General features: G+C 31.1%; 53 protein-coding genes and 2 riboswitches (1 of these 55 only partly in view). Of the genes, 46 read left to right on the plus strand and 7 right to left on the minus strand.

Translation table 11 applies throughout. The features are described 5' to 3' along the window. From bsdtw1_RS07785 to bsdtw1_RS07810, 6 genes are all read left to right on the plus strand, one after another. On the plus strand, window positions 1-379 hold the end of the coding sequence (locus tag bsdtw1_RS07785) for an AraC family transcriptional regulator (protein ID WP_183277019.1). It extends 614 nt beyond the left edge of the window; 379 of the gene's 993 nt are visible here — the last part of the coding sequence; the start codon falls outside the window, past its left edge; it ends in the stop codon at window positions 377-379. 101 nt (window positions 380-480) lie between these two features. Further along, window positions 481-879, plus strand: coding sequence for a hypothetical protein (locus tag bsdtw1_RS07790; RefSeq protein WP_183277020.1), 399 nt, complete (start codon window positions 481-483; stop codon window positions 877-879). Window positions 880-970: 91 nt separating this feature from the next. After that, window positions 971-1,252, plus strand: a complete 282-nt coding sequence (locus bsdtw1_RS07795) for a hypothetical protein (RefSeq protein ID WP_183277021.1) — start codon at window positions 971-973, stop codon at window positions 1,250-1,252. A gap of 335 nt (window positions 1,253-1,587) precedes the next feature. After that, window positions 1,588-2,322: an MBL fold metallo-hydrolase gene (locus tag bsdtw1_RS07800; protein WP_183277022.1), complete on the plus strand. Its 735-nt coding sequence runs from the start codon at window positions 1,588-1,590 to the stop codon at window positions 2,320-2,322. 109 nt (window positions 2,323-2,431) lie between these two features. Beyond that, entirely contained in the window at window positions 2,432-2,863 is a 432-nt protein-coding gene (pth2, locus tag bsdtw1_RS07805) for an aminoacyl-tRNA hydrolase (protein WP_183277023.1), read from the plus strand. 101 nt (window positions 2,864-2,964) lie between these two features. Continuing rightward, window positions 2,965-3,597 (plus strand): hypothetical protein, encoded by a 633-nt coding sequence (locus tag bsdtw1_RS07810; RefSeq protein ID WP_183277024.1) that lies wholly within the window; start codon window positions 2,965-2,967, stop codon window positions 3,595-3,597. Window positions 3,598-3,613: 16 nt separating this feature from the next. On the opposite strand, the gene thpR is transcribed toward bsdtw1_RS07810, so the two are convergent. Next, window positions 3,614-4,156: an RNA 2',3'-cyclic phosphodiesterase gene (thpR, locus tag bsdtw1_RS07815; protein ID WP_183277025.1), complete on the minus strand. Its 543-nt coding sequence runs from the start codon at window positions 4,154-4,156 to the stop codon at window positions 3,614-3,616. Window positions 4,157-4,634: 478 nt separating this feature from the next. Here thpR and bsdtw1_RS07820 point away from each other — a divergent pair, with 478 nt between their 5' ends. The 3 genes from bsdtw1_RS07820 to bsdtw1_RS07830 all read left to right on the plus strand — a co-directional run bounded on the left by bsdtw1_RS07820 (window position 4,635) and on the right by bsdtw1_RS07830 (window position 6,587). Beyond that, window positions 4,635-5,477 (plus strand): DUF2268 domain-containing putative Zn-dependent protease, encoded by an 843-nt coding sequence (locus bsdtw1_RS07820; protein WP_183277026.1) that lies wholly within the window; start codon window positions 4,635-4,637, stop codon window positions 5,475-5,477. Window positions 5,478-5,551: 74 nt separating this feature from the next. Beyond that, window positions 5,552-5,902, plus strand: a complete 351-nt coding sequence (locus tag bsdtw1_RS07825; protein WP_183277027.1) for a DUF2200 domain-containing protein — start codon at window positions 5,552-5,554, stop codon at window positions 5,900-5,902. 181 nt (window positions 5,903-6,083) lie between these two features. Continuing rightward, window positions 6,084-6,587 (plus strand): HAD domain-containing protein, encoded by a 504-nt coding sequence (locus bsdtw1_RS07830; protein ID WP_183277028.1) that lies wholly within the window; start codon window positions 6,084-6,086, stop codon window positions 6,585-6,587. Window positions 6,588-6,621: 34 nt separating this feature from the next. On the opposite strand, the gene bsdtw1_RS07835 is transcribed toward bsdtw1_RS07830, so the two are convergent. After that, window positions 6,622-7,386, minus strand: coding sequence for a DeoR/GlpR family DNA-binding transcription regulator (locus bsdtw1_RS07835; protein WP_183277029.1), 765 nt, complete (start codon window positions 7,384-7,386; stop codon window positions 6,622-6,624). A gap of 166 nt (window positions 7,387-7,552) precedes the next feature. On the opposite strand from bsdtw1_RS07835, the gene bsdtw1_RS07840 reads away from it, so the two are divergent. Next, window positions 7,553-8,341: an HAD family hydrolase gene (locus bsdtw1_RS07840; RefSeq protein WP_183277030.1), complete on the plus strand. Its 789-nt coding sequence runs from the start codon at window positions 7,553-7,555 to the stop codon at window positions 8,339-8,341. Between the two features lie 306 nt (window positions 8,342-8,647). Further along, window positions 8,648-11,131: a leucine-rich repeat protein gene (locus tag bsdtw1_RS07845; RefSeq protein WP_183277031.1), complete on the plus strand. Its 2,484-nt coding sequence runs from the start codon at window positions 8,648-8,650 to the stop codon at window positions 11,129-11,131. Between the two features lie 55 nt (window positions 11,132-11,186). Here bsdtw1_RS07845 and bsdtw1_RS07850 read toward each other — a convergent pair whose 3' ends face one another. Next, window positions 11,187-12,059, minus strand: a complete 873-nt coding sequence (locus tag bsdtw1_RS07850) for a LysR family transcriptional regulator (RefSeq protein ID WP_183277032.1) — start codon at window positions 12,057-12,059, stop codon at window positions 11,187-11,189. A 178-nt stretch (window positions 12,060-12,237) separates the two neighbouring features. On the opposite strand from bsdtw1_RS07850, the gene bsdtw1_RS07855 reads away from it, so the two are divergent. Beyond that, a complete protein-coding gene (locus tag bsdtw1_RS07855; RefSeq protein ID WP_183277033.1) occupies window positions 12,238-13,689 on the plus strand; it encodes a DHA2 family efflux MFS transporter permease subunit in 1,452 nt (483 codons plus the stop codon). Between the two features lie 303 nt (window positions 13,690-13,992). Beyond that, window positions 13,993-15,078, plus strand: coding sequence for a serine hydrolase domain-containing protein (locus bsdtw1_RS07860; protein WP_183277034.1), 1,086 nt, complete (start codon window positions 13,993-13,995; stop codon window positions 15,076-15,078). Window positions 15,079-15,309: 231 nt separating this feature from the next. Here bsdtw1_RS07860 and bsdtw1_RS07865 read toward each other — a convergent pair whose 3' ends face one another. Continuing rightward, window positions 15,310-16,068: a CPBP family intramembrane glutamic endopeptidase gene (locus bsdtw1_RS07865; protein ID WP_183277035.1), complete on the minus strand. Its 759-nt coding sequence runs from the start codon at window positions 16,066-16,068 to the stop codon at window positions 15,310-15,312. 722 nt (window positions 16,069-16,790) lie between these two features. Here bsdtw1_RS07865 and bsdtw1_RS07870 point away from each other — a divergent pair. The 4 genes from bsdtw1_RS07870 (at window position 16,791) to bsdtw1_RS07885 (ending at window position 20,542) form a co-directional block, all read left to right on the plus strand. Further along, window positions 16,791-17,954, plus strand: a complete 1,164-nt coding sequence (locus bsdtw1_RS07870) for a MerR family transcriptional regulator (protein ID WP_183277036.1) — start codon at window positions 16,791-16,793, stop codon at window positions 17,952-17,954. 181 nt (window positions 17,955-18,135) lie between these two features. After that, window positions 18,136-18,540 carry a large-conductance mechanosensitive channel protein MscL gene (gene mscL / locus bsdtw1_RS07875; protein WP_183277037.1) on the plus strand — a complete coding sequence of 135 codons (405 nt, stop codon included), beginning with the start codon at window positions 18,136-18,138 and terminating at the stop codon, window positions 18,538-18,540. Between the two features lie 39 nt (window positions 18,541-18,579). Beyond that, window positions 18,580-19,173, plus strand: a complete 594-nt coding sequence (locus bsdtw1_RS07880; RefSeq protein WP_183277038.1) for a YdeI/OmpD-associated family protein — start codon at window positions 18,580-18,582, stop codon at window positions 19,171-19,173. Between the two features lie 277 nt (window positions 19,174-19,450). Then, on the plus strand, window positions 19,451-20,542 hold the full coding sequence (locus bsdtw1_RS07885; protein WP_183277039.1) for a vWA domain-containing protein: 1,092 nt from the start codon (window positions 19,451-19,453) through the stop codon (window positions 20,540-20,542). Window positions 20,543-20,618: 76 nt separating this feature from the next. Here the strand turns inward: bsdtw1_RS07885 and bsdtw1_RS07890 are convergent, their stop codons facing one another. Beyond that, window positions 20,619-22,016 carry a DUF4317 family protein gene (locus bsdtw1_RS07890; protein ID WP_183277040.1) on the minus strand — a complete coding sequence of 466 codons (1,398 nt, stop codon included), beginning with the start codon at window positions 22,014-22,016 and terminating at the stop codon, window positions 20,619-20,621. Between the two features lie 296 nt (window positions 22,017-22,312). Here bsdtw1_RS07890 and bsdtw1_RS07895 point away from each other — a divergent pair, with 296 nt between their 5' ends. The 21 genes from bsdtw1_RS07895 to bsdtw1_RS07995 all read left to right on the plus strand — a co-directional run bounded on the left by bsdtw1_RS07895 (window position 22,313) and on the right by bsdtw1_RS07995 (window position 47,233). Next, the gene (locus tag bsdtw1_RS07895) at window positions 22,313-23,170 is read left to right on the plus strand and encodes a hypothetical protein (RefSeq protein ID WP_183277041.1); all 858 of its coding nucleotides are present in this window, start codon (window positions 22,313-22,315) and stop codon (window positions 23,168-23,170) included. Between the two features lie 466 nt (window positions 23,171-23,636). After that, window positions 23,637-25,358 (plus strand): NAD(P)/FAD-dependent oxidoreductase, encoded by a 1,722-nt coding sequence (locus bsdtw1_RS07900; RefSeq protein ID WP_183277042.1) that lies wholly within the window; start codon window positions 23,637-23,639, stop codon window positions 25,356-25,358. Window positions 25,359-25,666: 308 nt separating this feature from the next. Further along, window positions 25,667-27,586 carry an OPT family oligopeptide transporter gene (locus tag bsdtw1_RS07905; RefSeq protein WP_183277043.1) on the plus strand — a complete coding sequence of 640 codons (1,920 nt, stop codon included), beginning with the start codon at window positions 25,667-25,669 and terminating at the stop codon, window positions 27,584-27,586. Further along, a complete protein-coding gene (locus tag bsdtw1_RS07910) occupies window positions 27,576-27,926 on the plus strand; it encodes a PqqD family peptide modification chaperone (protein ID WP_183277044.1) in 351 nt (116 codons plus the stop codon). Before bsdtw1_RS07905 ends, bsdtw1_RS07910 begins: the two co-directional genes overlap by 11 nt. Before the next feature lie 379 nt (window positions 27,927-28,305). Beyond that, window positions 28,306-28,713, plus strand: a complete 408-nt coding sequence (locus bsdtw1_RS07915) for a VOC family protein (protein WP_183277045.1) — start codon at window positions 28,306-28,308, stop codon at window positions 28,711-28,713. A gap of 477 nt (window positions 28,714-29,190) precedes the next feature. After that, window positions 29,191-29,724 (plus strand): ribonuclease FAU-1 family protein, encoded by a 534-nt coding sequence (locus bsdtw1_RS07920; RefSeq protein ID WP_183277046.1) that lies wholly within the window; start codon window positions 29,191-29,193, stop codon window positions 29,722-29,724. A 371-nt stretch (window positions 29,725-30,095) separates the two neighbouring features. Next, window positions 30,096-30,533 carry a MarR family winged helix-turn-helix transcriptional regulator gene (locus bsdtw1_RS07925; protein ID WP_183277047.1) on the plus strand — a complete coding sequence of 146 codons (438 nt, stop codon included), beginning with the start codon at window positions 30,096-30,098 and terminating at the stop codon, window positions 30,531-30,533. A 24-nt stretch (window positions 30,534-30,557) separates the two neighbouring features. Continuing rightward, window positions 30,558-31,217 (plus strand): YczE/YyaS/YitT family protein, encoded by a 660-nt coding sequence (locus bsdtw1_RS07930; protein WP_183277048.1) that lies wholly within the window; start codon window positions 30,558-30,560, stop codon window positions 31,215-31,217. Between the two features lie 294 nt (window positions 31,218-31,511). After that, window positions 31,512-32,594: a helix-turn-helix transcriptional regulator gene (locus bsdtw1_RS07935; protein ID WP_183277049.1), complete on the plus strand. Its 1,083-nt coding sequence runs from the start codon at window positions 31,512-31,514 to the stop codon at window positions 32,592-32,594. 183 nt (window positions 32,595-32,777) lie between these two features. Then, a complete protein-coding gene (helD, locus tag bsdtw1_RS07940) occupies window positions 32,778-35,018 on the plus strand; it encodes an RNA polymerase recycling motor HelD (protein WP_183277050.1) in 2,241 nt (746 codons plus the stop codon). 110 nt (window positions 35,019-35,128) lie between these two features. After that, entirely contained in the window at window positions 35,129-35,590 is a 462-nt protein-coding gene (locus tag bsdtw1_RS07945) for a YdeI/OmpD-associated family protein (RefSeq protein ID WP_183277051.1), read from the plus strand. An 89-nt stretch (window positions 35,591-35,679) separates the two neighbouring features. Next, window positions 35,680-35,782: riboswitch (purine riboswitch) on the plus strand. Between the two features lie 308 nt (window positions 35,783-36,090). Continuing rightward, complete coding sequence (locus tag bsdtw1_RS07950) at window positions 36,091-37,581, plus strand: NCS2 family permease (RefSeq protein WP_183277052.1); 1,491 nt, start codon at window positions 36,091-36,093, stop codon at window positions 37,579-37,581. 403 nt (window positions 37,582-37,984) lie between these two features. Next, a complete protein-coding gene (locus bsdtw1_RS07955; protein ID WP_183277053.1) occupies window positions 37,985-38,395 on the plus strand; it encodes a peptide deformylase in 411 nt (136 codons plus the stop codon). 37 nt (window positions 38,396-38,432) lie between these two features. Next, window positions 38,433-39,293: a GNAT family N-acetyltransferase gene (locus bsdtw1_RS07960; protein ID WP_183277054.1), complete on the plus strand. Its 861-nt coding sequence runs from the start codon at window positions 38,433-38,435 to the stop codon at window positions 39,291-39,293. A gap of 207 nt (window positions 39,294-39,500) precedes the next feature. Then, the gene (locus tag bsdtw1_RS07965; protein ID WP_183277055.1) at window positions 39,501-41,873 is read left to right on the plus strand and encodes an ABC transporter permease; all 2,373 of its coding nucleotides are present in this window, start codon (window positions 39,501-39,503) and stop codon (window positions 41,871-41,873) included. 13 nt (window positions 41,874-41,886) lie between these two features. After that, the gene (locus bsdtw1_RS07970; protein ID WP_183277056.1) at window positions 41,887-42,648 is read left to right on the plus strand and encodes an ABC transporter ATP-binding protein; all 762 of its coding nucleotides are present in this window, start codon (window positions 41,887-41,889) and stop codon (window positions 42,646-42,648) included. 1 nt (window position 42,649) lies between these two features. Further along, window positions 42,650-43,330, plus strand: a complete 681-nt coding sequence (locus bsdtw1_RS07975) for a response regulator transcription factor (RefSeq protein WP_183277057.1) — start codon at window positions 42,650-42,652, stop codon at window positions 43,328-43,330. Then, the gene (locus bsdtw1_RS07980; protein WP_183277058.1) at window positions 43,317-44,588 is read left to right on the plus strand and encodes a HAMP domain-containing sensor histidine kinase; all 1,272 of its coding nucleotides are present in this window, start codon (window positions 43,317-43,319) and stop codon (window positions 44,586-44,588) included. The genes bsdtw1_RS07975 and bsdtw1_RS07980 overlap by 14 nt, the downstream gene beginning before the upstream one ends. A 732-nt stretch (window positions 44,589-45,320) precedes the next feature. Beyond that, window positions 45,321-45,584 (plus strand): CD3324 family protein, encoded by a 264-nt coding sequence (locus tag bsdtw1_RS07985; protein ID WP_183277059.1) that lies wholly within the window; start codon window positions 45,321-45,323, stop codon window positions 45,582-45,584. Between the two features lie 246 nt (window positions 45,585-45,830). Further along, window positions 45,831-46,781, plus strand: a complete 951-nt coding sequence (locus bsdtw1_RS07990) for a phosphotransferase family protein (protein ID WP_183277060.1) — start codon at window positions 45,831-45,833, stop codon at window positions 46,779-46,781. Between the two features lie 17 nt (window positions 46,782-46,798). Further along, the gene (locus bsdtw1_RS07995; protein WP_183277061.1) at window positions 46,799-47,233 is read left to right on the plus strand and encodes a ParB N-terminal domain-containing protein; all 435 of its coding nucleotides are present in this window, start codon (window positions 46,799-46,801) and stop codon (window positions 47,231-47,233) included. Between the two features lie 277 nt (window positions 47,234-47,510). Here the strand turns inward: bsdtw1_RS07995 and bsdtw1_RS08000 are convergent, their stop codons facing one another. Further along, the gene (locus bsdtw1_RS08000) at window positions 47,511-48,758 is read right to left on the minus strand and encodes a glycosyltransferase (protein WP_183277062.1); all 1,248 of its coding nucleotides are present in this window, start codon (window positions 48,756-48,758) and stop codon (window positions 47,511-47,513) included. Window positions 48,759-48,896: 138 nt separating this feature from the next. Here bsdtw1_RS08000 and bsdtw1_RS08005 point away from each other — a divergent pair, with 138 nt between their 5' ends. From bsdtw1_RS08005 to bsdtw1_RS08015, 3 genes are all read left to right on the plus strand, one after another. Next, on the plus strand, window positions 48,897-49,469 hold the full coding sequence (locus bsdtw1_RS08005; RefSeq protein ID WP_183277063.1) for a TetR/AcrR family transcriptional regulator: 573 nt from the start codon (window positions 48,897-48,899) through the stop codon (window positions 49,467-49,469). 450 nt (window positions 49,470-49,919) lie between these two features. Further along, window positions 49,920-50,375 (plus strand): LytTR family DNA-binding domain-containing protein, encoded by a 456-nt coding sequence (locus bsdtw1_RS08010; protein WP_183277064.1) that lies wholly within the window; start codon window positions 49,920-49,922, stop codon window positions 50,373-50,375. Between the two features lies 1 nt (window position 50,376). Then, window positions 50,377-51,084 carry a LiaF transmembrane domain-containing protein gene (locus bsdtw1_RS08015; RefSeq protein ID WP_183277065.1) on the plus strand — a complete coding sequence of 236 codons (708 nt, stop codon included), beginning with the start codon at window positions 50,377-50,379 and terminating at the stop codon, window positions 51,082-51,084. 134 nt (window positions 51,085-51,218) lie between these two features. Here the strand turns inward: bsdtw1_RS08015 and bsdtw1_RS08020 are convergent, their stop codons facing one another. Further along, a complete protein-coding gene (locus bsdtw1_RS08020) occupies window positions 51,219-52,094 on the minus strand; it encodes a PHP domain-containing protein (protein WP_183277066.1) in 876 nt (291 codons plus the stop codon). A gap of 400 nt (window positions 52,095-52,494) precedes the next feature. On the opposite strand from bsdtw1_RS08020, the gene bsdtw1_RS08025 reads away from it, so the two are divergent. The 5 genes from bsdtw1_RS08025 (at window position 52,495) to bsdtw1_RS08045 (ending at window position 57,169) form a co-directional block, all read left to right on the plus strand. Then, on the plus strand, window positions 52,495-53,685 hold the full coding sequence (locus bsdtw1_RS08025) for a multidrug efflux MFS transporter (RefSeq protein WP_183277067.1): 1,191 nt from the start codon (window positions 52,495-52,497) through the stop codon (window positions 53,683-53,685). 49 nt (window positions 53,686-53,734) lie between these two features. Then, window positions 53,735-54,379 carry an MBL fold metallo-hydrolase gene (locus bsdtw1_RS08030; protein WP_183277068.1) on the plus strand — a complete coding sequence of 215 codons (645 nt, stop codon included), beginning with the start codon at window positions 53,735-53,737 and terminating at the stop codon, window positions 54,377-54,379. Between the two features lie 145 nt (window positions 54,380-54,524). Further along, window positions 54,525-54,776 (plus strand): fatty acid kinase subunit FakA-related protein, encoded by a 252-nt coding sequence (locus tag bsdtw1_RS08035; RefSeq protein WP_183277069.1) that lies wholly within the window; start codon window positions 54,525-54,527, stop codon window positions 54,774-54,776. Window positions 54,777-55,097: 321 nt separating this feature from the next. Beyond that, the gene (locus tag bsdtw1_RS08040) at window positions 55,098-55,646 is read left to right on the plus strand and encodes a TFIIB-type zinc ribbon-containing protein (RefSeq protein ID WP_183277070.1); all 549 of its coding nucleotides are present in this window, start codon (window positions 55,098-55,100) and stop codon (window positions 55,644-55,646) included. 281 nt (window positions 55,647-55,927) lie between these two features. Next, window positions 55,928-57,169, plus strand: coding sequence for an MFS transporter (locus bsdtw1_RS08045; protein ID WP_280514163.1), 1,242 nt, complete (start codon window positions 55,928-55,930; stop codon window positions 57,167-57,169). 155 nt (window positions 57,170-57,324) lie between these two features. Continuing rightward, a riboswitch (cobalamin riboswitch) is annotated at window positions 57,325-57,507 on the plus strand. The last annotated feature ends 164 nt before the right edge of the window (window positions 57,508-57,671 follow it).

A 57,671-nucleotide genomic window follows, 5' to 3' on the forward strand; every position in this document is an offset into this window, starting at 1 on the left:
TATGTGGGAGTACTTTGAACCTGAATTGAGAAGACGACTTGGTGAATTAGATATAGACGATACATATGCAGCTAGAGTAAGAAGTGCACTTATAGAACTTTTACCTGCAGGAGAAGGAAGTATAGATGATGTGTCATCAAAATTAGGATGCAGCACAAGAACTCTTCAAAGAAAATTAAAGGAAGAAGATACTACCTTTCAAAAACAACTAAACCATACTAGAGAACTACTTGCAAGGCATTATTTAAAAAACTCAGATATGATAAGTGATGATATAGCTTATCTCTTAGGGTATCAAGATTTAAATTCTTTTGTAAGAGCATTTCATATATGGACTGATATGACAATAAGTGAGTATAAAAAGAAAAAAAAGAATTAATTTTTCAAAACAAAAATTATATTTTAACAGTTTTAATAATATTTTAAGATTATTATTACGGGAATAGTGATATTAAAACTTACGGAGGAAGGATGAGGGTTATGTATAAATTTGATAATCAACTACCAAAAACAACAACTTCTTGGAAAGAAAGAGGAATTTTTTATATTAAACATACAAGTTTTCGTGTAACAATGGAGGAGGCATATGCAATTGGAGAATTGTTAAAAGTAGCATTTAGGGATAAAGATACAAGGACAGTTGTTATTGATAATCATGAAGCGCAAGGAGTTTGGACACAAGAAGTTAATAAAGTTTGGGAAAAGGTATATGTTGAGGTTAAAGGTGAAAAACCAAAGAAGACTGTTACGTTAACGAATAGTGTTACTGCTGCAATGCAGATTAATCGACTTTCTAAAAACAGTGGTGCTGAAAATATATCAAAAGCCTTTTACAGTGATTTTAATGACGAGGTAAAGGCATTTATAAATGAAGAGTAAAAATTTCCAGAGATATAGAAGATGAGTAACCTATAGTGTTGACTCTTCACGCCATTTGAGTGATTAATACTCAAAAAGGGGTGATGAAATAATGACAGATGAACAAAGCGAAAAAATTAAACAGATGCGCCAGCAAGGTATAGGATATAAGCAGATATCAAATGTAACTGGATTATCAAGAGATTCTGTAAGAGGATATTTCAGGAGACATGGTTTATATGGTTTTAGCAAAGAGATAGCAATGCAGCATAAGATGTTAGCGCGGGAAGAATTCATATATGTACTTTGTCTCCAACGTAGCAAAGAAATCAAGCAAAATGCTACAGGAGAAAGAGAAAATACGGCTGTATGGAATGTAAGATTTCAGCCTTAGAACCCCTTACTAAAAAAAGACCCAGGGGGTCGTTGAAAAATATTTGCGAAATTGTATTTAGGGCTTGTATACACACACGTTGAGTGCGTAGTATTGATAACAAGAGCGGAAAAGTAAAGGGGTTGGAAAGGCCTGAAATAAGTAGATTATGAGGCTTTTAACTCGAAAACCGGAGCATGAAAATCATGATTTATCGCTTCATGGGAACAAGTCAAAGAGGTGGATTTTGACCCGTACAGAGAGATAAGATGATCATTAATATTATTCATGGCGTAAAGCCGATTGCTGTGATAAAATACATTTGAAAATAAATCAATAGGAGGCAAGAAACGATTATGAAACTCAGTGAAAATGTAGAAATGCTAGAAATTAAAGCATTTAACCAAACCATCCATCCTGTTATTTTGTGGGATAAAGACAGCATGGTTCTTATTGATGCTGGATTTCCACAAACCTTTGATCTTTTCAAAGAAGAAATGCAAAAACTCGGTTTAAAAATCGAAAATATTAGTCATATTATTTTAACGCATCAAGACATTGACCATATTGGATTTGTTAAAGAGATCATGGAACTAAATCCAAATGTAAAAATATTGGCACACGAAGTGGAAGCACCATACATTGACGGAAGAAAAACACCGGTCAAGTTAGCTGCTTTGGAAGCAAATTCTGAAAATCTTGACGAACAACGCAAAGGGTTTTTAAAAATGTTAACAACTGGATTCGCCGCTCGAAAAATTCCTATAACACATGAGCTTAAAGACGGAGAAGTTATTGACGTATGTGGTGGTATTGAGATTGTTTTTACACCGGGTCACACACCAGGTCATATTTGTATATATTTAAGGAAAAGCAAGATTGCAGTTTGTGGCGATGCTTTAAATATAGCAAATGACAAATTCGTAGGCCCAAACCCACAACAAGCATCGGATGCTAAGGAGGCAAATGAGAGTATAGGAAAACTTAATGGATTTGGCATTGAAACACTAGTTGCCTATCATAGTGGCGCCTGTAATAAAAATGTTAAAGAAAAGTTAAACGACTTATGCACAGAGCTTATTAAAGAATGAAAAACTACAAAATCTTGAATATACAATGCTGTAATTAACAAAAATGGAGAAACAGATAATTCTTAAACATAGCCAAAAGAAAAAACATTATGAGGTTAGGTGAAATATTATGGATAGAAGAACAAAGCAGGTTATAGTAATGAGAAAAGATTTGCAGATGACTAAAGGAAAAATGATAGCTCAAGGAAGTCATGCATCTTTGGGAATGATACTTGAAATGATGGAGGTTTCCAATATAATCAATGAAGAAGATGATATCTCAAAAGCGGGGACATATTCTTTAAACTTAAAAGTTGAAGACAATTCAGCTATTGATAATTGGTTTAAGGAAGGCTTTAAAAAGGTATGTTTATATGTTAATTCTGAAGACGAATTGATCGAGATATATAATAAAGCAGAAGAAAAAGGGCTTCCGGTTTTAATGATAGAAGATGCAGGTGTTACTATGTTTAAAGGAGTACCTACTAAGACATGCCTAGCTATAGGTCCAGCATGGGATAAGGATATAGATGAGGTAACAGGAGACTTGAAGTTGCTATAAAATACTAATATAGGTATTTTATTATTGCAATTAACATTATGTTATATTGGATAATTATATAATGGGCAAATATATTGAATTATATTTAGAGGGGATTATATATGAAATTTAATGTTAAAAAGGTTAAACTGAGTAAGAAAAGAGAGTTAGATATTTATATTCCTTTAGAAGTACCAAGGCAGCTTACGGCTATAGATCCGGTAGTATGGGATATAGCTATATTAGGTGATTCAGTTGCATATAAATACCTAAAAAAATTATTTATCGCAGCATCAAATTTAAAATCTCAAGAAATAATATATATTCCTACATATCCTAATGATTCTAATGAATATAGAGATATCTGGAGTTATGGCATATTTGATATGGATATAGTGCTTGTTAATTATCATTCTACCCAACTTAAAGCAAAAGATATATTCAACGCAATTAACACAAAGAATAGTATTTCAGAACATTTGAAAGATATTAACATTAAAAATAGTAGCACCAAATATCCTGAAGATTGGCTTACGGATAGAAGGCTAAATGCTAGGCGATTTAAGAATACTCTTATTATATATACAAATCGTGATGTGTTTATAAAATTTGCTTTTGATACTGAGTATATGACGGTAGACAATGATGATGAACAATATAATTTTAACGTTCACCTTCATGAAGATTTAATTGGTACATCAAAAGATAATGGTTTTAATTTTCTATACTATCACAAGAAGGAAAATGTTAGATAGAAGGATGTATAGTTAATTATTCTAAGTTAACTTTATAAAGTGGCACACCATTTAACTTTCCGTCTATTTCTTTACTTGCCATTAAACTTATTGCTTTTACTGGGATAGTTATTCTTTCAAATTGAATTAAGCTATCCAAGGCAGTAGATTCTTCCTTAAGTTCAATTCTTCGCCCTAAGGTTATATGGGGCATAAAAAGCTTATCATAAAATGGTAGCCTATATTCTTTTAACAGGGTAGAAAGTTCTTTATGAAGTTCTGTAAGAACAGGACTTTCTTCTACTCCAGCCCACAGAATGTTTGTCTTTTTTCTTTTAAAAATACCTAAGTTATTTAATAATAACTCAAAAGAACTTATCTTTAAAACTGCTATATCCATAACTTCTTTTATTTTAGAAATCTGAAGATCATCAGCTTCTCCTATGAATCGAATTGTCATATGAAAGTTGTTCTTTTCTGTAAAACTGCCTTCACTACAGTGATTCTTTATATATGATGTCATTTTACCAAAATAATTTTTAATGTTATCCTCAAAATCTATGGCAATGTAGACTCTCAAAGTTTTATCTTCCTTTCCTGAAGAGATATGTCACTTAAATTTTAAAACAATACTTTTTTCTGATGGTTTCTGTATATAAATTAATTGTTTATCTATATAAGCTATAAAAATTATAATTGATATTTATTAAATAGTGAAGTTGAATTTATAAGAAAAGCTGCTGACATACTTAGAAATATCAGCAGCTCTTTACCATTTTCAGAAATTTATTTAATACGTATAACCAACGCCTATACAGTTTTGTATTGGCGAAGGTTTTTATTTGTATTTTTAATTTTAAAATGATGTTTTGAAAACACTTTTATTTAAATTTAGAGTTTCTTACAAAAGAGGTATTGAAAATATAGTGGTTAAAAGTAATGAATTACAAACTTTTTACAGTGAATACGTTATATGTAAGCATATGCTATAATTTCTATATAGATTAAGTTGCATTAATTCACATTTAGAAAGCTTTTTTATATCGGAAGGAGAATGAATGAATTTAGAAATAATTGCGGTTTATGAGAATTTGGATGGTTATCTTTTGGAGATGGAAAAAGACAATGCAGATTATAAGGAATTATGGGATGAATATGCTATAAAGCCTTACTGGGAAAAGCTTAGTCAATGGGCACCTTTTGACATGTCTGACAGAAAGCCAAAGCCAATAAAAGATGTAAGTAAATTGAAACAGCAGATAAAACTATTGAAAGAAATGAATCTTGATGTGATTAGGAATGAGTTTTTACGTGCAGTAGAAGCGCTACCTAATTATGATGATGATACAATAGTAATTGCAATTTACCCGCTTGATGATAATGAAACTAATATTAAGGAACAACAGAATGGGGTTCAAGGGGTTAGTATATTCGGAAATATGTTAATACAGGTTAATCCATTTGCTGAAGATTATTTTAAGTGGATCCCATATGTATTTGCTCATGAATATCACCATTCAGTATGGGGAAATTATTGGTATGTAGTTCATGGAGGAAGTACAGGAAGTCTTATTGAAGCTCTACTGATAGATGGACAAGCGGATTCCTTCGCAAAAAGCTTAAATCCAACATTGAATCCAAAGTGGATTTCTCAAATCTCTAAGGAGCAAGAAAAAGAGTTGTGGGATAAGCATTATTCAAAATTGTTAGACGAGACTAATTTTGATTACGGAACTTATATGTTTGGTAATGAAAAACTAAGTATACCTTGGTGCGCAGGTTATTTCTTTGGATATAGAATTATTGATAGTTTTAGAAAACTCTATCCTGATATTACTACAAAGGCATTGATAGAAATAAATTCTGAGGAAATCCTATCAAAGAGTAATTATAATTTATAGGGGGATATTTTTTCGTTTGAACACGATTATTTTTAATGATACAATAAGGAAAACCATATAAGCGAGGATATATGATGACAAAACATAATATATATAAAATGAGTGTAGCAAGTGTCTATCCTCTTTACATTGCTAAGGCAGAGAGAAAAGGACGTACGAAAGCAGAAGTAGATGAAATCATCCGTTGGCTGACTGGATATAGTCGGGAAGAGTTAGAAGTAGAAATGGAAAAGCAGACAGACTTTGAGACCTTCTTTGCAGAAGCTCCTCAATTAAATCCGTTAAGGACTTTGATTAAAGGTGTGGTCTGCGGTGTTCGAGTGGAAGACATCGAAGAGCCAATCATGAAGGAAATTCGCTATTTGGATAAGCTGATCGACGAGTTAGCAAAAGGAAAAGCAATGGATAAAATCTTAAGGAAATAATAATTAAAAATAAAAACGCTGATTCCATATATAATAGAATCGGTGTTTTTTGTTGAATTTTTATTCTTAATAAATTAATATCAATGGTTAATATAATTTTGTAATTGCAATAAAGATTCTACTTTGTGGATTTCTGTATAAAACTTGAAAAACCTAATTTAAAGTAGTTACGGAGAAAAGAATGAAAATATTATTTTTAGATATCGATGGCGTCTTAAATTCAAGATTTTGGAGTGATGCTAATGAAAGAGAAATTAGTGAAGGTAAGTTTATTGATAGTGAAAAAGTTATGCTATTATCTAGAATTATAGATGAAACAGATGCTAAAATTGTTTTACACTCTGGATGGAGATTTTGGTTTGACGATAATCTGAATCCTCTAAGAGACGAGGCTGTATATTTTGCTGAAATATTGAAGGGTCATAACTTATTCATATATGATAAAACACCTGATCTTACAACTGAAGAAATTAGAAAATCTAAAAAATTCAGTTTGGTAAAAGCAAGAGAAATTTTATTGTGGTTAAATAAATATGATAGTATTGAAGAATATTTAGTTCTTGATGATTTATATTTGAATAATCAAGAAATCGAAGCACATCAAATAAAGACTGATGCAGATATAGGATTGACAGAGGAAATTGTAATTGAGGCAATCATGCTACTTAATGCAAGAACACACTGAAGAATATTGCTTCAGTGTGTTCTTTATGAAAATTCTATATTAAATTAATATCATATTGATGAAGCAAATTCAGAATAGCATCACTTGGTTCTGCTTCAGTAATAATTCCATGAAAATCTGATATGTTTGCAAAGTTATAAATCCCATCTAGGTTAAAGCGCTCATTGGGAGCAAGTAAAAATAATTTTTTTGATATCTCCATAATCGCTTTTTTGGTACCAGCATCCTCTGATTCACAAGAACTTACACTTCCGTCGCCAAGGTCGATTCCTCCACAGCCAATAAAGGCTTTATTACAACGATAGAGTTTAATTTGCTCATTTGAGTGAGAACCTACATTTCCACCAATCACAGGATTATAGTCTCCTCCTATAAAGATGGTATGAACCTTAGAATCCGTTCTAATCATTGATGAGATTTCAACCATATTTGTGATTAAAGTAATATTTCTATTATTTTCTGTGATTAGCCTAGCAAGTAGATAGGATATGCTTGAGGCATCTAAAAAGATGGTATCACCATCCTGTATTAGGTCATAAGCTTTCTCTGCAATAACTTCTTTTAACGTTGTATCCGTTTCAACTCGCTTAGAGAAACTTTCACCGTTAACAATTGTCCTCTTTATATTAATAGCACCACCATAGGTACGCTGCAGCAGGTTGTTTTTTTCTAGAACCTGAAGATCCTTTCGAATCATGCTTTCACTTACTCCAAACTGCACACTTAAATCTTTTACTAACACTTTTCCTTCGTTTTCTAATAGATCTAAGATTTGTTTATGCCTTTCTTCGATAAACATAGTTTCCTCCAAGTTGTTCTCATTTGTTTCTATTTTATCAATTTGATTAGAACAATGCAATTGAAATATTGACAAATAGGAACTAACGAAATAAAATGAGAATTAATGATAGTGATTGAAAAGAATAATATGAAATAACAGTGAGTTTAGGAGGATAAGAAGTAATATGAAGAAGGCAATATTTTTTGATATTGATGGCACCTTAATTGATTGTTTAAATGGATTAACAGATATTACTCCTAGAGTTAAAAAAGCAATACGTGAATTGCAGGCAAAAGGAAATTATGTTTTTATCGCAACAGGAAGACCTTATGCTTTCTTAAATGAAGCATTACTCAATTTTGGATTTGATGGTTTCATATTTACCAATGGCTCATATGTAAAGGTTGGAGATAAGTGTATTCATAAGGAAGCTATTGAAAAAGAAGTTATTAAAGAATTAGTTGATAAGTTTGAAGAACTTAATGTTGAATATATATTGCAAGGGGAAGAATACTCCTACATTAAGGATGAACATAAAAATCTCCATTCATATTATGATACCTATAATATATCTAAAAAGTATCTGAAAGGTAAATTTGAGCTTGAAGAGGTGGAAGCTTATAAGCTTGAAATGTTGTGTAAGGACCAAAAAGGAATGGACTTTTGTGAATCCTTAGGAAAGGATAGGTTTTCAAATATTAACAATCCAGATGGTTCTTTCGAATTATATTCTAAAACAAATTCCAAAGCTTCAGGAATTATAAAGGTGTTGGAGTTTTTAGATATACCTATAGAAAATAGTTATGCCTTTGGTGATGGGCTAAATGATATAGAAATGCTGTCTACAGTAGGCTGCGGAATAGCTATGGGAAATGCTAATGACGTGGTTAAGAGTTATGCTAAAAAAGTTACGGATACTGTGCAAAATGACGGAGTAGCTTTGGAAATTGAAAGATTTATACTGGGCAATTAAAAGGGAATCCACGATAATACATACTTGTGTTGTCGTGGATTTGTTTATATTTAATTCTAATAGCTTGAACATATAGAATCTTCCTGTACAGCCAATTAAATTCAACAGTATTCTTAAATATAAACTAAATTTATGATAGTATATGTCAGCGGTAGTGTATGGCATCACAGGAAAAAGGTTTAATAAACTTTTATGTATGGGAAGTAAAATAAATTAAGGAAAAAAGTCGAAAGTACGATAATAGTAATGGTGGTTGTTATATCTGTTAATAAAAATCAAAAAATTATATTTGAGAGGAGGATATTGATGAAAAAAAGAAAAAAGAGGGGGATTTCTTTTATACTTGTTTTGATAAGCTTATTTGTAAGCTTTAGCGCTACGCCAGTTTTTGCTGCTACAACAGGTACCGATGCAAATGGTTTTACTTGGCAGTCTGATGATGGAGTAACATATTCGATAACAGGATATAATGGTAGTGATAAAAACATCGTAATACCAAGCTCCATAGATGGACATACTGTTACCAGTATAGGAAGTAATGCTTTTAGAGAAAAACCATTAACTAGTGTGGTAATTCCAGATACTGTTACTAGTATAGGTGGTTTTGCATTCTATTACTGCTCGTCACTTACAAGCATTACAATACCAAATAGCGTAACGAGCATTGGAGATAGCGCATTTGCATATTGTATATCGCTTACCAATATAAGTCTTCCAGCTAGTCTTAATAAAATAGGAAATTCTACCTTTCAAGACTGCAAAGCTCTTAAAGAAATAACAATTCCTAGTAGTGTTACGAGTATTGGAACTTATGCGTTTTTGGAATGTTTTTCTCTTACCAATATTATAATTCCTAGTAGTGTCACATATATTGGTGAAGGTGCATTTAAAGACTGTAAGATTCTAAAATCTGTGGTAATGCCTGATAGCGTAACAAATGTGGGAAATTATTTGTTTTATAACTGTCAAGCTTTATCAAGTGTAAGATTGTCAAATAATCTTACTAGTACTGGAGATTTTATGTTTTATCATTGTTTCTCTCTTACTGGGGTTACACTTCCAAGTAATCTTAAGGTTATTGGAAATAGTGCATTTGAGGATTGTACAGCTCTTACCAATATAACAATACCAAATGGCGTGATAAAAATAGGGTATCGTGCTTTCATTATGTGTAATGTTCTTCAAAACATTACAATCCCTAACACTGTTAAAATTATTGATTTTAATGCATTTGCCCATTGCTATGCGTTTACGAGTATTGTAATTCCAGACAGTGTTACAAGTATCGGAGATTATGCATTTTATTATTGCAAATCTTTAACAGAGATAACAATTCCAAAAAGTGTTACTGATATTGGTTTTTTAACCTTTAATAGTTGTAATTCAGATTTCAAAATTAAAGGTGTTGGGGGGTCTTACGCACAGATTTATGCAAGTAATAATTCTTTAGCCTTCCAGGAACTGCCTAGAACATACTATACTATAGCCTTTGATAGTGAAGGTGGCAGTACTATTGGAAATGTGCAAGCAGATAGTAATACTTTAATAACAGCACCAATAGAACCTACAAGGGCAGGTTATACTTTTGGAGGATGGTATAAGGAATTAACATGTATAACACCATGGGATTTTGCCACTGATAAAGTTATAAATGATACAACCTTATATGCAAAATGGTTTAAGAATCCAGATATACCTCTAAATATAAAATCAATAATAACAGGATATAATAGTGTACTATCAAGTTGGGGAGCAGTAACTGGAGCAGCTGGATATGAACTTTACAGATCCACATCAAGTACAGGAACATATAGTTTAGTGACTACAACAACAGCAACCTCATATAACAATACAGGACTTGCAACAGGAACTACCTACTACTATAAAGCAAGAGCATATTGTCTAGTTGGGTCAGCAAAAGTGTATAGTGATTTTACTTCAATAGTAAATGCAAAGCCAATTCTAGCAATGCCAAGTTCCTTCAAATCAGCTCCTATAAGTTATAATAGTGTTTTATCAAGCTGGGGAGCAGTAACTGGAGCAGCTGGATATGAACTTTACAGATCCGCATCAAGTACAGGAACATATAGTTTAGTGACTACAACAACAGCAACCTCATATAACAATACAGGACTTGCAACAGGAACTACCTACTACTATAAAGTAAGAGCATATTGTCTAGTTGAGTCAGCAAAAGTATATAGTGATTTTACTTCAGTAGTAAATGCAAAGCCAATTCTAGCAATGCCAAGTTCCTTCAAATCAGCTCCTATAAGTTTTAATAGTGTTTTATCAAGCTGGGGAGCAGTAACTGGAGCAGCTGGATATGAACTTTACAGATCCACATCAAGTACAGGAACCTATAGTTTAGTGACTACAACCGCAGCAACCTCATATAACAATACAGGGCTTGCAACAGGAACTACCTACTACTATAAAGTAAGGGCATATTGTTTAGTTGGAGGAGCAAAAGTTTATGGTGATTTTACTTCAGTATTAAGTGCAAAACCAGTTCTAAGCGTTGCTGGAAATTTTGCAGCAATAAGAGTGAATTCAAAAAGCATAAAGCTTTCTTGGAACGATGTAGCAGGAGCTTCAGGATATGAAGTTTATAGTTCCACATCAAGTACAGGAGCATACACTTTAGTAAAATCAACACCTTCGTTAAATTTTACTAATACTGGCTTAAAAACTGGTTATACATACTACTATAAGATGAGAGCTTATAGAATAGTGGGAACAGCCAAGATTTATAGTGACTGGACGGTAATCAGATACTCAAGACCATAAATATCAAAACCCACGAAGTTCTAAGGAATAGATCTTCGTGGGTTGTTTTATTCACCTAAATTCTTTTATATGCTGTATTTTTTTCGATCATTTCTATAAATTTAGAAAGGGATGTGGTCATTAAGGAATCCTTTCTTCTTACAAAAAAAGTTCTCGTAGTGTTATATTGTTCAGGTACAGAGAAGGATTTTAGAAGACCTTTTTCTTCATATTCCTTAATAGTAGATTTAGGCACAAAAGATGCACCTAGATCAGCAATCACACCTTCTATAATTGAATTCAAATTATTAAATTCCATATACCGTATATTATAAACTTCCTTTGATTTAAGCCAGTTTTCAAGTTGTGTTCTGTTAGGACAACCTGTTGAACTCATTAAGAAGGACTTTCTATATAAATCCTCCACTTTAGTATATTTAGAATTAGAGATAAGTACTAAATTTTCTTCGAATGCAAGTTCACTAACGATATTGTCATCAGTAAGAGAAGGAGCTTTAATAAAAGCGCCATCTAATTGAAAGTGTTTTACTTTATATATAAGTTCGTCAGATTGACTCGTAATAAGAGATAAATCAACTTTAGGATAAGCTTTATGGTATTGGGACAAGATTTCAGGTAGTCGCATAGCTGATACTGTATGAACTGCGCCAATTGACAAGCTACCAGAAGGATCACAAGAATCATTTAATGCTTTATCAGCCTCATCTAGTAAATAAATGATTTTCTCAGCATATGATAATAATTTTTCACCAGCAGGGGTCAAAATCATACCGCGCTGCCTATAAAATAATTGTGTTTTTAAGTCATATTCCAATTGTTGAATTCTAGCGGACACATTGGATTGAACATAGCCTAAGGCATGGGCAGCCTTTGTTATACTGCCAGTTTGTGCTACAGCTCTAAAAATTCTTAATTCGTTACTTTCCATTTACATACCTCTATATATCACAAAATGTGAATCTTAATATCTGATATAATCATTTTACATGATATATAATCTCAAGTAAACTATATTTAGAAATTAAAATTAAATGGTTCGATGAAATAAACTGCATAATGTTTTATTTAAATCGAAATTTTATTCCATTTATAGATAAGGAGATTATATGAAGAATTTTAAAACACACAAATGGAGTATTCTACTTGTTGTTACCTTAGTATCATTTATTACAAATTTGGATTCAACTATTGTGATAATAGGACTTCCAAAGATGATGAAAGGACTAAATATTTCGGTAACAGCAGGTTTATGGATAATTACAGGCTACATTATTGCGAGTACAGTGCTAATATTACCTGCTGGAAAGTGGGCTGATATAGTAGGAGCAAAAAGAATTTTCATGATTGGACTTATAATTTTTGCTATTGGTACAATACTCTGTGGAATTGCAGGTTCAGGATTAACCTTGAATATATATAGATTAGTTCAAGGAGCAGGAGCTGCTTTGGCAATGGCAACTGCCACTCCAACCATAGTAAAGACTTTTCCTAGTAGTCAACTTGGGTTAGCCTTAAGTATTAATGCTACTTCTTGGGTAATTGGAGCGATAGTTGGGCCAGTAGTTGGCGGAGCTTTAATTACTCACTATGGATGGCGTTCAATTTTTTTTATTACAGTACCTTTTGTACTGATTTGCATAATAGGGGCCGCTTTAGTGCTTGAGGATGTTAAGCCTAATATTAAACTAAAAAATGACTGGATTGGTATATTAACCTTTAGCATAGGTTTAATATTAACAATGATAGTACTTTCTGATGGACAGTCCTTTGGATGGTTGTCATATAAAACCATAGGGTTAAGTATAACGTCAATTTTATTATGGGGTATATTTATAATTACGGAATTACGTGTTGAAAATCCATTATTTAATTTTAGTTTACTTTCATACAGAGAGTATTCAATTGGACTTGTAATTACATTTTGTTACTGCATTGCTTATTTTTCATTACCTTTGCTATTAAGTATATATTTGCAAAGTGCGCTTCATCTAGATCCAACTTTAGCAGGACTACTAATGGTTTCGCTATCTGTTCCACAACTTATACTTGGGCCTTTTGCAGGAAGGTTTGTAGATCATATTGGAGCTTTAAAGACCCTTACCTTTGGAATTATATTTCTTATTATAGGAATATTCATGCTGGGAAAGCTTGGAGCGGAATTATCTATTTCATCTGTGGTATTTCCTCTAATACTATTATCAATAGCAAATAGCTTAGCCTGGCCATCATTAGCGAAGACTGTATTGTCAGCAGTACCTAATGAGGATACCGGAGCAGCTTCAGGAATATATTATACAATTCTTAATATAGGTAAGGCTTTAAGCCAAACTTTAGTCATATTAATCATTGAAGTAGTTATACCTGCAGATGTTGTTTCTAAAGCGATAGTAGGAATAGGGAGTTTAAGTAGTATAAATATGAATGGCAATTTAGTTAATTCAATAGATTCTAGCTTCAGATTTTTCGCCGTTTTCTTTGTAATTGCACTAATTTTAAGCTTCACTCTTTTATATTCAAAAAAGAGAGAGGATGCAAAGGAACAAGCAGAGGTGGTTTAATTTATAATATAAGTTTTAAGAGCATCTATATTAGTAGAGTGTGAACTTTAAAGTGATACTTCATCTACACCATAAAATCCATGATTTATATCATGGATTTTTATATTTAGAAAAAGGCGTAAAAATAAATGAGTTTTTTTAAGCAAATATTCACTGACCGAAATGAGAGGTATAATAAATCTTATATACAGTATTAACCATAAAAGGTATAATAAACAATAAGATAGTTGGTTTTAAGCTATGTGGTAAAGATAGACTAATGCAAATTATTAAGTTTAGTAGTTGAAAATAGGGAGATATGAAATGAGAGAATTTATAGAAGAAATATGTAATCACTATGCCACAGAACGAAATTTTAGTGGAGTATGTATGCTTAAAATTAAGGGAGAAACAGTGTTTGAGAAGGCATATGGTTATGCAAACAGAGCATTTAAAATAAAGAATGAAATTGATACAAGCTTTGATACAGCATCAGTGACGAAAGTTTTTACCGCAGTAGCTATCTTGCAACTTGTTGAACAAGGACAATTAAGATTAGATGATAAAATCGTAAATATAATTGATTTGAAGGGAACAAAGATTCCTGAGGATGTTACAATTGAACAATTATTAAATCATACATCAGGTATTGCAGATGATGCAGATGAGGAAGCTGGAGAAGACTATGCTGCATTATTTATCCATAGTCCTAATTACGTAATACGTGAATGCAAAGATTTCTTAAAAAACTTCGCTTATAAGGAGCCAAATTTTAAAGCAGGAAGTAATGTTAGATATTGCAATTGCTCTTTTATACTCCTTGGTCTTGCAATTGAAAAAATGACAGGAATGAAATACCAAGATTATATTGATAAAAGTATATTTGAAAAGGCAAGTATGACTGGAACAGGGTTTTTCTCTATGGATGAGGTTAATGAGAATACAGCGGAAGGATATATAAATATTACAGGAAAAGATGGTAACCTCATTGGCTATAAAAAGAATATTTACTCATATCCTCCAATAGGAACAGCTGACGGTGGTGCATACACTACTGCAGAAGATTTAAATAAATTTTTAGTTGCAATTCAGGATGGTACACTTCTTAACAAAGAATACTCAGATATACTAATGCACCCATGCTGCAATTTTTACGAAGCAAAGGAAGGCTATGAAATACCAGGACTATATAAAAAAAATGGATATGCATTTGAATTTTTTAAGATAAATGATGAAAGAGAACCATTTTGCATATATAAAGATGGTTGCAATTATGGTGTATCAGCTATGTTTTCTTACTATCCAGAAAATGAAATAAGTCTTGTGCTTTTATCTAATCAAGAATGCAATGTTTGGGCTATGAGAAAAGAGATTCAACTAGAAATATATAAAAAATACTATAATCAATAACACATTTGATTACAGGGTATAGTTGATTATGTAGGAGTGGATTTACAGAGACAAAAGTTCTGTATTGGTTCACTTTGAATTTGAAGGAAATATTTTTAAATATGAGATTAAACTCAATTAGAAAATCCACGGCAGAAATGGCGTGGATTTTCTGATGGAGTGCTACGTTTTTTTACTGTATGGTAAAATATAAAGTTTTTAAGGCAGCTAAACTTATATATTTCAATGCTTTTAAAAGTTTTTCATAGAAGTGTTGTTTCTAAAATAGGCTTTCGAATTTTTTCCGCATAAGAGCAGATACACAAAATAAAGGATAGTAATTACGGTAGTAACCACAATTATTTCTACATGGGTACTATTAACCATAGAGATGTTTGCGATAAAGTTATATAGAATATGGGTAATGATGCAGATAGTTAGATTTCCACTAGCCAGAATGACTACCATAAACATAAAACCTACTACAAAAGCATTAATTATTTGAAGTATTGTATCAGTGGTGGATTGTGAGATAGCTACCATGCTAACAATATGTCCAATCGCGAAGGTGCAACTTATAAAAGCTACAACTACATAACGATTCCACTTTTTGACTAATGCTTTGAACATAAGGCCACGAAAAATAATTTCCTCCATGAATCCTACGCTGATATACATAGCTAGCATTAAGACAATATTTATAGCAGATAAGGATGTGTTGACACCGTAAATTAAACTTAAGAATGGAAGTAAGAGTAAAGGGATATAATATAACATTACGGAATTTTTTTCTGTAGGTTTTGTCAAGAGTCCGATGTCTTTAGCTATTCCAGTGGATTTTAAATAATAAAAACAGATTGTTGCCAGCACCAAATTAGGAATAGCAGTTACTACATTAAAGTCAATGTTTAAGGCCCCGGCGATATTGTCTGTAATGGTATTAAGTACAAGATATATTGCCAACCAGACAAGTGAATGTAAAACAGCTTTTCTTTCATACAGTTTTTTCAAAATTTTACCCTCCTTATATAAATATAGATTTTTCATCTAAAATGAAACTCGGATGAGAAGTGACCATTAATAAACGAACAAACAGCTTGTTTATAATTATGCTTAGTATGTATTTAAGTTATAGATGACTGATATCATATATTATTAGTAGTATATTGTATACAGTTACACTATGTTACAAAAATGGAGTGATATATACTAAAATTATTAAAAAAGCAAATTTTTATAAAATTGTACATGCTCAAAGTTCATTACTAACTTTCCTTTAGATTCTAATTCTGCACATTCAAATCTTCTTACATCAATAAATCTCAAAATATTTCACCTCTAGTATGTATTTACATGAAATTATAAATTTCACTAATTGTAATTGTATTCCATACGATAATGCTAATTTGAATTGATGTAAATATTATTTATATACTAAAGTAGTGCCAAATTCTTGAATGATTTTTGATATAAATCCTTTCTAAAGTATTGACTCTAACACAACGTCATAGTGTAATATATAAACAAATCGGTTCAATATGATGTATGATTTAACAATATATTGAATTTGGTGAATTGTATAATTATAGGCTCAACTTCAAAGCAATACTATGCGGAGCTTATGATAAAGAATTAGTTTATTAATAAAACATGCTTCAATCTATAACAGAAAATAGCCGGTAAAATAGTTGTTATTTATTGATAGATGTAAAATTAAAACTTGAGGTGTAGCAATGAAAACAGTAAAACAAGTTTCAGATATGACAGGAATAAGTGTAAGGTCCCTACATTATTACGACGAAATAGGATTATTAAAACCAAGTGAAGTTACAGAAGCTGGGTATAGGCTTTATGATGATGAAGCTCTTAAAACCTTGCAGCAAATCTTATTTTTTAAAGAGCTTGATATCCCATTAAAGGACGTTAAAGAGATAATGGATAGTCCGTACTTTAATAAAATGGAGGCTTTAGAGAATCAAAAAAAGCTACTTTTGGTAAAGCGTAAGAGATTGGATGATTTAATAGAGCTTATAAATAAAACTTTAAAAGGAGAAAGTACAATGAGTTTTAAAGAATTTGATATGAGTGAATATTATAAGGTGTTGGAAGATTTTAAAACAGAAAATGAAGATAAAGTAATTAAAATGTATGGAAGTATAGAAAAATATAACGAAAGGATTGAAAAGATTAAAACTAAGGAAGAGAAAATAGCTAAAATGGCTATAAAAGAACACGGAAGTATCAAAAAGTTTGCTGAAATTATTAAGAAAAATTTTGATAGCGACATGTTTGCCCTTTCAGAGCAAATCGAGAAGTTTAAAAATGATTGCTTAGAGGATAACCATCCTAAATTAAAAGAACTATTTAATAAACTTGTTTCAGACTTAAGCAAAGATCCTACTTCTATGGAGATTCAAGAAATAGCTGGAGAAATAACAACAACTGCTAAAAAAGATTATGAAGTGTTTAGTACAGAAATAGGAGATGATTTGTGGTATTCGAATGTACAACTTTATTTAGTATACCCACAATGGATAGAACTAGTAGATAAAAAGTATGGAAATGGTGCAGCTAAATTTATCGGGGAAGCTCTAAAGTTTTATTTGGAAGATAAGCTTCCAAAATCAGTGATTTTATATAAATGCCTTACAGCCGATTTAAGCAAAGATCCTTCTTCAAAAGAAATTCAACAAATCGTTGAAGAAATAGTAGCTGAGACTAAAAAGAGCAGTGATTTTTTGAAAGTTGAGATGGGAGAAAATTATTGGGGATATACGGCAGAGCAATATATTTCAAGTCCTATATATGAAAAAGTCATGGATAAGAAGTATGGAAGTGGTGCAGCTAAGTTTATCGGAAAAGCCCTTAAGTTTTATGCTGAAAATACTAAAAAATAAACAAAAATACTTTATATCAGCATTTATTTGAAGCAGCGATATTGTCGAATATTTAAATTACAATTAAATATTATGATATAATAAAGAAAAAGATGTACCAAATTAATCTAAAGATGCAAGTTCTGGTACAGCTTAGTATTAATTTAAAGTATTTAAAATTTATTGAAAGAGAGATGATAACATGTTCAAAGAGTTCAAAGAGTTTGCAATGAAGGGAAATGTACTGGATTTGGCTGTGGGTGTTGTTATAGGTGGTGCCTTTGGTAAAATAGTTACTTCTTTGGTAAATGATATTATTATGCCAATAATAGGTGCTTTAACTGGTGGAATTAATTTTACATATTTAAAATTTGTAATTAAGGAAGCTGGTGGAGGTAAAGAAGCACTAACTCTTAATTATGGAAACTTTATTCAAAATATTATTGATTTCTTAATTGTTTCATTTTCTATTTTCTTATTTATAAAATTAATAAATAAACTTAAGAGAGAAAAGAAAGTTGAAGTAGTTAAAGTTGAAGTTAAACCTTCAGAAGAGGTTTTATTGCTTCAAGAAATTAGAGATTTATTGAAGAATAGGGAAGTTTAAATTTCATTTGATAGAAAAACTTAAGAGAGGTGTTTCTTCATGACAAATATTAATATGAATCCTAAGGTTGATGATTTTTTAAGTAAGGCTCAAAAGTGGCAGGGAGAATTTGAAAAATTGAGAATGATCATCCTTGACTGTGAACTGAATGAAGAATTAAAGTGGGGTAAACCTTGTTATACCTTTGATGGAAAGAATATAGTTTTGATACATGGATTTAAAGAATACTGTGCTATTCTATTTATCAAAGGAGCCTTATTAAAGGATACCAATGGAATTCTAATCCAACAAACGGAGAATGTGCAGGCGGGGCGCCAGATTAGATTTACAAATGTTCAAGAAATAGTTGAGATGGAAAACATACTGAAATCTTATATTTATGAGGCTATTGAAGTTGAAAAAGCTGGTTTGGAAGTGGAATTAAAAAAGAATGAAGATTACCTAATACCTGAAGAATTGCAAGATAAATTCAATGAAATTCCAGAGTTGAAGACTGCTTTTGAAGCATTGACTCCAGGACGACAAAGAGCATATATTTTTTATTTTTCTGATGCTAAACAATCAAAAACTCGAGCAGCAAGGGTTGAAAAATATATGCAGCAAATCCTAAGTGGTAAGGGCTTAAATGATTAGAATTAATGAAATTTAAATTTCACTACTATATTTTATTGATGTATCACTTCGTAATAAAATTTATATCCTCAAATTCTCCTCTCTTAAACCAGCGGAGTTTTGAAAATAGATTTCCTATAGAAGTGGTACATCTCTATATCCATTCGTCCATGTTTCTTGTGAATATGGGCGAATTTTATTTGCTGATTTTAATAAAGTATTTTAACAAATCCCAAAGTATAAATATGTTACTTAAATAATATATTTATTAAGTAATAATTTAATTGGGATGGAGTTTATGGAAAATAGCATAGATGTATGTATCAGCTTTGATACTACAGGTTCAATGTATCCATGTTTAACACAGGTTAGAAGAACTATAAAACAAATAGTTACTAAATTATTTGATGATATTCCTAGTTTAAGAATATCTATAATAGCTCACGGAGATTATTGTGATGCTGAAAAACCTTATGTGATAAAAATTAAGGATTTTTCAAGTGATGAAAAGGAGTTAATTGACTTTATCACAAAAGTGGAACCGACATATGGGGGAGATGCGCCTGAGTGTTATGAGTTAGTGTTGAATAAAGCAAGGACGAGCCTTTCCTGGAAATCAGGAACCTCAAAGGTGTTGGTTATAATCGGTGATGATGTACCACATGGTCCTAATTATCCTGCAAATATAAATAAAATCGATTGGAGAAATGAATTAGGACTTCTCTTAGAGAGTGGAATAAATGTTTATGGAATTCATGCTATGCCAGGAGTGAGAAAACATTCTAAACCTTTTTATGAGGAAATAGCAAATAAAACCGGTGGTTTTTATTTAACCTTAGATCAGTTTGCAAACATACCGGATTTAATAATGGCTATATGTTACAAACAAGATGGGGAAGACAGTCTTATGTCTTTTGCTGAAGAGCTAAAATCAAAAGGTAGAATGAATTACAATATTAAAAGCTCTATACAAAAACTAAGTCATAAGGAAATAGACGATTATGTAAGTGAAGATGGGTTAAACCCTGTACCAGACGGACGTTTTCAAGTATTAAATGTGGACAACAATCAAAGTATAAAAGAATTTATTTTAGAGCAAGGAATATCTTTTAAGGTAGGTAGAGGCTTTTATGAACTAACGAAAACAGAAAAGGTGGGCATTAATAAAGAAATATTGTTGTATGAAAAAGAAACAGGAAAGATATTTAATGGTGCACAGGTTAGGGATATGCTGAGACTTAGTCCTCAGGAAAACGTAAAAGGGGTACTTGAAACATTGAAACCTGTATTAATGGATAAGTATAAGGTATTTATTCAATCTACCTCTTATAATAGAAAGCTTATGGCTAATACTAGCTTGCTTTATGAAGTAGAGGATTGGGATAGGTAAAACTTATTTAACCCATGGCATTTTTGCCATGGGTTTTGAATTTGATTTGAATGGTTTGGATTAGAGTAGATCAAAATTAAAGTACAGTACTAACACCATTTACATTAGCTTGTTCATCTTCTTCAATAGGAATAACTATACATTTCTTTCCATCAATTATTTGTGACTTTATTTGAGTTACTTTTTCAGGCTTTACCTGAAGTACAATATCATAGTTCTCCACTGGATTTTTAGCTGATTCTACTTCAGAGTCAGAAATTTCTTCTAAAATAACCTCAGAATCTACGTCTAAATTAGTGTCTGAATCTGCTTCTAGATTAGAGCTTGAATCTGTTTCTGAAAGGGTTTCAGTGTCTGTGTCTAAAGCTATTTCTTTTTCTGATACTAATTCAGCCACTTGCTTCGTTTGCTCAAGTCTTTCTTCTAGGATACGGACTTTCTTTTCAAGTCGTTCTTCCTTTTTTCTTTGTTCATTTGCAGCAAGTACTTTCTTATCTATTAAATGTTCTACTACAGGAGGGGTATCACCGAATTCTTCTGTGTAGGATTTTTCGATTTTTTTAGTAATTTCTTCAGGAATTCCGTTTTCAATAAGAACATCTTGGATATTATCTATAGTTAAAGTTATAGGCTCAGCATCCTTACCGTTAATGGCATTGTTATCCTCTACCATAGTATTAAGAGTATCTTGAATTTCCATGAAGATACGCTCTGATTTTTTATCATCGCTGCCAAGTGCTCTCTGAATGATAGTATTGAAGGTTTCTTTCTGTTCAGTAGCAGTTTGCTTTGAACCACAGCCTAAAGCCTGTTCCATAAATTCTGGATGTGGATTCTTTGCATTTTTTGTGTAGTACATAATAGAGTGAATATCTGCGCTACGGTCTGTGAATGCTGGAAACACAAATCCAAGATCTGGAGTACCAACTACCCAGTCTCTAATACGAGCTCCGATTCTATTGTCATCTTCAAAGTATCCAAGCCCAGGTTCTGTAAGCTCAACTGGGCATATTGCACATAATATATATTCATATACTTCTTCAGATTCATCTAATTTTCCGTTGTCAGTAGTTTTAATAATAACATCGTAAGCATCATGGAATATAAGTATTAGAAAGTTACCTGTATAGTCATAACTGTCAATAACTAAGTCATAGAAATCATCAAGCAGCACGTCGTTTTTTAAGGCGCTTCTTTTTAGTTCCATTAGGGAAAGCTGTCTATTGCTTATATTATTTCCTTCTTCAACTGGAAAGTTAAGTTCAAGAATATTATTACCTACAGTTCCAGATAAGGTTTTTTTCGCAATTTCTAGATATTTAAAGAACTCTTCCTCTCTTAGATTCAAAAAAGTTTCCCTAAATTTTAATACTACATTTTTTTCACCATTGACATAGCAACCACACATTTTGGTAAAGGTACAATCGTCCTTTTTTAAACGTCTTTTTAATTCTAATATATCTTTTTTATTCATAAGTATCCCTTTCTTTTGATGAAGTCTATTTTACTGAGATGTTTTTAAATTAAATAAGCATAGGTTAGTATTTGAATGGAAAATATATGGTAAATATTATTTTATCTAATAATAGTATATTGTTCAATGGACAAGTCTGCAAGTGACTAAATAATTGAAAAAAATATATAGAATCATAGTAATATCTATCAAATTGGGTTAAGCACTGGATATTTGACTTTATAGAAGTAAATAATAAGATTTATTAAGCACATTTGGAATAAAAATTTTATGAAATAAACTTTTAGAGGTATATTATGCAGAATATATTATGGTTTATTGGTCTAGCTATCATTGGCATACTTAGTGCCATATATGCTATATATAAGAAAAAACATATTTATAAGATATCAACATTTTTTGTGTTTTATTTATTTGCAGCTAGTATTGCGTGGTGTGGTGAATTTCTAGTACTTGGTCTATTTAATTCTTACGCATATAAAACTGGTGTGTTGCAAGATGTATGGGCTCAAAACCTTTTAGGTCATTTAATTCTTAACACTACACTTTATCCTTCAGCTGCAGTAGTTATGGTGGCTTTTTCATTTAAGTTCGGCTGGATTTCCTTTGTTGCAGCTCTTTTTACAGCTATAGAGTATGTCTTCGTGAATCTAAGATTATATGAGCAGCATTGGTGGAGATACTATATGACTGCAATTGCAGTGGTAGGTATTTTATTATTTGATAACATGTGGTTTCCTAAAATAAATAAAAAATGCTATGGATTAAATAGAGCATTTGTATTCTATTTTGTGGCTATGATAATAGTACATATTCCAGCTCCAATTCTACTGCTTATGAGCAAACAATATTATAAATTAGGGTTTGTAAATAAATTTTTTGGTGACATATATTTATCAAGCATTATAATTATATTTTTCTATCATATGATCGAAGCTTTCCTTTTGGTGTTGTTCACTTGTATACTTAAAAAATGGTATTGGAGTGTACTACCATTTATAATTTCGATTGTGGCTCAAAGCATATTTGTAAAAATGGGTATATTGATTATAGAAAGTGGGTGGAATTTGGTTTATACCTTAATTCTCTATGAAATATTTATAGCAATTTTTATTTTGATTGAAAAATATACCGTAAGGCCACAGAAGTATTAAAGATAAAACATTTCAACCTATATTTGTCGAGATGTTAATAGTTTTCAGCCATTAATCTGATAATGCTTTTTCAAAAATCAATATCAAGTTGCATCCATAAGAATGATTATTCAATAAGGATAATCATTTTTTATTTACAAAATATTTGTATAAATTTAATTGGCATCAGTTGTAATTGTATTACATATTATGGAATTAAGAAGATGTTTTACTCTTCATAGAAGTGATACTGAACTGGTTTGCAAATAGCTACATCCAGAGATGTATCATTTAATCTGAAAACTATTAAGAAGCTCATCTGTATCATTAGAAGATTTTTGAAGATAATTAATATCTTTTAAGTTATACGATGGAAAAAACAATAAATTGATTAGAAGTTTCCTTTATATACACTAGAAAAGATAGATGGGCAAAAAATCATTAATGAAAGTCAAATTATCAATTTTTTATAGGAGTAGATAATTAAATGAATCTAAACAGTCAATCTTTATTTTATCCACCACAGCCGGACAACCCTAATGATAATGATAGAAATTTTTTGTCCCAATATGCGTTGGGAGAAAGAGGAAGGGCTGTGGATTTTAGTTTTGTTAAGAGAATTATGTCTCCACCTGCACAGATAACAAACTATGCTAAACCAGGCGAATTTAAGAATGTAAAAGTTGCTATATTAGGTGGTGGACTAGCTGGACTTGCCACAGCTTTTGAGTTAAGGAAAATAGGCTTTGATATTACAATTTACGAAGCTTTAGAAAACAGAGTTGGTGGAAGAGTATATACATACTACTTTAATGAACAGGAGAATTTGTATCATGAATTTGGGCCAATGAGAATACCTGTTACTCATGAAACAGTATGGCATTATCTAAATTTATTCAAGCTACCAACTAGACCTTTTATACAATATAGCGAAAATAGCTTTATATATTATAGAAATGCACGAGCTAGAAATGATCGGAACGGCGCTAGTGTTATGAAAAATATTTATCCTAAATTTGACCTGAAGCCGAATGAACGGAATACAAACTGGCAGAGATTGCAGGAAATTGCTTTAGATAGTCATTTGCTTTATGCGTCACCTGAAGTAAGAGCTGAAACCATAGAAGTGAAGCCTTATTATAATGAAAGAACTCTTATGTGGAGTGATAACTCTGGTATGAAGATGATGGAGTCCACCGGATTAAGTCAAGAAGCAATATCATTAGTTTCAAACTTTTCTTCTTTACTTTATGGAAATCTATATAATAGTTATATAGATTTTATTGAAGAAAGTTATCCAGCAGATCTCGCTTACTTGTATGAGATTCCTGGTGGGATGGTAAATTTTCCGAAGGCATTTATAAAATCTTTTAATGACCAAAATCCAACAAAAGAGTATCCTGATATAGATAAAGCAGCGCTTGGCAAGGTAGAATATAAAGCCGGCTGCTGGGTTAAAGAGATAGGCTTCGATAATTTAAGTCAAAATGTAGTCATAGAGTATGAAGACACAAAGCTTAAAGACAATTTGAAAGAAAAATTTGATTATGTAGTATGTGCCATTCCATTCTCATCCCTAAGAAATGTTAACATTAATCCATTGTTTAGCAATCTGAAAATGAGAGCAATTCGAGAAGTTCATTATACTCCATCACAGAGAACTCTGCTTTTATGTAAGGAGAGATTCTGGGAAAAGCAAGGTATTGTTGGAGGGGGATCCTTTACTGATATGCCAATTGCATCAATTTGGTATCCTTCAGATCATGCTAAATACATTAATAGTTCTAATAATAATGGAAACCAACTTAATAATCTTCCATCAAACGAGCCAGGAGTACTCTTAAGTTCATATAATTTCGGTCTGGATGCTATTCGGTTTAGCAATCTTCCCGAAGAAAAACTTTTTAGCGAGCTGAAAAGAGAAATTGAAATGGTACATGGACTGTCTGTGGGGTATCTTGATAATATAATTGAGGAACATAAGACAGTTTCTTGGGATAAAGAACCATCATTTAGAGGGGCGCTAACCTTTTTTCAACCTGAACAAAAGAGACTGTTTTCATATGCAATGACTCTTCCTGAGTATAACAACAGAGTATTTTTCGCCGGAGAACATATATCTGCAGTTCACAGATGGATGCAAGGAGCTTTGCAAAGTGGAATGAAGGCTGCCAACGATTTAACCATATCCTGCAAAATGCATGGATGATGAATGGAATATTTCAATTTTTAAGCAATTAATACTATTTTAGTATCAATTGCTTGTTTTTTTTGTAGGATTTATTCTAAATAATTGCTACAAAATTTTATTAGAATAGTCTATTATGTACATGCTGATTTGAAATTTACATAATATTTTGTGTTAAAAATTTGATAATTGAAAAAGTAAGTGTATTGTTTTTGCAATTATCTTAAATTAATTAGTGAATTAATTCCTCCTTAAAAATTCATAAAGATACAACTATTTTGAAACCGTGTTATAATCATCTGGGGGCAAAATTAAAGGAGGCACATCTTATGGATAAAAAGTTATCAAAAGATGCATATGGTGGCGTAGCTGGTAAAGACTATGTTCCTTATATTTCTACTGGATCTAAGTCTGGTGGAAACGTTGTAGTATTAACAATCGGTATTATATTAGCAGTTTTATTCGCAGCATCAACTGCCTATTCAGGCATGAAATCAGGTCTTACAGTTGCTGCAGGTATACCTGGATCTATAATAGGATCTGGTTTTATAGCTGCATTCGCTAAGAAAAAAGGTATACTAGGTAAAAACTTAGTACAAGGTATGGCAAGTGGTGGAGAATCAGTTGCTAGTGGTGTAATTTTCGTGTTACCTGCAATTCTTTTAATAGGAGCTAAAGTTAGTTTCATTGAAGGTTTTGCAGTGGGAGCAGCTGGAGTTTTATTCGGTCTTGGAATAGCTTCACTTGTTTACAACTACTTAATCGTTGAAGAACACGGTAAATTAATGTATCCAGAATCAATGGCTATATCTGAAACACTTGTTGCTTCAGAAGGTGCTGGGGATTCAATGAAGTTTATGGGGATTGGTTTTGGAATAGGTGGAGTTATAACTGTTATAACTAGCTCATTCTTAAACTTAGTTAATAATGTTGTAAGTTATGTAAATGAAACTTTTTACAAGTGGAGATTTGAAATTGAAGTAAACCCTCTATTATTAGGTATTGGATTCATAGTTGGTATGGAAGTTTCTGTAACAATGTTTGCAGGAGCATTATTATCTAACTTTGGTATCATGCCATTAATAGGTTATTTTGCTGGACTTGGAAAAGATGGCGTAAATGTGTGGAATAATCCTCATGTTGCTATAAACGCTATGCAAGTTAAGAATATTGCTGGTAGCTATGTAAAATACATCGGAGCTGGTATGATGCTTTCTGGTGGTATAATAGGTGCTATTAAGCTTATTCCTACTATAGTTTCTTCTATAAAAGAAACTCTTAATGCTAAAGGTTCAAAGGGTGGTAATGGGTCATCTATTGCAAACATACTATTACTTGGTGGCATAGTATTAGGTTTTGTAGCTGGATTCATAGCATCTGGTGGTAATGTAGCAATGGCATTACTTGGAGCTGTTTTATCTTTATTCTTATCATTACTATTTGTAATAGTTTCTGGTCGTTTAACTGGTACTATAGGAACTTCAAATCTTCCTGTATCAGGTATGACTATAGCTTCTATAGTTGTTGTAACATCTTTATTCGTTGCAATGGGATGGAAAGATGTTGCTAGCAATAAAGCTTTACTTTTATTTGGTACATTTATAGTTACTGCTATATCAGTAGCTGGTGGTTACTCACAATCACAAAAGGTTACTTATATAATAGGTGGAGACAAAAAAGAAATGGACAAGTACTTTGCTATAGCTGGAGTTCTTGGTGTTGCAGTAGTTGTTGGTACAATATTACTACTTTCAGGCCAACTTTCAATGACTGGAGACAACGTTCCATTTGCATTACCACAAGCTAACTTAATGTCAACATTAACAGCTGGTATAATGTCAGGACAATTACCTTGGGTTATGATATTTGTTGGTGTTGTTATGGGATTGTTCTTATTCTTGTTAAACCTTCCTATAATGGCAATAGCTATAGGATTCTATTTACCAATATCTACAACTACAATAATATTAATTGGTGCATTAGTTAGATTATTTGTAGAAAAGACTTCTAAGTCTGAAAAAGATAAGGAAGCTAAGGTTTCTAATGGTATAAGCTTATCTTCAGGACTTGTTGCTGGAGGTTCTATATTAGGACTTGTAGGTATAATATTCCAAGTATCAGGTCTTGTAAAAGGTACTGAACCAACAGGATTTGCTGGTACAAATGGAATGGCATTTATAGTACTAGCTGCTTTAGTAATAGCTACTATAATACCTATAATGAAGAGCAAGGTAGATAATGCTAAATAATAATGAAGATGTATTAAACATAATATATAAAATATCTGACAATATAAAATATGAGGTTGATGAAGAAGGAATTGTAACTATAATGATAAGACAAGATCATAAAGTGCAAAATTTCTTTAGAAAACTTAAATTCCGAATTCCAGAGTATAGAAAGCTTTCTCTAGATGAATATGGAAGTTGGATATTTTTACAGATAGATGGCAAGAAAAATGTGAAAGCTATTGGGGAAAGTTTAGAAACGAAGTATGGTGATAAGGTTCATCCACTTTATGAAAGATTATTGTTGTTTTTAAACCATATAGACACTAATTGCCACTATATAGAAAAAGTAAATTTATAATATATTTGGTGGCACTTAATTTTAGGTGCCATCCACATATCTAGGTTTATACTAGTTGAAAATTTTATAATTTATTAGATAGTAGAAAAGCATTTTCCTAGTTAGGAGGATGCTTTTTTATTTATTGGAGTCATTCACGAAGGCAGCTCACCTCACAAAGTGTAATGAAAAAAGCTTGTTTTTTTCGTAGAAAGTTACAAAATTTTAGAGATAGTTAACCCTAAATTTTTCAAAAGTTTTAGAAGTTTTACTATTATTTTGTGATACATCTTTATATGATCTTATGTAAAATACAATGCAAATGCAGAAAGATATATTGAAAAGACATTTTGATAAGAATATAATGGTTATCCAATAAAGTGTTTTAGGAGGAAAATATATGAGTATAAAAATGATTCACCATATATGTATTCAAACAGAAAAATATCAAGAGTCATTGGACTTCTATACGAGAATATTAGGTTTTCATATAGTTAATGAAACTTCCAATTTTCATGGAAGAGCTTTTAATACATGGATGAAACTTGGCAGTTTTATGATAGAACTTCAAACGCCAAAGGAAGGTGAAGAATTCAATAAATGGTCTTCTTTAAATGCTGGACCAGTACATATGGCATTTATAGTTGATAATGTAGAAGAAGAATATGAAAGAATTAAATCTTTAGGATATAACGATTTTAAACTGAAGAATGGTAAAGTAGTATATAAGGTACTTGGAGAAAATTTGTTTAAAATAAAGGCTCCAGAGGGAACAGAAATAGAGATGAGAGATACTGATATTGCATAAACTTATTATAAATGAATGACTGAGTCTGGATATATGAAATGTGATTTAATAGAGTATGCTAAAATAAACTATTGGTAGTATGCGTAATAGGCGTAGCATATTTATATGGGAAAATATGTAGTAAGTAATCATAAACAAAACCGTATGTTATATAATATAGCGTATGGTTTTATTATATATAAACTACTTCATATATAAATCTTATTTGGGACAGGTCTATCTAAAATTGAAAAATTTCAATCCGAAATCAATTTTCAAAACTCCTCTGTGTTCTGAGAGGAGAGTTTGAAAATACAAGTTAGAGTATGAAGTGGTTCATCTATATATAAAGTTCCTAACTCAACTGTTAATTTATACATGCCCGAAAATCCCCAAAAGCCGAGATTTTAGAACAAGTATTAATTAAGCTTCGATACAGGAACTCTTAATAATATTAAAATTTTTATATACAAATTAATATTAAGGAAGTGTGTGGTTTTGATTAAGAGAAAGTATGCCAATAAACCAGATTGGACAAGAGTCTTAAAAAGAAAATTTACCACAAGATATTTTAAAAATGCTGATTTTGAAGGCTATGCATCAGTAACTTCTATACAAAAAGTAAGTAAACCATTAATAAAAAACATATTAGGGAAAGATTATTGTTTAGCGGATGATGGGTATATATGGCTTGAGATAATGCCTTTTAAAGGTAATTATTGTATGACAACCATGTATGATCAGAATAAAGAAATAGTACAGTGGTATTTTGATATTACTAGAAAAAAGGGTCTTACTGAAGAAGGAATCCCATTTTTCGAAGATCTATTTCTAGATGTTGTAGTATTACCTGATTCTAATGTCCTTCTACTTGATGAAATGGAACTTAAAGATGCACTTGATAAAGGTGAGATTACAGAACAAGAGTTTAATATGGCATATACGGAAGCTAAAGAAATCATGAAAAATATTGCAGTGGATGTAAATAAGTTATCAGATTTTAGCAATAAGTATTTAAAAGAATTTTTTTAATGTAATGAAATTTATATGTAATTGAGTGATATATCTATAGATAAATATATAAATAAAGCAGTAAAAAATAGGGGAACCAAGTCATAATAGACAAGGTTCTCTTTTGCTATCTAGTAAAATATAAAATTTCTATGGTGGCTAAACCTAGATGTTTCAATAGTTTTAGAAGCTTCTTATGGCTATGAAGTAAAAAGTAAGTTGAACTTTCAACTAAATTAGGATATATTATTAGTTGAAATTTCAACTAATAGGAGTTCCTATGTGGAAACTTAATTTATGCTTGTTCGAAAATCACACACCCATTACTTTTAGCACGTATAAATCAATAGTTGAGCTAGAAACTCTAAAATTAACTGTTGTGAGGAAGTATAATGAAAGAATTAGATTGTAGGGTATTACGATTTTTGGGAACCATATATAGGGCTACAAATTCCAAATCCGATTATAAATATAAGCAATTTGAACTACAAAAAGGACAATATATGTTCTTGACTAGGATTTGTGAAAATCCAGGAATTAATTTTGTGGATTTATCAAATATGTTAAAGGTAGACAAAACTACAACTACAAAAGCAGTGCATAAGCTTATTGATATTGGTTACTTAAATAAAGAACAAGATGAAAGAGATAAGAGAGAATATAAATTGAATCCGACTAAGAAAGGTTTAGAAGTATATGAATTTATACTTGAAGAAGAAAGAAGACAACTTGAGATATCCTTCAAAGGTTTTAGCGAGGAAGAAAAGAAGTTAGCTACGGAATTGATAAAAAGAATGAGCGAAAATATAGAAGAATATTGGATAAAATAAAGAACGAAGAATAGTGAGGAGAGCATGAAAAATTTATTAGGTATGATATTAAGATTGACGCTAGGATTTTTTTTCTGTGCAGCGGGAACTGTAATGGCTTTAAATTCAAAGCTAGGTTTAAGTCCGTGGGATGTATTCCATCAAGGCTTAACAAATGTAATTGGCATAACTATTGGACAGGCTAGTATTTTAGTTGGAATAGTTGTAGTAATAATAGCAAGTATATTAGGAATTAAAGTTGGACTGGGAACTATTGCTAATATGATAGTGATTGGATGCTTCATTGATTTAATAATATATACTAAGATCATACCAGTTTGCAATAATTTAGTTGCAGGAACATTGATGATGCTCGGTAGTCTGCTTGTAAGTGCCATAGGTAGTTATTTATACATAGGATGCGGAATGGGGTGTGGACCAAGGGATGGACTTATGATTGCATTAGTGAAGCTTACTGGCAAACCCATAAGCCTTATAAGGTTTTTTATTGAAATGGGTGCTTTAATAATTGGTTGGACATTAGGTGGTTTTGCTGGAGTGGGAACTTTTATAACAGCTTTTGCAGTAGGATATTGTGTTCAAATAGTTTATAAAGTATTTAAATTTGATGTAAAATCACTAAATCATAGAAATATTAAACAAGGGGTAATATATATTAACCAGTGCTTATTAGGACAAAGCTAATTATGAATATAGCATAGAAAAGCATACTACAAAAGATTATTTATGCATTTTGCAAGAAGATTACTAAGAATAGAATTTCAACAATAATCTTAGAATATAGCTAAACTATAAAACTCTTACCTAAATTGATAGGTAAGAGTTTTATCATATAGATATTTTCTTGTATTATAAATAAGAGTTGATATAGAATTGTGTTGAAATTAGGTTTTTGTAGCGCAATCCCATAAGACCACAACTATTATCAAAAGAAAATATTGCAGATGTGTTAATGTTTTGTAAAAGGAGGAATGACAAATGATAACTAGTAATGTGAAAAAAATACTAGACTATGTAGAACAAAATTTAGATGAAGATTTTTCTTTAAACGACTTGGCAAATAACTGCAATTTTTCACCGTATTATTGTTCTGTTATTTTTCATAAGTTTTTTGGTGAAACTATGAAAAGTTATGTGAAAAAACGCCGACTTGTTTGTGCAGCAAATGAGCTTAAAAGTACAGATAGCAGAATTGTTGATATTGCTGTAAAATACGGATATTCATCACAAGAGGCGTTTTCAAGAGCTTTTTCTTTGATGTTTGGAGTATCACCTAAAAGATTTCGTGAAAATCCTAAGCCCCTTGCTGATTATGAAAAAAATAGTCATCCTCCAATCAAAAACAAGGAGAACACAGCTATGAAAAATGAAACTATTAAAAATGTACAAAGTCAAATTAAAAGAGATTATCCATTTAAAACCTTACATATCTTAAATGGACTCAGTATGCTTAGTTTTTTTCAAAAAAATCGCTTGATCAGTGAAAATGAAGTATATGTTCCATTTAATGAAGCTATGTGCTGGGGAGAAACCTCAGAAAAGGTCTTCTCACCGGAATTTATAGAAAAAAGGACTATCTCTTTAAAATCTACAGCTGAAGAATATAAAAAGATCGTTATAGAGCCGCTAAGACCTTTATTAGACGAAAAGTTTGACATTATTGTTTTGTGGTTTGGCGATGATATGTTCTGTCAGATGAATTTAATAACGATACTTGCCTTTTTGGAACAAATTCATTTTAAAGGTGATGTGCTTTTCTGCATGGCGGAAGAGCAAACTGACACAATGTTACCCAATGCCTTTGAAATCAATATAGAGAATTATTCAGAGATTTATGAAACCATATTATGTTATAGAAAAAAATGTGATATAAAATTACTGCCTGTAACTTATCAGGCGATGAATTTGTATCTTACCTATAGAGAAGAAAATAGTGATATTAAAAAGTATATCAAAAATAATTTAACTAAGGACAATCTTATAAAAGATCTGCTTATATTATTTCCTCAGTATGGGCTTGGAGATTTACAGTATAAATGGATGATTGAAGAGATTAAATAATATTAAAGTGAGGGGAGAAATATAAAATACTTCTCCCCTTACTTTAATTATACCATATTTAAAAAGCTAAATACAGACTGTTTCTTTTTACCCCGTTTTGCTAAGATGTTATAGCGATAGTCTTTAAGTTATGATTAGATTAAGGCTAGGAGCATCTATATTTAAGGCATTGGAGGGGTATTCATGAATAAGAATGACTTAGAATGGAAACTTGAAAATCAGTGGTTAGAAGCAGTGCTTAAAGAAGCTCAAAAACAGTTCAATGAAAAGGTGGATTTTAAGGAAAAATTCAAAAAAGATGCTATTGAAACTCAAAGACAACTATGGCAAGATTTAGGTTCAGTTTCTATAGCAAATGGAATGGATCAGATTGTAGAGTTTATGGAATTTATAGATGTCATGAAAATCCAAAAGAGAAAACATGAGCTAAGTAGAAAATTCCAAGAGAAGTATGAAAGAATAGTTGAATCTCCTTATTTCGGAAGAATCGATTTTTTAGAAAAAGGAGAGGAGAAAGAGGAAAAGTTTTATATTGGAATCTCAAACCTTACTGATGATAATTACGATTTTCTTGTTTATGACTGGAGAGCACCAGTTTCAAGCATGTTTTATGACTATGAGATTGGAGAGGCTATGTTTGAATGCCCTGAAGGTATAGTGGAAGGTAACCTTACCTTAAAAAGACAGTATAAAATTAGTAACGGAAAAATTGACTATATGTTTGATAGTAATCTTAAGATAGATGATGAAATACTTCAAGATATCTTAAGTAAGAACACTGATAATAAAATGAAGACCATAATAACAACAATTCAAAGAGAGCAGAATAAAGTAATCCGTAACGAACAATATAAAAACTTGATTGTTCAAGGTCCTGCAGGAAGTGGAAAAACATCTGTTGCTCTCCATAGAATTGCTTATCTCTTATATAAACATAGGGATAAGATAACCCCTCAAAACATAGTGATATTTTCCCCGAATGAGATTTTTAATGATTATATTTCTAATGTTTTACCAGAGCTTGGGGAAGACAATATGAACCAAACAACCTTTAAGGAATATATGCATAATGCCTTAGGTATTGGCTTTAAAAAGGAAAACTACTGCGAGATGATGGAATATATTTTGGCTTCAAAGGATGAAGCTAGTTATGAAGAAAGAATAAATAATATTAAATATAAGGCCTCCATGGAATTTATAGATGTACTAAAGAAATATGTTGTTTATGTTGAAAATCTTGAAAGAGATTTTAGAGACATAAGTTTAAGAGGGAAATTAATAATATCCTCTGATGAAATAAATAAATTATTTTTTAAGGATTATTCTGACCTTCCACTAAAAAGAAGGCTTCAAAAGATAAGAGAGAGAATTCTTTTCCTTGTAGAACCTTATGAAAAACTTTGGATAGAAGAAGTGGCTCATGAACTAAAGGAGACTGGATCATATATAGATAAAAATGAAATCAACGAGAAAAGTAAAGCTCTTGTAAAAGCAGAAATGAAAGATCTATACTATTCAATCAATAGGAGTACAGAGTTTAATTTATTAGATATTTATAAAAAGCTTTTCGAGAAATTAGAGGCATTTGCTAAAAGTTCAGACTCTGAATACAACGAACAAAAGCTTTACGAGATTAAGCGCTATACTTTAGAAAATCTAAGAGGTAAAGTATTAAATTATGAAGATCAATCACCTCTTTTATATCTTAAAGGAGCTTTAGGAGATCTTCCTAAGACCTCATCAATTAAATATGTAATTATAGACGAGGCACAAGACTATACGCCTTTGCAATATGAAATATTAAATCAACTGTTTAGTCATGCAGATATGACCATATTAGGAGATCTAAATCAATCGATAAACCCATTTATGAACGTAGGGGATTATAAAAATATTGCAAAGATATTCCCTGAGAATAATACTTGCATAATAAATTTAAGCAAAAGTTATAGATCCACCATTGAAATTACAAGATTCTCAAGAAAACTTTTAAATCAAGAAATTACAGATGGATGTGTAGAAAGAAGTGGAGAAGAGCCTTTACTTCTTGGTTTTTCTAACGATGATGCAATAAAGGAAAGACTTCTTAGTGATATAAAAATATATAAAGAAAAAGAGTACCAATCCATTGGAATAATAACGAGAACTAAAAAAGAAGCTCAAGAGGTATTTAACTTCTTAAAAGATAAGATTGATGTGAAATGCATAATGAAGGATGATGACGAATATGTAAGTGGTATTTTGGTAATTCCAGCATATCTAGCCAAGGGATTAGAATTTGATGTGGCACTTATATATAATGTAGGAAATGAAAATTACAAAAGTGAAGAAGAAAGACTTCTACTTTACACAGCATGCACAAGAGCGCTTCATGTTTTAAATGTATATTATTCAGATAAGCTTACACCTTTGCTTGATTTTTGATATAATTAATTAATAATAGATGATAAAGATGAAACACTTCAAACCGAAAACTATTTTCAATATTGAAGTGTTTCATCTAAACTTAAACAAGTGAAAAGGGAGTGAATTCATTGAAGCAGGAATTTAAAGCAATTATAAAGCAGGTTGAAAATAAAGATGCAGGTTTTGTTGAACCACCATTTGATGTTCAAGAAGTGTTTGGTTCAAAGCGTGTGAAAGTTAAAGCTACCTTCGATGGTATAGAATATAGAGGATCTGTTGTAAATATGGGCGGCTGCTATATGCTTGGGTTAACAAAAGAGATTAGAAATAAAATTGGCAAAGGCTTTGGTGACGAAATATTTGTTACGATAGAAAAAGATGAAGAAGAACGTACTGTAGAGGTTCCTGAAGATTTCCTAACAGCAATGAATGGCAGTGAAACAGCTGTAGCTACCTTCAATTCTCTTTCATACACAGGAAAGAAGGAATACGTAACTTGGATTACTTCAGCTAAGCGTGAAGAAACTAGACTTGATCGTATTAATAAGTCTGTGGCCTTACTTTCAGAAGGTAAGAAGCTGAGAGGCTAATATCACATCAATTAAAGCATTTATTTAAAAAAATATTATTACCTCTTGTAAAATTCGACAAATTACACTATAATTTAATAGGAAATCATTTTGCAAAATTAAATAGGTTCGATATATCGCCGACAAATATGGGTTGGCAGTTTCTACCGGGTGACCGTTAATTACCCGACTATCGAGAAGTTGATTAAGAGTTTGAATTTTTAGTACATAACTCGTAATTAAGTATTTTCGATAGGTTGAGACTTTGTTTCAATCTATTTTTTTATTCTTTAAGAAACTATATCAATTATAAATTAATTTTTGAACAAGCTTAGGTATTATATTAGATTTAATAAGTTTTTCTAAAAAGAATAGAAAAGAAGAAAAGTGTAACACTTATGAGAATTTTTTATGATAGGTTTAGAAAAAGCGTAGGTGGAAACAATACTAATGAAAGTGATTATATCGAATTATTTAAACATTAGATTTTCTTAAAAAAATATTTTTAAGGAGTTATAGAGATGGAAAAATTTTTCAAGCTTAAACAATATGGTACAAATGTACGAACTGAAGTTATCGCTGGTCTTACAACATTCTTTACTATGGCGTACATCATTTTTGTAAATCCAAGTATTCTGCAATTAGCAGGAACTGCGGACAACCCTTTTAACCCACAAGGTATATTTGTTGCAACAATTATATCTGCAGTGGTTGGTACACTTGTTATGGGTCTTTTTGCTAACGTGCCTTATGCATTAGCTCCTGGTATGGGATTAAATGCATTCTTCACATTCACAGTATGTGGAACTATGGGATTCACATGGCAACAAGCTTTAGCAATGGTATTTATCTGTGGCGTTGTAAACATAATTATAACAGTTACAGGACTTCGTAAGATAATTATACGTTCTTTACCATCAGTTTTACAAAAAGCAATAGGTGGTGGTATTGGTCTATTTATAGCATATATAGGGATAAAAGACAGTGGTCTTTTAAAATTCACTGCTGATCCTGGGACATACTTATTCTTGGGAAAAACTCCTGCTGATGCAACAGTTATAACAAATTCATCTGCTGTTCCAGCACTTGTTAACTTCTCAAGTCCTTCTGTGCAGTTAGCACTACTAGGAATTATTTTAATACTTGTTCTTATGATTTTAAGAGTTAAAGCAGCTATTTTAATAGGTATTACTTCAATAACTGCTCTAACATTTATAGAAATTGCTTGTGGCGTTAATCCTGGCGTTTTTGGATTCCATGCAAAAAATGCACAAGAGTTTTTCTCTTCAGCAAATATATCACTTAGCGGTATAGGAACTTCTATTGGTGCAGTTAAATACACAGCTTTCAAGATGGACTTCGCTGGACTTTTTGCTGATGGTGGTAAGTTATTACTTGCGATCACTGCTATGATAGCATTTATCCTTACAGATATTTTTGATGCACTTGGAACATTCATCGGTACTGGTCGTCGTGCAGGTATATTTGATGCAGAAGACGAAAAACTTATGCTTGAAGGTAAGGGAGTTAAGTCACGTTTAGATAAGGCTTTATTCGCTGATTTAAGTGCTACAATAGTAGGTGCATTCTTCGGAACATCAAATACTACTACATACGTTGAAAGTTCAGCTGGTATTGCTGCTGGTGGTAGAACAGGTTTATCATCAGTTGTAACTTCAATAATGTTCTTAGTATGCTTAATCTTCGCTCCAGTAATCGGAATTATACCTTCAGTTGCTACAGCTCCTGCACTTGTAGTTGTTGGTATCCTAATGATGTCTTCTATCGGAGAAATCGACTGGAAAGACTTAAGTGTAGCATCAGTTGCATTCCTTACAATTGCACTTATGCCGTTTGCTTATAGCATCACAACTGGTATCGCATTTGGATTTATAAGCTATGTTATAATTGCTATTGTTAAGAAGGAAACAAAGGGAATACATCCAGTTATATATCTATTCACTGGCTTGTTTATATTAAACTTTGTATTATTAGCAATTAGAAATCTTTAATTATAGTTCACAAAGTGCCGTAAAACTTAGGTTTTACGGCACTTTTTATTTGTTTTAGAGGTAATTATTATTCAATTAAATCACTCAAGAGACTTTCTTCAGTGATTTTTTATAGCCTAACTTTAGCAAATTAGGAACAGTTTTATTATATCTGCGATGTTATACTATAATTACCACGTGGGGAAAGGGTCGATGAGATTTTGAATTATAATGATGCAATGGCACTATGTATTGAGTTCATTGAGAAAAATATTAAAAAGTAAACCAATGATATTAAAAGCATCATTGGTTTATGTTATAATTTTTTTGAACTAAATTATTGAATAGGGTTAGGATATATTATGTATTTTAGAATCCTATCTTATTTTTATAAAGAATATAATTGAAAAAAGAGGTATATATTGTGATAAAACCAATTGTAAAAGATATATTATTTTTAGGACAAAAATCAGAAGAGGCAACTAAAAATGATATAGTGATAGTTGATGATTTAATAGATACATTGAGAGCAAACTTAGAAAATTGTGTTGGATTGGCTGGTAATATGATTGGAGCAAAAAAGCGCATATTGGTATTTACTGTTGGCAACCTTATTGTTCCTATGATAAATCCAGTAATATTAAAGAAAGAAAAGCTTTATGAAACAGAAGAGAGTTGTTTATCTTTAATTGGCTTTAGAAAGACAAAGAGATATGAAATGATAGAGGTGGAATATCTTGATAGAAATTTTAAGAAGCAAAAGCAAGTTTTTACTGGGTTTACAGCACAAATAATACAACATGAAATGGATCATTTTGAAGGCATAATAATCTAAAGTATATATTAAGAATGATTTTGAGAGGAGGGTGACGATGAAATATACTTATATTAAATCCTATAAAGATAATGATAAAATGCGTAAAAGCCTTAATGAGTTAACTGAAAGGACTTTTGGCTTTAACTTTGAAAACTGGTATTCAAATGGTTTCTGGGGAAATAAGTACATTCCACATTCTTTGGTAGATGGTGATAAGGTTATAGCTAATGCTTCTGCTAATATAATGGATTTCGATTTAGATGGTACACAGAAACATTATATTCAAATCGGTACAGTTATGACAGATAAGGATTATCGCGGCCAAGGTTTGAGTCGTTACCTGATACAGAGTATTATAGATGAATATAAAGAAAATTCAGATGGAATATATTTATTTGGAAATGATAGTGTTGTAAATTTTTATCCTAAGTTTGGATTTACGACAAGTAAACAATATCAGTATAGCAAAGATATTTATTCAAATAATATAAATAAAATACAACAGGTTAATATGTCTGACGAAGGCGCATGGAATGACTTTTTCAAAACTGTGAGCAATAGTGTAAGTAATGATAGGTTCACTATGAATAATCCAGGATTGATTGCATTTTGGACAAGATGGAGCGACTCAGTCTATTATTCCGCTGAACAAGAGGCTTACATTATCGCTGACATAAACGGAGATAACCTTTATGTTAATCAAATAATTGCATGCCATAGAGTGAACCTAGAAACGGTAATCAGTTCTTTTGGTGATGGTATTAAAAAGGTTACGCTTGGATTTACACCCTATAATGCAACTGGGTATACCATTAATGAATATCACGAAGATGATTGTACGTTGTTTATTCTCGGAAAAGATTTAGAAAGCATAGAAAATAAAAAACTAATGTTTCCAGATTTATCTCATGCTTAAGCTGAATATATTATGAAAATCCTTTTACAACTATTAATTGTAAGAGGATTTTTTTCATTTAAGGATTATTTAATAATTGGTAAATTATAATGAATTCATAGTGATTGATGTGCACTTTAATCTTAGAGCAATAAAAGCTTCTCTGAGTTCTGAAAGTAGGCTTAGGATAAAGTGTAAGTCAGTGTAAAAGATTTGTGGAGGGAAAAAATGTTTTTTAGAATATTAAAAAAGGATTTCAAACGAAAGAGATCAATGAACATTATTCTTTTATTATTTATCATAATGGCAACAACCTTTTTGGCTAGTAGCGTAAATAATCTAATAGCGGTATCAAGATCAGTTGGCTATTTCATGGATAAAGCTAAAACTCCTGATTATATTATTTCTACTTATGATAGGGGAGAAAATGAAGAGTTATATAAATGGCTTAATTCTTCTAAGCTTATACAGTCTTATGAGATTGATAAAAGTACTTTACTTTCTAAGGATAATATCAAAATAAAAACAGGGGACACCCTTAGGGAGTTTGATCCTTATGGACAAATTTTATTTCAAGCTCAACCACATAAGTATGGGAAAATGCTAAATGATAATGGAGATGAAATTAATTTGAAAGCTGGAGAAATTGCTTTTTCATTGGATGATAAAAGAAAAAATAATCTAGAAATTGGAGATAAAGTCGTTGTTACACTTGGGGATATCAGAAAAGAACTTACAATAAAGACGTTTATAAAAGATGCTCTCTTTGGATCAAGCATGGTTGATATGAAGAGAATCCTCATAAGTGATGAGGATTATGAGGTTTTCAAAACTTATAAAGATGCAGGTGCTATAAATAACTATTACATTATTTCAAAGGATACAAAGGCTTTAGAAAAAGAATTTAAAAGTATAGAGTGTAGTACAATAATCAGTTTTGACAAAGCATTTCTAAGTACTACTTTTATTCTGGATCTGATACCATATGGAGTTTTAATTATAGTAAGTCTTTGCCTTATTTTAATAGCATTTTTGATTTTAAGGTTTACAATAGTTTTTACCTTGCAGGATGATTTGAAAGAAATAGGAGTGATGAAGGCCATTGGTCTTAGAAACTTTGATATAAAGAAGATTTATTTAATAAAGTACTTTGCAATAACAATAATCGGTGTAGTAATTGGCTTTGCGGCAAGCTTCCCTTTTGGAAATATCTTTCTTAATCAATTTAAAGGAAACATTTTAATGGAGTCTTCCTTTGGAAATATGGCTGTTAATATGGGATGTTCTATCTTTATAGTATTTATGGTTATTTTATTCTGCTATTCATGCACAAGAAGGTTGAACAAGTTCTCAACAATAGATGCAATCAGAAATGGAAGTAATGGTGAAAGTTTTAAGGGGAAATCAAGATTAAAACTTAAAAGTTGCACAAAGGTTAAAGCACCTATGTTTATTGCCTTAAATGATATTTTATGTAATCTTAAGAGATTTGTGGTTTTGATTTTAACCTTCTGTATAGGAACAGTTTTAATTATTATCCCTTTAAACACAATAAATACTTTTAAGGATGATAATATTATTAGGTTATTTGGGTGGAATAGAAGTGATGTATTTATTCAAACTGATAAGATGGATAAGTATACAATGGGAGCAAACAAAGAAGAGTATATAAGAGATATGGACAGTCTTACAAGCTCCTTTAAAGATAATGGTATAGATATAAAGCTTTATGGAAGTTTAATTTATAGACTTAAATTTTATGTTGAAGATAAAGATGATACTTCCTCATTAATGGCCTTTCAGACTATAAAAAATGATGAAAATAATGTTGCTCTTTTAAAGGGTAAGATGCCAGAATTAAAAAATGAAGTAGCAGTAACTGAAACCGTGGCTAAGAAACTCAAGGTTTCAGTTGGAGATACAATTTATACACAAATAGGTAATGAGAAAAAAGAATTTATTGTAACAGGTTTATTTGAAAGTATGAATAACATGGGTGAGTCAGTAAGATTAAATCCTAAGATAGATATAGATTTTAGTTATTTAGCGGGAGTTGGGCCTTTTCAAGGAGATTTCATAGGAAAGGAAAAGCCTGAATTTTTAATGGACAAATTAAAAACTAAATACCCAAGTTACACCTTTCAAAATTCTCAAGAATATATTTCGAAATATATAGGAGGCTCTATAGCTCAGCTTGATACAATGAAAAATCTAATAGCGTTAATAGTGGTATGTATAAATGGTTTGATTACAGTTTTAATGGTGAAAACATTTATAACTAAGGAAAAAGGTGAGATAGCGATGCTTAAAAGTGTTGGTTTTAGAAATAGCTCTATTAGATTTTGGCAGACAGGTAGAATCAGTATAGTTCTTATTGTGGCAATTGCTTTAGGGATTATAATGTCAAATTTCCTTGGGCCTTTAACAATAGGTCAAGTATTTGCGGTACTTGGTGTTCATAACATTATATTAAAGGTAAATCCATTGGAAGTATATGGCATATATCCGATTATGATTTTAGTAGTTACTACAGCTATAGCATATTTAAGTGCTGGAGCTGTTAAAAAAGTAGATTTAAAAGAAATAAATAATATGGAATAAGGTAGGGGTTGAAATGAGTTCATTAAAGGTTAGAGATTTATGTAAAACTTATATTATAAATAAAATACAAAATAATGTTTTAAGAAATATAAATTTTGAGATAAACGAAGGCGAAATGATTGCTATCATGGGACCTAGTGGTTCTGGTAAATCAACTCTTCTATATGTAGTTAGTGGGATGGATAATTTAACTGCAGGAAAGGTGGATTATTTTGGTAAAGAAATCAGTGCTTTTAGTGCAAATGAAATCAGTGATTTGCGACTGAATGAAATGGGATTTATTTTTCAACAAATGTATATGTTAAAAAATCTATCTATATATGATAATATTATATTACCAGCATATCAGTCAAAAAATGGTAAGAGCAAAAAAGAAATCAATATCCGAGCGAGAGAGCTGATGAATAAGCTTGGAATAAGTGAGATTGCAGAAAATGATACAAATCAGGTTTCTGGTGGACAACTTCAAAGAGCATGTATTTGCAGAAGCTTAATTAATTCACCAAAGATGATTTTTGCAGATGAGCCTACAGGCGCTTTAAATCAGCAAAACTCAAGAGAAGTTATGAGAGAGCTCAATAAAATTAATGAAGATGGTACCACGATTATGCTTGTTACCCATGATATGAAGGTTGCAGCTAAGTGTAGCAGGATAATGTATATTGAAGATGGAACAATAAAAGGTGAAATTCATCTAGGAAAATTTATTGAAGATAATAATTTAAAAGATAGAGAAAGAAAGGTCAATAATTGGCTAATGGAGATGGGATGGTAATATGGTAGATTTGCTGCTGGTAGAAGATAATTTAGAACTTGCAGATTTAATTTGTACTTTCTTAAAAAAAGATGGCTTCAGCATTATAAATGTGGATAGCGGAGAAAAGGCAATGGAGTTCTTAGAAAAAGATATAGCAAAAATTGTGCTTTTAGATATAATGTTGCCAGGCATTGATGGGTTTACAGTTTGTTCAGGCATTAGAAAAAATCATAATGTGCCAATTATAATAATGAGTGCAAAGATCGATAAAACCGATAAGATAAATGGTTTTACCCTTGGGGCAGATGATTATATAGAAAAGCCAGTGGATGTGGACATTTTAAGTGCAAAGGTTTCGGCGTTGATGAAAAGAAACTATGAGCTTAAAGTAGAACGTACCATTATAAATTCAGGTGCTATTTCAATTAATAAAAATGCAAATGAAGTTTATCTTGATGGAAAGCTAGTAAATATGACTTCAAAGGAGTTTGAATTATTACTTCTACTGGTTGAAAATCCAAGAAAGACCTTAAATAAAGAATATCTTTTTAATAAAATATGGGGAGCAGAAAGCTTTAGTGAAAACCAAACATTAACGGTTCACATAAAGATGCTTAGAGATAAGATTGAACAAGACCCAAAGAAACCAAAAAGGATAGTGACAATTTGGGGAGTAGGATACCGGTATGAAGAAGTTTGATAAGCTAGTAGCTGTTTTTCTTGCAGTGTATTTAATAATATCACTTGGGTTACTTGTATTATTTCAAGGTATCGATAAGAGGGAAAATAGTGAATATAAAGTAGAGATAAACAGGATATATTTTGGCTTAGTAAAAGGTAGCTCTTTTACTGAGCCTGATTTAAGTTCATATGAATTTATAAAATCTGTATCTTTTTTACCTGAGTATCTAAGTAAAAGTAATGAAAATCTTGATAAATTTTATAAAAGCAATAATGGAATGGAATATGAAATAAAGCCTTGGTATGATGGAGATAAATTATTAGGCTTTTTGAGGTTTGATTATATTAATAGCAAAGTTGACAATAGCTTTTTATTAAAAGTAGAAATCATACTATTAATGTTTGTTGTAAGTATGATCTCAATCCTTTTATATATAAGAAATTCAATTATCAAACCCTTTAATATTTTAAGTGAAATGCCTTATGAATTATCAAAGGGAAACTTTAAAGGGGATATGAAAGAAAGTAAAGATAGATATTTTGGTAAGTTTATTTGGGGAATTAATCTTCTAAGAGAAAACTTAGATTATCATAAGATAAAAGAACTTAAACTCCAAAAGGAAAAGAAACTTTTGCTGATTTCCATTTCCCATGATATACAAACTCCTCTTAACACCATAAAGCTCTATGCTAAGGCAATAGCAGAAGAGGTTTACGATACTGATGAAAAGAAGATACTCGCAGCAAAGCAAATACAAGAAAAATCTTTGGAAATAGAGAACTTCGTAAGAGATATAATAAAGACAACTAGTGAAGAGATTCTTGAGATTGAAGTTGTAGATGGTGAATTTTATTTGAAAGATTTAATAGATAAGGTAATATTGACTTATAAAGAAAAGTGTAATTTAAAAATGATAGATTTTATGGTTGAAGGCTACAATAATAAATTAGTTAAGGGTGATTTGGATAGAGCCTTTGAAGTTATAAGTAATATACTAGAAAATGCCTTTAAATATGGTGATGGTAAGGAGATAAAAATCTCTTTTTTTGAAGAAGATTACTGTCAACTTATTAAGATATTTAATACAGGGGATGTAGTAAGTCAAAACGAATTTAATCACATCTTCGATAGCTTTTACAGGGCCAGCAATTCAGAAGGAAAACAGGGAAACGGTCTTGGACTTTATATCTGTAAAAGTATAATGGAAAAGATGGATGGAGAAATTTTTGCAGAATGCGAAAAAGAAGGTATGAGTTTTACTTTAGTATTTAGATAACCTTAAACCAAGTAATTCCATATTTAATATAATATTAGAATTTATAAATTTCGAGACTCTATAGATATTACAAAAGCTAAGGCTCTTACTTTAACGGTAGGAGTTGTTTTAATGTGGAGAAAAAATATTAATGAGCATGCTGTATGATTAATAAAATCTTGAAATACTGCTTTAACCTACTGAAAAAAACTTATTAAGTTGCTTGAGTTTCTAATCCACTTTTTGATATTGATGAAATTTCATAGCAATGCACAATACCAAAAATAAAATTACCTTTTTCATCATATATTGGAGAGACGCTTACCTCGTTACAACCAATTGGGTTTCCTTTTTTATCTATAAAAAATAGGTTGATTTATGTATTCTGTTAGAATATCAAATTAAGCTTGTTGAAAACTTAGAAATTAAACTATAGCAATTTTTAAATATACATATCAGGGTTATACCGCACATCTACTTTTATGGTTAAATATGGTATGATAATGCTGTAAGATATATGAAAGTAAAAATAATAGATATATGAAGAGTTAAGGGAGGATACTAATTTATGAGAAACTTATTCTTAATTACCACAGCAAAGCCATCATTCCATGCAATGTCTGTAAGATAACGCATGGTGATGTTTTCATTGAACAATACAGTCACCATGTTCATTCTAATAAGAATAAAATTAAGTTATAGGCAGATGTTGCATCCTTAGATTAAAATTTTAATTTTAAGGAGCGGATTAGAATGAATTACAAAAATGGTATAGAGGTACTTCCACAGGAGTTAATAGCTGAGATACAAAAATACATTAGCGGTAGTTTGATTTACATTCCACAGGCGGAAAATATGCGTAAGGAATGGGGAGAAGTATCTGGAGTAAAGGAAGAAATACGTATTAGAAATTGTGAAATTAAAGAGAAATTCTTAAAAGGGCTTAAAATTGATCAATTAGCAGAAGAGTATTGTCTTGCTATTGAAACCATTAAAAAGATTGTATATAAAAAGTGATAAAGATGTATCACTTCGATCCGCAATCTATTTTTAAAACTCTCACGGTTTCTGGTGAGAGAATTTAAAAATAATAAATTTTATTACGAAGTGGTACATCCATAAGAAAGCTGTTCAGGAAAAAGTAAAATTTCTTGAACAGCTTTTATGTATTAAATAATTATAGGTAAAGCATGCATATAAATTAATCTAAATCTCAAGTAAACTAAAGGTATATACATAGAGAGCTTATAGGGGGTGGGAAGAATGGCACATGTGCTAGTGAAGCCACATATGAACTATGATGAAGTGATAAAACTTCTAGAAGAGCTTTTAGAAGAACCAATTGAGAAGATTGAGGAAGCACCTACAGGCAAGGTAAAGAAGGTTTATTTTTTTCAATACAAAGATAAAGAGTATGTAATTCGTTTTTCGGATGATGATATGGAATTTAAATTTGAAAAGTATTTGCAGGAAACTTTGCGAGGAAAAAAGTTCCCTTTGCCTAAGTTTCTGTCTTGTGGCATATATAATAACTTATATTATGCTATTTCGGAAAAGGTGGCGGGAAATTCAATTCATACATTAGATGAAAAAGAATTGAAAGCTGTCATGCCAAGCGTTATAGAAACTCTAATCAAACTTCACTCAATAGACATAACGGCTTATGAAGGATATGGATGGTTGGATTATAAAATGAAGGGGACTTTTAATATATTCTTCGAATTTTTGCAAAGCTTCTTTTCCAAAGATCAAGAGGGATTTTGGCAAGGGTGGTATGAACTGTTTAGTGAAAGTTTTCTAGATTATAATGTTTTCAATGCATTATATGAAAGAATGATGGAATTAGCAAAATTCTGTGAAGGACGAAGATATTTAACACACTCAGATTTTCATTATAGTAACATCATTATTAATAATTCGGAGATTGCAGGAGTAATTGACTGGGGAAAAGTAAGTTATTGTGATTATATCTTTGATATTGCAACTCTTATTTTAGAATTTCCAGATTATAATCTTTTAGAAAAATTTCATACTTTCTATAAAGAAAGTAACTTTGATACATCTAATTTTACAGAGAGATTTCTCTGTGCAGCAATTTGTAACAGTCTTGATGGAATGAGGTTCTGGGCAAAGTTTGGAAGACAGGAGGCATATAAGTCTATTCTAGATAATATTTTAATGATTCTAAATAAATATGATTTTAAGTCAGAATAGTTTTAAGGGGGATCAATATGAGTGATATGACATTTACAGTAGATGAAGCTATAGAGTTTTCAAAACATGGTAGAATTGAAGAATGGGTACATCTATTTTTAAATTCTGTTGGAGATAATGTTCCTTTTTCAGAAGGATTAAAGCTCGAGAAAAGGTATTGGACAGGTCCATTACTTATAGACTTAGCCAAATTAAAAAGGTGCTGTGGTCCAGAAGCTGATATGGAGTATTTTAATGCTTCAGAGGAATGGGAAGTTGAAATAGATAAATTTAGAAAGCTTATTCATAATGGCTGGAAGATGCCACCTCTAATAGTACAACATGAAGGAAAAGAACTTAAAGTAAACGATGGAAATCATAGACTGGAAGCTATGAAGAGAGAAGACATTGAGAAATGTTGGGTTATTATTTGGAATACTCATTATCAGGATAATATTAATGATTTCAAATAAGCTAAAGATTTTTATATATGTAAAGCTGTATGTAAGAACGGTGTTGATAATTTTTGAAGAGAACTCTATTAATGTATTCTTATGCTGAGACTTAAGTTATACCTAATCGATAATACTGATTTCTGGACATTAGTGGATAAGTATAACTTATAAATGTATTCAGACTCATACGTTATTAGTGGGCTGGGAACCAAGTGCCGAATAGTAAATAAAGTCAATTTATAGTTTTGGATACAAGGCAGCTGAAGAAAATATCTTTAGCTGCTTTTTTATAGAATTACCTTTCTAGACTGTCTATAATAACTTTTGCGCATTCTCTGGCACCATTTTCAGTAGATATGTCTTTTGCTAGATTTTTTGCGTTTTGAATAATTTCATCCTTAAGAGAATATTTAATAGCTTCAGCAAGATTATTCGAAGTTAACTTCTTTATAGGAATAGGTTTTGAACCAACGCCTAAGTCATAAGCTCTATGTGCCCAGGCATGTTGATCATTAGCAAAAGGTATAATAATGCTTGGTACACCAGCAGCAAAGCCAGCGGCGGTTGTCCCTGCTCCTCCGTGATGGCATACTGCGGCCATTTTGTCAAAAAGCCAAGAGTGAGGTATACTGTCTATAGCAAGTATATTGCTAGGTACATTATCAAGCTTGCCCATTCCGCATATAATTCCGCGCTTGTTAGCTTTTGAAAGAGCCTCCATAATAAGCTTGGATAGTGTTTCTTTCTGATCTTCATGGAATACGCTTCCGAACCCAATATAAACAGGTTTTTCACCAGAACTTAAGAAATTGGCTAATTCCTTTGAAGGAATATATTCTGTTGTCTCCTTTACAAACCAATATCCATATTGATGTATATTCTCATTCCAGTCTCTTGGTCTTTTGAAAACAAAATTGCTACAGGATATAACAGCAGGTTGTTTTCTGTCTGTATGACGCTCATATGGCTTGCCAAAGTTTTTTGGAAGTCCACCGAATTCTTTCTTCCAAAGGTATTTCACTGAATTGTTTGATGCTAACCATAGCATGCTTTGAAGCATATGATAGCTAACCGTATTTTTAAAAGGGGTAGACTTAACTCTACCGTACTGAATAACAGAGGTCTGTTCTTTGGTTTTGTGAATGGGGAACGGAGATGCTAAAACAGAAGGGATGCCAAGTCTTTCGGCAGCAAAATAACCTATGGTGCAGCCAGGATGGTAAATAATTAATTCGCTTCCATCGCAGGCAGCGTATAATTCATTAGCTATTGATAGACCGTAATTTTTCATTTTATTGAAGGTTAGAAGCATCTTCAATGGGTTGTCTGCTGATTGAGCTTCTTTAAGCATATTCTCATCAACATTAAGAGATTTGAAATCTGCATGGATAGGATAAAAATCAATTCCATAGCCTCTAATGAAACCTTCAAATTCTCTCATACCAGTAATACGCACAGCCTTTCCTAATTTGCTAATCTCTTGAGCCAAAGCAATATATGGTTGAAAATCTCCTCTTGAACCTGAACAAAGTATTGTAATCATATGTTATTCCTCCTTGTATTATCCGACAACTTGTTGTATATTCACAGTATAATTGCGTTTTAATCGTCCATCAACCAACAATCAGATGATGAATGTCGGATTTTAATGGTGATAGTGGGAACAGAGGAGGAGGAAAGTATGAAAAAACAATCTGAGATAACTGCACAGACTAGAAGGAACTTAGTTGATGCTTTTTGGGCTTTATATTGCGAAAAGAGGATTGAGAAAATAACAGTAAAGGATATAACACAGAAAGCAGGCTATAATAGGGGGACTTTCTACGAATATTTTGCTGATGTTTATGATGTGTTGGAGCAACTTGAGGAATCCCTTATACCTACAATACATGAATTGCCTCCAATTTCAATTCCAAATCAAAATATAGGAGTGCCTCTTGATATGTTTATGACTCTTTATGAACAGAATAGCAAATACTATTCTGTATTGCTTGGTGACAATGGTGATCCTGCATTTGCAAGTAAGTTAAAAAATTCAACAAAACCTGTAATTAGGCAAGTATTCCTTGAAAACTATAATGTAGATTCTGTAGAATTTGACTTTATCTTAGAGTTTGTTCTTTCAGCTATGATAGGTATAATGAGCTATTGGTTTAGTCAGGACAAAATACTGCCTGCAGAAAACTTAGTTTTGCTAATGTACGATCTTATGGAAAATGGTGTTATGAAGCGTATTCAGAGTAAAAAAATATAAAATATCATTTATAACCGCAACAATAAACGGAGATCTTCATTATGTTTTTGGGGACAAATATTAGAATTTAGAAGCTTTAAAATCAATATAAATTATTTAATGTTGCTTATTTAGTGATAAAGATTTAAAACAGTCCGAAGACCTTACAGCTGCAACACAAATTAAATATAACATTAATTCAGCAGCGGACTTATTAAAATATAACAAAAACAAATGCGCCATAAGCCGAAAACTTAATGGCGTATTTGTTTTATGCTTTAGATTTTTACTGCATAGAAAATTATGAGATTTGTGAGTTATAGATAGTTAAATGGGCTATAAGTTTTTTATAAACTGTGGTGTTTTAAGGTAAAAAGAAGACCACTTACAAGCAATAACTAACCACTTACTTATACAATATTTACAATGAAAAATGTAGTGAATATAATAAAAAATGTGGGGAGTGAAAATATGAGAATACGGATTGAAGTAGATAATAAAATTGAAGAAAATGAAGTTATTATCAGGTGTAATGAATTAGATGAAGATGTTAAAAGTATTAAAAATGCACTTGATGAAATCTTGTCGCAGAATAAAAAGATAACTTTTTACAGAGGTGAAACTGAATATTATCTTTCGCTAGAAGAAATTTTATTTTTTGAAACAGAAGAAAGTTCGATTTGTGCACATACCATTGATAATATATACAATGTAAGATATAAGCTTTATGAACTTGAAGAATTTTTACCAGGATACTTTATGAGAGTTTCAAAATCAACAATTCTAAATACAAATCATATTTACTCCATAACAAGAAGCATATCATCATCAAGCAAGGTTGAATTCCAAAATACTCATAAACAGGTATATGTTTCGAGGTATTACTATAAACCATTAAAAATAAAATTATCAGAAAAGAGGAAATAAAATGAGAAAAGAAAGGGTTTTTTGGGGATTAGCATTTATTTTAGGTGGAGTTTTCCTGGTCGTAAGCAAGCTAGGACTGTTTCCTGATATAAATGTATTTAGTTTATTATTAACAGTTTTTTTTGTGGTGATAATTGTAAAGAGTTTGGTTCATATGAATTTTCCAGGTGTTTTATTCCCTGCAGCATTCCTTTGTATAATATATGATAAACAACTAGGGATCACAAGCATTACGCCATGGACTGTATTGATTGCAGCACTACTTGGCAGTATTGGTCTTTCTATGATTTTTCATAATCATAATCATAATAAATTGGTTAATACAACCAAGTATGATCATGAAGATTATAAGTTTGATAAAATTGATGTAGAAGATGAAAGTCATGTTGTATTTAGAAATTCATTTAATGCCACTACAAAATATATAAATGCAGATGATTTTGAGAAAGCAGATTTTAATTGTTCTTTTGGAGCACTTAAGGTATACTTTGATAACGCAACTATGCGTAATGATAATGCTGTTGTTAGAATTAATGCTTCTTTTTCAGGGGTTGAATTATACGTCCCTAAAACTTGGAATGTTGTTAATAAAACTAGTGGATTATTTGGAGCTGTTGATGAAAAAAATAAAAGTGATAAGGTTATAACAAATACTTTAACCTTAGTTGGGGACATTAGTTTCTCAGGAGTTGAAATAATTTATATATAGATAAAGTTGAAACAGATTAAAATGTATTTTTAAAATTATATAAACAAAAGGACTTACTTTAGCGAAGTAAGTCCTTTTATTTAACTCATTATTAATAATATCATTAAACATATTCATAAATAATTCTAATTTTTCTAAAGTACATTACTTGGAAGCCATGGCTCCAATATATTATAAGGTATTTTTACACCTGATATACTTTCTCCAAGCTTAACCTTAGGCTTCAGTGCCCCATGGTAGTCGCTTCCACCTGATGAATATATATTGTTCTTCTCACAATAGTTAAGCAGAGCCTCTGTTTTTTCTATTGAATGAAGTGAATGATAGCACTCTATACCATCAAGAACATTTAATGATACTATGGAATCTAGAAAGGTTGTATGATCTTCTACAAAATATCCATAAAGGTGAGCGAGAAATGATTTTCCGCCAGCCTTTTTAATAAGTGCTGCAGCTTCTGGTACGGTGAGGTAATCTTTCATTTGGTCTAGAAAAAAAGGACTATCCGGATTATTTACACAAGTTCTGTAAAATGAATTTAGACTTTCCCATACTGCTTTATCAACACGTTTTTCATTTTCAGAATATTTTTTTAGATCTGTATGCATTATTTGAGTAGCAAAGTATTTTCCCTTAATTGATAAATTTTCACTATAGTTAAGGTTAAGATTTCGGCATACCTCCATCAATTTTTTTAGATAAGCATTTTCTCTTTCATAAAATTTATCCTCTGAAACAATTCCCGTTGAATTTATTACATCTAAATCTATACCATAACCTAATATCTCTATTGGTTTCCCATTATGTACAGCAGAAAATTCACAGCCAGGGATAAGCACACCTTTATAGTAGTCGTGTATATTAATATCTTTCAGTTTTTTATAAGCTCCTATTGAATCATGATCTGTAATAGATATGTATTTTAATCCTAATTGTTGGGCCTTGATAAGAATTTCCTTGGGTTCATCAGAGCCATCAGATGTTGTAGTGTGTATATGTAGATCTATCATAGTTATAAAGCTCCTTATTTTTATTTATAGCTGAACCACTTTATACTTAAATTTATATTTTCAAATTGAAGTGCTTCATCTTTATATATTTTATCTAACTATGTATGCCTAAAGCAATAACTAAAAAAGTTTGAGTTATTTATGATTTAAATTCCTATGATATAAAAATTACTCATATTCATTTGATTCAGAAGAGGTAAACGTGTAAAAGGATATCACTCTTCATAAAGTTCACTTTAAAAGTAGTACTATAGATAAACTACAAAGCGAAGTTTGTAAACTACAATATATAGTTTACAAGTTTTTAAATATAGTTTATAATAAAAACATAAAGCTAATACAAAAAACATGCATGTTGATCTTTTGTATAATTATCAATTTGTTCGAGGTGAGGAATCTTATGAAACTATGGAAAAAGAATTTAATAGTTTGCTGGTTTGGAATGTTTGTTACAGGAATAGGGATGAGTCAAATCGCACCAGTGATGCCTATGTACATAAAGCATCTTGGAATAGCTGATGGTTCTTCGATTGCAAAGCTTTCAGGAATTGCATTTGGAATAACCTTTATAATTTCAGCTATTTTTTCACCTATTTGGGGGAATGCTGCAGATAAGTATGGAAGAAAGCCTATGCTTTTAAGAGCTAGTCTTGGAATGGCTATAATAATATCTTTAATGGGATTTGCACCAAATGTATATGTACTAATTGGGCTAAGATTGTTACAAGGGGCGATAACAGGGTATAGTACAGCTTGTACTACGCTCATAGCCACTCAGACAGATAAGGAAAATGCGGGGTATGCATTAGGAACTCTTTCAACTGCTAGTATTGCAGGATCACTTATCGGGCCAACCATAGGAGGTTTAGTAGGGGATACTTTTGGACTACAGCCAGTCTTTTTTATAACTGGAGCGTTGATTTTAGTTGCATTTATAGCCACGCTTTTATTTGTTAAGGAAGATTTTGTACGTAGTGATAAAAAGGCACTAAGTTCAAAAGAAATATGGGATAGTGTGCCTGAGAAAAGTCTAACCATAACTTTATCGTTAACCTTTTTTATTATAACTTTAGCATTATACACTATTGAACCCATTATAACAGTTTATGTTACACAATTAAGTAGGGATACTAGTCATGTTGCTTTAGTGTCAGGCTTAGCTTTTTCAGCCTCTGGACTGGCAAACGTAATTGCTGCTCCAAGATTAGGAAAACTATCCGATAAGATAGGTGCACATAAAGTTATATTGTGGGCACTTTTAATAGCAGGACTTATTTATGTGCCTCAAGCCTTTGTAAAAAATCCATGGCAATTAATGGGATTGCGTTTTTTATTAGGACTTACCTTTGGTGGATTAAATCCATCTGTGAATACATTAGTTAAAAAGATTACTCCAAATTCTATTACAGGCAGAGTCTTTGGGTTTACAATATCTGCTGGGTATTTGGGTATTTTTGGAGGGTCTGTTTTAGGTGGACAAATAGCTGGAAGGTTTGGTATAAGTTATGTGTTTTTCATTACAAGTGGATTATTGATGCTAAATGCTGTGTGGGTATATTTTAAAGTTTATAAAAAACTTGAAAGGATATAATATTGCGAGATACAGTATATATAAATATTAAAAAGATTGGAGAATTATAATGAAAATTAAATGGTTTGGACATTCGTGCTTTATGATAACCTCTAAACAAGGAACTAAAATATTAATGGATCCTTATATAAATATGCTAGGATATAAGCTGCCAGAAATTGAAGCTGAAATAGTGGCTACTAGTCATGAACACAAGGATCATAATAATATAGATGCGGTTAAAGGAAATTTTGTTCACATAAATGGATTAGGCATATTTTCAGAACATGGAATAGATATAAGAGGTGTTGATACCTTTCATGATAAGTTCTCAGGGGATAAAAAGGGAAGAAATACTATATACAATTTTAAAGTTGATGATATAAATGTTTGCCATTGTGGTGATCTTGGACATATACTTGATACAAAACAAGTAGAAGAAATAGGAAAGGTAGATGTGCTCCTTGTACCTGTAGGAGGAGGATACACAATTGACGCTACAGATGCTGTAGAAGTAGTAAAGCAGTTGAAACCTACAGTTATTATACCTATGCACTACAGGACAAAAGCATTAGGCCCAATGGGATTAGCCTTTGCTAAAGTTGATAAGTTTATAGAAGCTTCAGGAATTAAGGCTCAAACATATAAAGATCTAGAATTGAATAAAGAAAATATTGAAAATTATAAGGGGATAGCTGTCCTTAATTATAAATAAATAGTATATCTAACAATCTAATAAGGGTATGTGCTTCTGTTGCTTTTACAAAAAGCTTGAATTATAATGAGAAAAAACACTACTTTGTTATTTAAACATTATTATAATATAAACAGGAATTTGTAAAGTATAAAGGAGAGTAATTATGATTGAATACAAATTTGACACACAGTTATTAATCGAGGGAGAAAATCTTTCAGAGGATGAAATAAATGAATATATAACACAAAACATTGAAGGCGATTGCTTACTTGCAGTTGGAGATGATGAACTTATAAAAATACATTTTCATACGAATACTCCATGGAAGGTTCTTGAGTATTGTGCTTCTTTAGGTGATATTCATGATGTTGTTATAGAAAATATGGAACGACAAGCCAATGGGCTAAAAGGCTAAAAGTTAAGCAGGCAGGTGAAAACTTGTCTGTTTTTATTTTTGATTCTTTTTAAGATTATTATAGCTGAAAAGTTTAAGTACATTAATATTAAAGGAACAAAGCATAATATAGATATAAAAAATTTTTCGAATATCAATGTTTGTATACAAAATATGGTAGTAATATTATAATTATATTAAGTTTTAGATGAACAACTTCATACTTAAATTTATATTTTCAAACTTTCCTCTCAGAATCCAGAGGAGTTTTGAAAATAGGTTTCGGATTGAAGTATTTCATCTTTAGTTATGAATTAATATAGCTTGTAAGGGGAGAAAAATATGAGATGCTTAGTATGTAAAACAAACGAATTAGAAGAGCAGTATTTAGAAAATGGTTTAAGGGTTTATACTTGTAAGGAGTGTGAAGGGAAATGGATGCGCTTTGGAGACTATTTCACCTGGCACAATAGCAATAAAAATCAGAGTGAAACTGTAACAGAGGATAAATACATATCTGTTAAAGATTCCACAAATCCTAAGTTTTGTCCTGATTGTGAAACTATACTTACTCCGTATAAAGTATCAAGTAAACTTAGTTTTATGCTAGAGCATTGTGGTTCCTGTAATGGAATCTGGTTTGATAAGAATGAATGGGAGTCAATTAAGAGCATTGATTTACATCATAAAATTCAAAACTTTTTTACTGAAGCATGGCAAAAAAAGATTAGAGAAGATGAAAGTAGAGAATTCTTAGAAAAGCATTATACAAATAAGTTTGGTGCTGAGGATTATGAAAGACTAAAGCAGACAAAAAAATGGATAGATGAAAGTGAAAATAAATCTATGTTATTAGCTTATCTGATGAATGAAAATCCTTATAAGCTATAAGAATGATAGAGGCTTTTAAAAAGCCTCTATTTTGTTTTTCTGGATTTTAATGGAGTTTTTCCGTAAATCTTTTTAGAACAGTAGCCTTAAATTCTTCACTTGATGTCACCTTCATTAGTATGTTTATTAATATTTATATAAATCACATTATTGCAAATTATATCTGGAAATAATCATATTATGTATAAAAGTAGTTAAATGTGGTGTAATAGTTGAAATAGAGATTAATTTTATGTATACTTACCTTTGTTGAGAATTGATATCATATAAAACATAATATTATTGAAAAGGTAAGAGAAGAAATGAAAAATAAAAACTTTATTATAGTAGTTATTGGACAAATAATTTCTTTGTTTGGAAATTCTATTCAAAGATTTTGTATGTCGCTATATATATTAAATTTAACAGGAAGTGCCGGGATATTTTCAACAATACTAGCAATTTCAACTATTCCATATATACTGTTCGCACCAATTGCGGGTTTTTTAGCAGACACGGTAAACAGGAAAAAGATCATGATTTATCTTGATTTCATTAGTACAGCGTTAATGGGAGTATATTCAATCATAATATTAAGTGGTAAGGATAATACCATAATAGTAGCGGTTGTAATGTTTATGCTTTCTACAATTTATACTTTATATAGTCCTTCTGTCACATCCAGTATTCCACAAATTGTTGAGAAAGAAAGCTTAGCTTCTGCCAATGGAGTAATTCAGCAGGTTGGGTATGTAGTTAATTTAGCTGGACCAATAGTTGCGGGACTGTTATATAGTTTTTTGGGAATGAAAATGGTAGTGATATTAAACTCAGTTAGTTTCCTTGTTGCAGCAATACTAGAGCTGTTTCTAGATATTCCTGATTTAGAAGTAAAAGAAAGGTTTAAAAATCCTCTGATACAATCTATTGGCGAAATGAAAAAGAGCTTTATGTATTTGAAAGAAAAAAAGAAGATAGTATTAGGAATTATATTTTCATATGCACTCACTAATATCTTTGTAGTTCCGGTGTTAAGTGTTGTGTCTCCATACTTTATTAACGTAAAACTAAGTATGCCTTCAAGCATTTATGGATATATTGAAGCAATATTTGTTTTAGGAATGATAATAGGAGGTATGCTAATTACCTTGAAACCTAACTTGTTTAAAATAAATATATTACATAAAACAATGTATCCAATGATACTAGCTATGTTTATTATGGCAGTCTCTACTGTTATAAGTGGAGAAAACAAGTTTGTAACACTAGGGCTTTATTCCATAGGAGGTCTTGGAATAATGCTGTCACTAGCATTATCTAATATTATTTCCTTAACATATATCCAACAAGAAGTGAGAGAAGATATGCTAGGGAAAGTTAGTGCTTTTTCTACAGCAGTTGCTACCGCAAGTGTTGCCCCTGGGCAGATAATATATGGACAATTAATTGATTTTAATTTAGGTATGTTCAATATACTGATACTGACTTTTATATTTAGCATTGCAGTAGTGTGGTATATAAAATGGAATGTTAGAAGAGTTTAATTCCATTAAAGTAATATGTATGAATGTGCAAAAAATATTTGAAGTTTACAATAAAGGTATATGACAGTATACTTAAAGATGTAACATTTCCGTAGGAAAGCTATTTTTAAAACTCTTCTGGGTTCTAAGAGGAGAATTTGAAAATATAAATATGAATTGAATAATGAAATATAGGTTTAATCGTATTGATTAATTAAAAGGGAATCAGGTAAGAATCCTGAACTATCCCGTAGCTGTATTAGAGGAGTTTAAATACATAAATGTCACTTGGAAACAGGGAAGGCGTATTTAAATGATGAGTCTTGAGTCAGAAGACCTGCCTATATTTTTGCACCAATTATAGATGTACCACTTCGTACCGAAACCTATTTTCAAAACTCCTCTGGGTTCTGAGAGGAGAATTTCAAAATATAAATTTTATTACGAAGTGGCACATCATTAACTCTACGAGTGATAGAGAGGGGCGGTAGAATGAAAAATTGCTTACTTATTTTATATGATT

Source organism: Clostridium fungisolvens (assembly GCF_014193895.1).
Taxonomy (GTDB): domain Bacteria; phylum Bacillota; class Clostridia; order Clostridiales; family Clostridiaceae; genus Clostridium_AR; species Clostridium_AR fungisolvens.

Coding starts and splice junctions, on each gene's coding strand:
- helD (WP_183277050.1), top strand. CDS start 32,778: ATGAATAAGAATGACTTAGAATGGAAACTTGAAAATCAGTGGTTAGAA.
- bsdtw1_RS08035 (WP_183277069.1), top strand. CDS start 54,525: ATGATTGAATACAAATTTGACACACAGTTATTAATCGAGGGAGAAAAT.
- bsdtw1_RS07990 (WP_183277060.1), top strand. CDS start 45,831: ATGGCACATGTGCTAGTGAAGCCACATATGAACTATGATGAAGTGATA.
- bsdtw1_RS07850 (WP_183277032.1), bottom strand. CDS start 12,059: ATGGAAAGTAACGAATTAAGAATTTTTAGAGCTGTAGCACAAACTGGC.
- bsdtw1_RS08020 (WP_183277066.1), bottom strand. CDS start 52,094: ATGATAGATCTACATATACACACTACAACATCTGATGGCTCTGATGAA.
- bsdtw1_RS07880 (WP_183277038.1), top strand. CDS start 18,580: ATGACAAATATTAATATGAATCCTAAGGTTGATGATTTTTTAAGTAAG.
- bsdtw1_RS07840 (WP_183277030.1), top strand. CDS start 7,553: ATGAAGAAGGCAATATTTTTTGATATTGATGGCACCTTAATTGATTGT.
- bsdtw1_RS08000 (WP_183277062.1), bottom strand. CDS start 48,758: ATGATTACAATACTTTGTTCAGGTTCAAGAGGAGATTTTCAACCATAT.
- bsdtw1_RS08030 (WP_183277068.1), top strand. CDS start 53,735: ATGAAAATTAAATGGTTTGGACATTCGTGCTTTATGATAACCTCTAAA.
- bsdtw1_RS07930 (WP_183277048.1), top strand. CDS start 30,558: ATGAAAAATTTATTAGGTATGATATTAAGATTGACGCTAGGATTTTTT.
- pth2 (WP_183277023.1), top strand. CDS start 2,432: ATGGATAGAAGAACAAAGCAGGTTATAGTAATGAGAAAAGATTTGCAG.
- bsdtw1_RS07820 (WP_183277026.1), top strand. CDS start 4,635: ATGAATTTAGAAATAATTGCGGTTTATGAGAATTTGGATGGTTATCTT.
- bsdtw1_RS07835 (WP_183277029.1), bottom strand. CDS start 7,386: ATGTTTATCGAAGAAAGGCATAAACAAATCTTAGATCTATTAGAAAAC.
- bsdtw1_RS07810 (WP_183277024.1), top strand. CDS start 2,965: ATGAAATTTAATGTTAAAAAGGTTAAACTGAGTAAGAAAAGAGAGTTA.
- bsdtw1_RS08040 (WP_183277070.1), top strand. CDS start 55,098: ATGAGATGCTTAGTATGTAAAACAAACGAATTAGAAGAGCAGTATTTA.
- bsdtw1_RS07925 (WP_183277047.1), top strand. CDS start 30,096: ATGAAAGAATTAGATTGTAGGGTATTACGATTTTTGGGAACCATATAT.
- bsdtw1_RS07830 (WP_183277028.1), top strand. CDS start 6,084: ATGAAAATATTATTTTTAGATATCGATGGCGTCTTAAATTCAAGATTT.
- bsdtw1_RS07985 (WP_183277059.1), top strand. CDS start 45,321: ATGAATTACAAAAATGGTATAGAGGTACTTCCACAGGAGTTAATAGCT.
- bsdtw1_RS07885 (WP_183277039.1), top strand. CDS start 19,451: ATGGAAAATAGCATAGATGTATGTATCAGCTTTGATACTACAGGTTCA.
- bsdtw1_RS07935 (WP_183277049.1), top strand. CDS start 31,512: ATGATAACTAGTAATGTGAAAAAAATACTAGACTATGTAGAACAAAAT.
- bsdtw1_RS07980 (WP_183277058.1), top strand. CDS start 43,317: ATGAAGAAGTTTGATAAGCTAGTAGCTGTTTTTCTTGCAGTGTATTTA.
- bsdtw1_RS07795 (WP_183277021.1), top strand. CDS start 971: ATGACAGATGAACAAAGCGAAAAAATTAAACAGATGCGCCAGCAAGGT.
- bsdtw1_RS07965 (WP_183277055.1), top strand. CDS start 39,501: ATGTTTTTTAGAATATTAAAAAAGGATTTCAAACGAAAGAGATCAATG.
- bsdtw1_RS07905 (WP_183277043.1), top strand. CDS start 25,667: ATGGATAAAAAGTTATCAAAAGATGCATATGGTGGCGTAGCTGGTAAA.
- bsdtw1_RS07910 (WP_183277044.1), top strand. CDS start 27,576: ATGCTAAATAATAATGAAGATGTATTAAACATAATATATAAAATATCT.
- bsdtw1_RS07895 (WP_183277041.1), top strand. CDS start 22,313: ATGCAGAATATATTATGGTTTATTGGTCTAGCTATCATTGGCATACTT.
- bsdtw1_RS07825 (WP_183277027.1), top strand. CDS start 5,552: ATGACAAAACATAATATATATAAAATGAGTGTAGCAAGTGTCTATCCT.
- bsdtw1_RS07845 (WP_183277031.1), top strand. CDS start 8,648: ATGAAAAAAAGAAAAAAGAGGGGGATTTCTTTTATACTTGTTTTGATA.
- mscL (WP_183277037.1), top strand. CDS start 18,136: ATGTTCAAAGAGTTCAAAGAGTTTGCAATGAAGGGAAATGTACTGGAT.
- bsdtw1_RS07900 (WP_183277042.1), top strand. CDS start 23,637: ATGAATCTAAACAGTCAATCTTTATTTTATCCACCACAGCCGGACAAC.
- bsdtw1_RS07890 (WP_183277040.1), bottom strand. CDS start 22,016: ATGAATAAAAAAGATATATTAGAATTAAAAAGACGTTTAAAAAAGGAC.
- bsdtw1_RS07915 (WP_183277045.1), top strand. CDS start 28,306: ATGAGTATAAAAATGATTCACCATATATGTATTCAAACAGAAAAATAT.
- bsdtw1_RS07960 (WP_183277054.1), top strand. CDS start 38,433: ATGAAATATACTTATATTAAATCCTATAAAGATAATGATAAAATGCGT.
- bsdtw1_RS08005 (WP_183277063.1), top strand. CDS start 48,897: ATGAAAAAACAATCTGAGATAACTGCACAGACTAGAAGGAACTTAGTT.
- bsdtw1_RS07855 (WP_183277033.1), top strand. CDS start 12,238: ATGAAGAATTTTAAAACACACAAATGGAGTATTCTACTTGTTGTTACC.
- bsdtw1_RS07995 (WP_183277061.1), top strand. CDS start 46,799: ATGAGTGATATGACATTTACAGTAGATGAAGCTATAGAGTTTTCAAAA.
- bsdtw1_RS07860 (WP_183277034.1), top strand. CDS start 13,993: ATGAGAGAATTTATAGAAGAAATATGTAATCACTATGCCACAGAACGA.
- bsdtw1_RS07970 (WP_183277056.1), top strand. CDS start 41,887: ATGAGTTCATTAAAGGTTAGAGATTTATGTAAAACTTATATTATAAAT.
- bsdtw1_RS08025 (WP_183277067.1), top strand. CDS start 52,495: ATGAAACTATGGAAAAAGAATTTAATAGTTTGCTGGTTTGGAATGTTT.
- bsdtw1_RS08015 (WP_183277065.1), top strand. CDS start 50,377: ATGAGAAAAGAAAGGGTTTTTTGGGGATTAGCATTTATTTTAGGTGGA.
- bsdtw1_RS07790 (WP_183277020.1), top strand. CDS start 481: ATGTATAAATTTGATAATCAACTACCAAAAACAACAACTTCTTGGAAA.
- bsdtw1_RS07975 (WP_183277057.1), top strand. CDS start 42,650: ATGGTAGATTTGCTGCTGGTAGAAGATAATTTAGAACTTGCAGATTTA.
- bsdtw1_RS08010 (WP_183277064.1), top strand. CDS start 49,920: ATGAGAATACGGATTGAAGTAGATAATAAAATTGAAGAAAATGAAGTT.
- bsdtw1_RS07950 (WP_183277052.1), top strand. CDS start 36,091: ATGGAAAAATTTTTCAAGCTTAAACAATATGGTACAAATGTACGAACT.
- bsdtw1_RS07870 (WP_183277036.1), top strand. CDS start 16,791: ATGAAAACAGTAAAACAAGTTTCAGATATGACAGGAATAAGTGTAAGG.
- bsdtw1_RS07800 (WP_183277022.1), top strand. CDS start 1,588: ATGAAACTCAGTGAAAATGTAGAAATGCTAGAAATTAAAGCATTTAAC.